Annotated in this window: 36 protein-coding genes and 5 pseudogenes; 21 read left to right on the forward strand and 20 right to left on the reverse strand. The window is 70.0% G+C overall.

Features of this window, described 5'->3' with window-relative positions; all coding sequences use genetic code 11:
* Positions 1 to 98: 98 nt before the first annotated feature.
* The gene (locus tag RMT89_RS33445) at positions 99 to 1,595 is read right to left on the reverse strand and encodes an oligopeptide:H+ symporter (protein WP_315887498.1); all 1,497 of its coding nucleotides are present in this window, start codon (positions 1,593 to 1,595) and stop codon (positions 99 to 101) included.
* Positions 1,596 to 1,930: 335 nt separating this feature from the next.
* Between RMT89_RS33445 and RMT89_RS33450 the strand changes: the two genes are divergently transcribed.
* The 4 genes and pseudogenes from RMT89_RS33450 (at position 1,931) to RMT89_RS33465 (ending at position 6,007) form a co-directional block, all read left to right on the forward strand.
* Positions 1,931 to 2,608 (forward strand): response regulator transcription factor, encoded by a 678-nt coding sequence (locus RMT89_RS33450; RefSeq protein WP_315887499.1) that lies wholly within the window; start codon positions 1,931 to 1,933, stop codon positions 2,606 to 2,608.
* 27 nt (positions 2,609 to 2,635) lie between these two features.
* Positions 2,636 to 3,904, forward strand: a complete 1,269-nt coding sequence (locus RMT89_RS33455) for an ATP-binding protein (RefSeq protein ID WP_315887500.1) — start codon at positions 2,636 to 2,638, stop codon at positions 3,902 to 3,904.
* 151 nt (positions 3,905 to 4,055) lie between these two features.
* A pseudogene (locus tag RMT89_RS33460) lies at positions 4,056 to 4,955 on the forward strand (alpha-L-fucosidase); the annotation flags it as partial.
* A gap of 170 nt (positions 4,956 to 5,125) precedes the next feature.
* On the forward strand, positions 5,126 to 6,007 hold the full coding sequence (locus tag RMT89_RS33465; RefSeq protein WP_315887501.1) for a sulfotransferase: 882 nt from the start codon (positions 5,126 to 5,128) through the stop codon (positions 6,005 to 6,007).
* A gap of 35 nt (positions 6,008 to 6,042) precedes the next feature.
* Here RMT89_RS33465 and RMT89_RS33470 read toward each other — a convergent pair whose 3' ends face one another.
* Entirely contained in the window at positions 6,043 to 7,722 is a 1,680-nt protein-coding gene (locus tag RMT89_RS33470) for a carbohydrate binding domain-containing protein (RefSeq protein ID WP_315887502.1), read from the reverse strand.
* 127 nt (positions 7,723 to 7,849) lie between these two features.
* Positions 7,850 to 8,977 (reverse strand): ATP-grasp domain-containing protein, encoded by a 1,128-nt coding sequence (locus RMT89_RS33475; RefSeq protein ID WP_315887503.1) that lies wholly within the window; start codon positions 8,975 to 8,977, stop codon positions 7,850 to 7,852.
* A gap of 303 nt (positions 8,978 to 9,280) precedes the next feature.
* On the opposite strand from RMT89_RS33475, the gene RMT89_RS33480 reads away from it, so the two are divergent.
* Both RMT89_RS33480 and RMT89_RS33485 read left to right on the forward strand, forming a co-directional pair.
* The gene (locus RMT89_RS33480; RefSeq protein ID WP_315887504.1) at positions 9,281 to 10,141 is read left to right on the forward strand and encodes a metallophosphoesterase; all 861 of its coding nucleotides are present in this window, start codon (positions 9,281 to 9,283) and stop codon (positions 10,139 to 10,141) included.
* Positions 10,138 to 10,818, forward strand: coding sequence for a 4'-phosphopantetheinyl transferase superfamily protein (locus tag RMT89_RS33485; RefSeq protein ID WP_315887505.1), 681 nt, complete (start codon positions 10,138 to 10,140; stop codon positions 10,816 to 10,818). The genes RMT89_RS33480 and RMT89_RS33485 overlap by 4 nt, the downstream gene beginning before the upstream one ends.
* Positions 10,819 to 10,824: 6 nt before the next feature.
* On the opposite strand, the gene RMT89_RS33490 is transcribed toward RMT89_RS33485, so the two are convergent.
* The 3 genes from RMT89_RS33490 to RMT89_RS33500 form a co-directional block, all read right to left on the reverse strand.
* Entirely contained in the window at positions 10,825 to 11,061 is a 237-nt protein-coding gene (locus tag RMT89_RS33490) for a hypothetical protein (protein WP_315887506.1), read from the reverse strand.
* Positions 11,062 to 11,193: 132 nt separating this feature from the next.
* Positions 11,194 to 11,724 (reverse strand): toxin-antitoxin system, toxin component, encoded by a 531-nt coding sequence (locus RMT89_RS33495; RefSeq protein WP_315887533.1) that lies wholly within the window; start codon positions 11,722 to 11,724, stop codon positions 11,194 to 11,196.
* Between the two features lie 32 nt (positions 11,725 to 11,756).
* Entirely contained in the window at positions 11,757 to 12,407 is a 651-nt protein-coding gene (locus RMT89_RS33500) for a helix-turn-helix transcriptional regulator (protein WP_315887507.1), read from the reverse strand.
* Positions 12,408 to 12,633: 226 nt separating this feature from the next.
* Here RMT89_RS33500 and RMT89_RS33505 point away from each other — a divergent pair, with 226 nt between their 5' ends.
* Positions 12,634 to 13,305 (forward strand): hypothetical protein, encoded by a 672-nt coding sequence (locus RMT89_RS33505; protein WP_315887508.1) that lies wholly within the window; start codon positions 12,634 to 12,636, stop codon positions 13,303 to 13,305.
* Positions 13,306 to 13,354: 49 nt separating this feature from the next.
* On the opposite strand, the gene RMT89_RS33510 is transcribed toward RMT89_RS33505, so the two are convergent.
* Positions 13,355 to 13,546 (reverse strand): M24 family metallopeptidase, encoded by a 192-nt coding sequence (locus RMT89_RS33510; protein WP_315887509.1) that lies wholly within the window; start codon positions 13,544 to 13,546, stop codon positions 13,355 to 13,357.
* A gap of 11 nt (positions 13,547 to 13,557) precedes the next feature.
* Positions 13,558 to 13,883, reverse strand: a pseudogene (locus RMT89_RS33515) (aminopeptidase P N-terminal domain-containing protein); the annotation flags it as partial.
* Between the two features lie 9 nt (positions 13,884 to 13,892).
* On the opposite strand from RMT89_RS33515, the gene RMT89_RS33520 reads away from it, so the two are divergent.
* The 12 genes from RMT89_RS33520 to RMT89_RS33575 all read left to right on the forward strand — a co-directional run bounded on the left by RMT89_RS33520 (position 13,893) and on the right by RMT89_RS33575 (position 27,954).
* Positions 13,893 to 15,050 (forward strand): FAD-binding oxidoreductase, encoded by a 1,158-nt coding sequence (locus tag RMT89_RS33520; protein WP_315887510.1) that lies wholly within the window; start codon positions 13,893 to 13,895, stop codon positions 15,048 to 15,050.
* Positions 15,047 to 15,349: a (2Fe-2S)-binding protein gene (locus tag RMT89_RS33525; RefSeq protein WP_315887511.1), complete on the forward strand. Its 303-nt coding sequence runs from the start codon at positions 15,047 to 15,049 to the stop codon at positions 15,347 to 15,349. The genes RMT89_RS33520 and RMT89_RS33525 overlap by 4 nt, the downstream gene beginning before the upstream one ends.
* Positions 15,339 to 16,730, forward strand: coding sequence for an FAD-dependent oxidoreductase (locus tag RMT89_RS33530; protein WP_315887512.1), 1,392 nt, complete (start codon positions 15,339 to 15,341; stop codon positions 16,728 to 16,730). The genes RMT89_RS33525 and RMT89_RS33530 overlap by 11 nt, the downstream gene beginning before the upstream one ends.
* 66 nt (positions 16,731 to 16,796) lie before the next feature.
* Positions 16,797 to 17,693 carry a dihydrodipicolinate synthase family protein gene (locus RMT89_RS33535; RefSeq protein WP_315887513.1) on the forward strand — a complete coding sequence of 299 codons (897 nt, stop codon included), beginning with the start codon at positions 16,797 to 16,799 and terminating at the stop codon, positions 17,691 to 17,693.
* Between the two features lie 5 nt (positions 17,694 to 17,698).
* Complete coding sequence (locus RMT89_RS33540; RefSeq protein ID WP_315887514.1) at positions 17,699 to 18,700, forward strand: proline racemase family protein; 1,002 nt, start codon at positions 17,699 to 17,701, stop codon at positions 18,698 to 18,700.
* A 350-nt stretch (positions 18,701 to 19,050) separates the two neighbouring features.
* Positions 19,051 to 19,728, forward strand: a complete 678-nt coding sequence (locus RMT89_RS33545) for a GntR family transcriptional regulator (protein ID WP_315887515.1) — start codon at positions 19,051 to 19,053, stop codon at positions 19,726 to 19,728.
* 72 nt (positions 19,729 to 19,800) lie between these two features.
* Complete coding sequence (locus tag RMT89_RS33550; RefSeq protein WP_315887516.1) at positions 19,801 to 20,796, forward strand: LacI family DNA-binding transcriptional regulator; 996 nt, start codon at positions 19,801 to 19,803, stop codon at positions 20,794 to 20,796.
* Between the two features lie 149 nt (positions 20,797 to 20,945).
* The gene (locus tag RMT89_RS33555; protein ID WP_315887517.1) at positions 20,946 to 22,295 is read left to right on the forward strand and encodes a sugar ABC transporter substrate-binding protein; all 1,350 of its coding nucleotides are present in this window, start codon (positions 20,946 to 20,948) and stop codon (positions 22,293 to 22,295) included.
* Positions 22,296 to 22,306: 11 nt separating this feature from the next.
* The gene (locus RMT89_RS33560; RefSeq protein ID WP_315887518.1) at positions 22,307 to 23,260 is read left to right on the forward strand and encodes a sugar ABC transporter permease; all 954 of its coding nucleotides are present in this window, start codon (positions 22,307 to 22,309) and stop codon (positions 23,258 to 23,260) included.
* Positions 23,257 to 24,117: a carbohydrate ABC transporter permease gene (locus tag RMT89_RS33565; protein WP_315887519.1), complete on the forward strand. Its 861-nt coding sequence runs from the start codon at positions 23,257 to 23,259 to the stop codon at positions 24,115 to 24,117. Before RMT89_RS33560 ends, RMT89_RS33565 begins: the two co-directional genes overlap by 4 nt.
* Before the next feature lie 49 nt (positions 24,118 to 24,166).
* Entirely contained in the window at positions 24,167 to 25,765 is a 1,599-nt protein-coding gene (locus RMT89_RS33570; RefSeq protein ID WP_315887520.1) for an alpha-amylase family glycosyl hydrolase, read from the forward strand.
* A gap of 53 nt (positions 25,766 to 25,818) precedes the next feature.
* Positions 25,819 to 27,954, forward strand: a complete 2,136-nt coding sequence (locus RMT89_RS33575; protein ID WP_315887521.1) for a discoidin domain-containing protein — start codon at positions 25,819 to 25,821, stop codon at positions 27,952 to 27,954.
* Here RMT89_RS33575 and RMT89_RS33580 read toward each other — a convergent pair.
* Genes RMT89_RS33580 through RMT89_RS33595 form a run of 4 tightly spaced genes read right to left on the reverse strand, consistent with a single transcriptional unit; the run spans position 27,923 to position 31,264 of the window.
* On the reverse strand, positions 27,923 to 28,726 hold the full coding sequence (locus RMT89_RS33580; protein ID WP_315887522.1) for an ABC transporter ATP-binding protein: 804 nt from the start codon (positions 28,724 to 28,726) through the stop codon (positions 27,923 to 27,925). The two genes, RMT89_RS33575 and RMT89_RS33580, sit on opposite strands and share 32 nt — an antisense overlap.
* A gap of 20 nt (positions 28,727 to 28,746) precedes the next feature.
* Positions 28,747 to 29,526 carry an ABC transporter permease subunit gene (locus RMT89_RS33585; RefSeq protein WP_315887523.1) on the reverse strand — a complete coding sequence of 260 codons (780 nt, stop codon included), beginning with the start codon at positions 29,524 to 29,526 and terminating at the stop codon, positions 28,747 to 28,749.
* Positions 29,523 to 30,296 carry an ABC transporter permease gene (locus tag RMT89_RS33590; protein WP_315887524.1) on the reverse strand — a complete coding sequence of 258 codons (774 nt, stop codon included), beginning with the start codon at positions 30,294 to 30,296 and terminating at the stop codon, positions 29,523 to 29,525. Before RMT89_RS33590 ends, RMT89_RS33585 begins: the two co-directional genes overlap by 4 nt.
* Complete coding sequence (locus RMT89_RS33595; RefSeq protein WP_315887525.1) at positions 30,293 to 31,264, reverse strand: ABC transporter substrate-binding protein; 972 nt, start codon at positions 31,262 to 31,264, stop codon at positions 30,293 to 30,295. Before RMT89_RS33595 ends, RMT89_RS33590 begins: the two co-directional genes overlap by 4 nt.
* A gap of 159 nt (positions 31,265 to 31,423) precedes the next feature.
* On the opposite strand from RMT89_RS33595, the gene RMT89_RS33600 reads away from it, so the two are divergent.
* On the forward strand, positions 31,424 to 32,239 hold the full coding sequence (locus tag RMT89_RS33600; RefSeq protein ID WP_315887526.1) for an IclR family transcriptional regulator C-terminal domain-containing protein: 816 nt from the start codon (positions 31,424 to 31,426) through the stop codon (positions 32,237 to 32,239).
* On the opposite strand, the gene RMT89_RS33605 is transcribed toward RMT89_RS33600, so the two are convergent.
* The 3 genes from RMT89_RS33605 to RMT89_RS33615 are packed head-to-tail and all read right to left on the reverse strand — an operon-like array spanning position 32,190 to position 34,356.
* Entirely contained in the window at positions 32,190 to 33,113 is a 924-nt protein-coding gene (locus RMT89_RS33605) for a PDR/VanB family oxidoreductase (RefSeq protein ID WP_315887527.1), read from the reverse strand. The two genes, RMT89_RS33600 and RMT89_RS33605, sit on opposite strands and share 50 nt — an antisense overlap.
* The gene (locus RMT89_RS33610) at positions 33,110 to 33,289 is read right to left on the reverse strand and encodes a hypothetical protein (protein ID WP_315887528.1); all 180 of its coding nucleotides are present in this window, start codon (positions 33,287 to 33,289) and stop codon (positions 33,110 to 33,112) included. The genes RMT89_RS33605 and RMT89_RS33610 overlap by 4 nt, the downstream gene beginning before the upstream one ends.
* Positions 33,286 to 34,356: an aromatic ring-hydroxylating dioxygenase subunit alpha gene (locus tag RMT89_RS33615; RefSeq protein WP_315887529.1), complete on the reverse strand. Its 1,071-nt coding sequence runs from the start codon at positions 34,354 to 34,356 to the stop codon at positions 33,286 to 33,288. Before RMT89_RS33615 ends, RMT89_RS33610 begins: the two co-directional genes overlap by 4 nt.
* Positions 34,357 to 34,794: 438 nt before the next feature.
* On the opposite strand from RMT89_RS33615, the pseudogene RMT89_RS33620 reads away from it, so the two are divergent.
* Positions 34,795 to 35,075, forward strand: a pseudogene (locus RMT89_RS33620) (aldolase); the annotation flags it as partial.
* A 360-nt stretch (positions 35,076 to 35,435) separates the two neighbouring features.
* Here RMT89_RS33620 and RMT89_RS33625 read toward each other — a convergent pair.
* From RMT89_RS33625 to RMT89_RS33645, 5 genes and pseudogenes are all read right to left on the reverse strand, one after another.
* Positions 35,436 to 36,476 (reverse strand): annotated as a pseudogene (locus RMT89_RS33625) (beta-galactosidase trimerization domain-containing protein); the annotation flags it as partial.
* Positions 36,455 to 37,981, reverse strand: coding sequence for an ISKra4 family transposase (locus RMT89_RS33630; RefSeq protein WP_315887530.1), 1,527 nt, complete (start codon positions 37,979 to 37,981; stop codon positions 36,455 to 36,457). The pseudogene RMT89_RS33625 and the gene RMT89_RS33630, both read right to left, overlap by 22 nt.
* Before the next feature lie 83 nt (positions 37,982 to 38,064).
* Positions 38,065 to 38,259 carry a hypothetical protein gene (locus RMT89_RS33635; protein WP_315887531.1) on the reverse strand — a complete coding sequence of 65 codons (195 nt, stop codon included), beginning with the start codon at positions 38,257 to 38,259 and terminating at the stop codon, positions 38,065 to 38,067.
* Between the two features lie 79 nt (positions 38,260 to 38,338).
* A pseudogene (locus RMT89_RS33640) lies at positions 38,339 to 39,388 on the reverse strand (beta-galactosidase); the annotation flags it as partial.
* Between the two features lie 47 nt (positions 39,389 to 39,435).
* Positions 39,436 to 40,323, reverse strand: a complete 888-nt coding sequence (locus RMT89_RS33645; RefSeq protein ID WP_315887532.1) for a carbohydrate ABC transporter permease — start codon at positions 40,321 to 40,323, stop codon at positions 39,436 to 39,438.
* Positions 40,324 to 40,399 lie beyond the last annotated feature (76 nt).

A 40,399-nucleotide genomic window follows, 5' to 3' on the forward strand; every position in this document is an offset into this window, starting at 1 on the left:
ATAGTCCTGCCCCAATGCCCCCGTGAGCTTCTGTCCACCAATGAACGGCGGATTCCCTACCACCACATCAAACGCGGCCCCAAGCACCGCAGGTACCGTCAGTTGACGCTGCCCATGAGCTCCTTGACCCTCTTGCGGTACATCCACACCGCAATACCGGCGACCACGGCCAACGTGGCCTCAAGGGCGACGACCCCCGTCTTGTTCAGGTCGACCCCGCCGATGGACAGCAACCCCGTCGTGGCGTCACCCGCGGTGACCGCCAGGAACCAGACGCCCATCATCTGCGAGGCGTACTTCGCCGGCGCCATCTTCGTCGTCACCGACAGACCCACCGGGGACACCAGCAGCTCACCGACGGTCTGCACGAAGTAGATCGCCACCAGCCACATCGCGGCCGCCTTGTGACCGCCCTCGGCGATCGACAGCGGGGCGAGGAACAGGAAGAACGACGCGCCGACCAGGACCAGACCCGAGGCGAACTTCACGACCGTGCTCGGCTCCTTGCCGCGCCGGTTCAGCGCGAGCCAGAACCAGGCGAAGACCGGCGCCAGGGCCATGATCAGGACCGGGTTGACCGACTGGTACCAGGAGACCGGGAAGTCCCAGCCGAGGACGCTGTTCTCGGCCGAGGAGTCGGCGAAGATCGACAGGGTCGAGCCGCCCTGGTCGTAGATCATCCAGAAGACGGCCGCGGCGACGAAGAACCAGATGTACGCGGACATCGACTTCTGCTCGGTGCGGTCCAGGTCCTTGTCGCGCTTGATGCGGACCAGGACCATCGTCGGGATGATCACGCCGAGCAGGGTCAGCGGGACCAGGATCCAGTTCAGCGTGTAGCTGCCGGAGAAGCCGACCACGGCGTAGAAGACCACGGCGATGCCGGCCCAGACGGCGGCCTTGCGCAGCGTCGAGGACTTCTCCTCGGCGGACAGCGGCGTCGGGACGACGCTGGAGCGCTCCGCCAGGTTGCGGCTGCCGATCAGGAACTGGGCGAGGCCGAGCGCCATGCCGAGCGCGGCGAGCGCGAAGCCCAGGTGCCAGTTCACGCTCTCACCGATGGTGCCGATGATCAGCGGTGCGGCGAAGGCACCCAGGTTGATGCCCATGTAGAACACGGTGAAGCCACCGTCGCGGCGCGGGTCGTCCGGGCCGTCGTAGAGGTGGCCGACCATCGTGGAGATGTTGGCCTTCAGCAGACCGGAGCCGATGGCGACCAGGCCGAGACCGGCGTAGAAGGTGCCCGAGGAGGGCAGGGCCAGCGTGAGGTGGCCCAGCATGATCACGGCACCGGCCACGGCCACCGTCTTGCGGGGGCCCCAGACACGGTCGCCGAACCAGCCGCCGGGCATCGCGAGCAGGTACACCAGCGACACGTACACGGAGTAGATCGCGGTCGCCGTGGCCGCGTCGAGGGCAAGGCCGCCCGGCGCCACGAGGTACAGCGGGAGCAGAGCCCTCATGCCGTAGTAGGAGAACCGCTCCCACATCTCGGTCATGAAGAGAGTGGCCAGTCCGCGGGGGTGGCCGAAGAAGGTCTTCTCGGAACCGGGGATGCCCGGGGTGACCGAGTCCTTCGTCAGGCTGGACGCCATGGTCGTTCCTTGCTGTTCGGGACGCGCCCTTTTCGGGGCTGGTGGTAACCAGCCCGCACACAAAAGAGACCTTCAGCGTCAAATACGTTGCCAAAGGTCCCCGCGGTGCTACAGGCGTTCAATCACCATACGGCAGGACAGGGCGGGAAATGGAAGGACTTGAGACTCGAATCACAGGTGTCGAAGGAACCGCGCACACCCTTTCGAAGGTCCTCACCAGGATCACACCCACAGCCATAGGTTCGTACCAAGGTAAGAGCCGGGTAGGCGGAGGGTGGGAATCACTCCTGACGATCACACCCCGGCTCTTGTCATGGGCGGACTACCATCAGCTCATGACCCGTGTACTGCTCGCCGAGGACGACGCGTCCATCTCGGAGCCGCTGGCCCGTGCACTGCGCCGGGAAGGGTACGAGGTCGAGGTGCGTGAGGACGGCCCGACGGCGCTCGAAGCAGGGATGCAGGGCGGCGTCGACCTGGTCGTGCTGGACCTCGGCCTGCCCGGCATGGACGGCCTGGAGGTGGCGCGGCGGCTGCGCGCCGAGGGCCACAGCGTCCCGATCCTCATCCTGACCGCGCGTGCCGACGAGGTCGACACGGTCGTCGGGCTCGACGCGGGCGCCGACGACTACGTCACCAAGCCCTTCCGCCTCGCCGAGCTGCTGGCCCGCGTCCGGGCCCTGCTGCGGCGCGGCGCCGCGGAGCCGCAGCAGGCACCGGCGACCCACGGTGTGCGGATCGACGTGGAGTCGCACCGCGCCTGGATGGGCGACGAGGAACTGCAGCTCACGGCCAAGGAGTTCGACCTGCTGCGGGTGCTGGTCCGGGACGCGGGCCGGGTGGTCACCCGCGACCAGCTGATGCGCGAGGTCTGGGACACCACCTGGTGGTCGTCCACCAAGACCCTGGACATGCACATCTCCTGGCTGCGCAAGAAGCTCGGCGACGACGCGGCGAACCCCCGGTACATCGCGACGGTCCGGGGCGTGGGCTTCCGCTTCGAGAAGAGCTGAGTAACCGGTCTTGAAGAGTACGGATCCATGCGCCGCCGTCTGATCCAGTCCACGCTCGCCGTGGTGCTCGTGGTGATCGCCGTGTTCGGGGTCTCCCTCGTCATCGTCGAGACCCGCACGATCAGCAGCAGCGCCCAGGAGCGGGTGGACTCCGAGGCGGTGCGTCTCGCGTCCATCGTGGACAGCCGGCTGATCGCGATCGGGGCGGTCACCGCGGACATGCTCCGCGACCAGGTGCCCGAGGACCGGTACGCCGTCATCCGGGTGCCCGGCGAGCGGCCCATCGCGATCGGCGAGAAGCCCACCGGCGACACCATCAGCGCCATTCGCAAGGGCGAGGAGGGCGAGACGGTCACCGTCGAGGAGCCCCGCTCCACGGTGACCCGTGAGGTCGGCCGGACGCTGCTGATCATCGGCGCGGTGGCGCTGCTCGCGGTGATCGCGGCGATCCTGCTGGCCGTACGGCAGGCGAACCGGCTCGCCTCGCCCCTGACCGATCTGGCCGAGACGGCGGAGCGCCTGGGCTCAGGCGACCCACGGCCCCGTCACAAGCGCTACGGCGTCCAGGAGCTGGACCGGGTGGCGGACGTACTGGACGCGAGCGCCGAGCGGATCGCCCGCATGCTGACGGCGGAACGACGGCTGGCGGCGGACGCCTCGCACCAGCTGCGCACCCCGCTCACCGCGCTGTCGATGCGTCTGGAGGAGATCACCCTCACCGACGACCCGGACACGGTGAAGGAGGAGGCGACGATCGCGCTGACCCAGGTGGAACGCCTCACGGACGTGGTCGAACGCCTCCTGACGAACTCCCGCGACCCGCGCACCGGCTCCGCCGTCACCTTCGACCTGGACGAGGTCATCCAGCAGCAGCTCGCGGAGTGGCGCCCGGCGTACCGCAGCGCCGGGCGGGCGATCGTCAACTCGGGGAAGCGGCACCTCCAGGCGGTGGGCACGCCGGGGGCGGTCGCGCAGGTGCTGGCGGCGCTGATCGAGAACTCGCTGATGCACGGCGGGGGGACGGTGGCGCTGCGCACGCGGGTCACCGGGAACCAGGCGGTGATCGAGGTCACGGACGAGGGGCCCGGCGTCCCCGCCGACCTCGGCGCGCGGATCTTCGAGCGCGCGATCAGCGGGCGGAACTCCACGGGCATCGGTCTTGCGGTGGCCCGGGACCTCGCGGAGGCGGACGGCGGCCGCCTGGAGATGCTTCAGGCGGCACCGCCGGTGTTCGGCCTGTTCCTGTCCCGTACGCCGGTGAAGCCGACGGGGGGCGGGGAGCCGACGGTGCGGTAGGCGGGTCGGGGTCCGCGGACCCGGCGGACTAGTGCCGCGGCAGGCAAGGTTCGCCCCGTCGCGACGCCCGGCACGCACTCTCGCCGCACCGGCCGAAAGCCCAAGTACATCCAGTACGAGGGCTTCCGGCCGGCACGCCGAGAGCACGCACCACTCCGACTGGAGCCACCCCGACCACCCCTCCACCCGCAAGCCGGGCCGCCCTCCCGAGCAGGAGGACAATCGCTACTCGGAGGTGGCAGCAGAGTTCGAGGACCTCGCGGCCTGGGAGAGATATCTCGCCTACCGCGACGGCCAGATCCGCGAACTCACCTCCCGCTACAAGGCCGACCTGATGTGGTTCGACGGGGAGTGGGAGCGCAGCGAGGAGCAGTGGCGCATCCCCGAACTGGCCGCGCTGATCCGCTCCGAGGTGCCGGACGTCGTCTTCAACGCCCGCATGCTCAGCGAGGGCGACTACGCCACGCCCGAGCAGAGCGCTCCGGTGATCCCGCCGGAAGGTCCCTGGGAGCTGTGCCTGACGATCAACGACTCCTGGGGCTTCCAGCACGACGACCACAACCACAAGTCGACCGGCCAGCTGGTCCGCTGCTTCACCGAGACGATCGGCGGGGGCGGCAATCTCCTCCTCGACGTCCGCCCGCGCGAGGACGGCACCATCCCGGCCGAACAGGTGGCGCGTCTTGAAGGTCTCGGCGACTGGATCGGCCGGCACGCGGACGCCGTGTACGGCACCGTCCGTGGCCTGCCCGCCGGGCACCACTGCGGGCCGAGCACCCTCTCGGCGGACCGGCGCACCCTGTATCTGACCCTGTCCGACATCCCGCGCGCCGTGATCGGCGTACGCGGACTGGTCAGCGGGGCACGCCGGGTCACGGTCCTCGGCAGCGGACGGGAACTGCCCCAGCGGGTCATCGGCGGACTGCACGAGGCACCCGGTGCGCTGTGGATCGACCCGCCCGCCGCGGCGGACCTCGACCCGTACGCGACGGTCCTCGCGGTCGGACTGGACGGTGAGCTGGAGCTGTACCGGGGGTCCGGACGATCCTGATCCGCACAGGTTGTGCCCAAAACTCCCAGGAAGATTTAAGGAAGCGGTAAAGCGCCTGGTCGCGGCCGGAATCGGGCCCTCCGTGACCATGGCGCTTTCCCTGCCGGACACCTGGAGTTTGCCTTCTGCCTCTGGGATGCGGAGGCAAAGAGTAAGAGAAAGGTGTGACGGTGCGAGACGCGCGCAAGTCTGTGATCGGCAAGGGCCTCAGGCGTCGGGGCAGGCTGATGATTCAGGCGGTGAGCCCGCCGCGCCGCACGCTGGACGCCATTCCCACGCCCCGGGCCGAGGTGAAGCCCAAGGAGCCGTCGTACGTGGCCCCGCGCGCCCCGCGACTGGTGGACTCCCCGGTGTTCGTGCTGTCCTCGGTGCGCTCGGGGTCGACCCTGCTGCGGGTGCTGCTGAACAGCCACAGCCGGATCCGCGCCCCGCACGAGATGCATCTGCGCACCGTCCACGTCCAGCTGACCCGCGGCTTCACCGCGGACGCCATGAAGGCGCTGGAGCTGGACCGGATCGAGCTGGAACACCTGCTCTGGGACCGGGTGATGCATCTCGAACTCACCCGCAGCGGCAAGGACCTCATCGTCGACAAGACGCCGCCGAACACCCTCATCTGGCCCCGGCTGCACCGATGTTGGCCGAACGCCCGGTACATCCTGCTGCTGCGTCACCCGGGCGCGATCATCGCGTCCCTCACCGACCGCCGCGAGGACCCCGACCACGAGGAGATCCTGGCGGAGGTGCTGAACTACTCCGAGAAGCTGGAGGAGGCGCGCCGCACGCTGGACGCCCATGTGGTGACGTACGAGGAGCTCACCGCGGAGCCGGAGAAGGCCACCCGCGCCATCTGCGAGTACCTCGGCGTCGAGTGGGAGAGCGGCATGCTCGACTACGGCAGCAAGGACCACGGCAAGTTCCGGCCGCAGCTCGGCGACTGGAGCAGCACCATCAAGTCGGGCCGCATCCAGGCCGCCCGCACCGCCGACCCGGCCGTCGAACTGCCGCCGCCTCTCAAGGAGATCGCACAGGCGTGGGGGTACGAGGTCTAGAACCCCGGTGGGGCCGCCCCCACGCCTGTCCTGCGTCAGCCGGTGAAGCCGGCCGTGATGGACGTGAACTGCCAGTTGCTCTGGCTGATGCCGGAGCAGTTGCTCACGACGCCCCCGCCGGGGCACGGCCGGTCACGGTTGACCGACCAGAAGGCGAGCCGGGCGATGTGCCGGGAGTTCGCCCAGTCGCGGATCTGCGTCCAGGTGGCCGGCGAGGTGAGCTCCTGCTGGTCGCTCAGCCCGTTCATGCCGGAGATCCCGATGTGGGCGTAGGCCGTGGCGTCGTCCCACCCGAAGGCGGACTTCAGCTTGTTCTTCAGCCCCTCGGTCGCGTTCACGGTGTTGCCGTACATGTCGGCGCCGCCGCCGAAGTCGAACGGCATGATCGTGAACACGTCGATATTGGCGTTCAGCGCCCTGGCCTGGTCGATGAGCCGGTTGCCCCAGTAGTTCGGTCCTGTGGTCGTCGTACCGAAGGTGATGATCGTGCGCAGGCCCGGGTTGTTGGCCTTGACGATCTTCAGGGCGTTGAGGATGCGGTCCTGCACGACCGCGTTCTCGAACTCGTCGGTGTTCTCGATGTCGACGTCGATGGCCTTCAGGCCGTAGGCGTCGATCACCCGCTGGTAGGCACCGGCCAGCGCCTCCGCCGTGGAGCAGTTGGGTCCGAGCTTGTTGCCGCTCCAGCCGCCGATCGACGGGACGATGTCACCGCCCGCCGAGCGGATCGAGTTGATGACGCTCTGGTCGTTGCCGCCGGTCAGCGGCCGGTTGCCGTCCCAGGCGGGGTTGCAGCCGCCCGAGGACAGGATGAACGCCATCGTGTACCACTTGATGCCGGTCGCGCTCATCACCGACGTCGCGCTCGGCGGATCGCCCCAGCCGAGGTAGAGATAGGGCGCGGCCTGCTTGAATCCGGTGCCGCCGCCACCCGGGTCGGTGGTCACGGACACGGAGTTCGAGGCCGCCGACGCGTTCCCGGCCGCGTCCCGCGCCCGCACGGTGAACGTATGGGCCGTACTGGGCGACAGCCCGCTCACCGTGGCGCTCGTACCGGAGACGCTGAGCACCTGGTTCGCGCCGCTGTAGATGTCGTACGAGGTGACGCCCACGTTGTCCGTCGAGGCGTTCCACGCCAGCGAGACGCTGGAGGATGTCTTGCCGGTGGAGCGGAGGTTCGAGGGCGCCGTCGGTGCCTGGGTGTCCGAGCCGCCGCCCGGCCCGTCCAGGCTGATGTCGTCGGCTTGGTAGGTGCCCTGCGCGTACCAGCCGTGCGTGTAGACGGTGGCCGAGGTCTGCGAGGCCCCCGTCGTGAACGACACGCTGAGCCTGCTGTACGCCGACGGCGAGGTCGTCCAGGTGGAGGCGCCGCCGTCCACACCGAGGTACACATAGCTGCCGCGCACCCAGCCGCTGAGCGAGTACGCGGTGTTGGGCTGGACCCGCACGGTCTGGCTGCACTTGGCGATGTCGCTCGAACTCACCGCGCCCGCAAGGGCCTTGGTGCCGCCGTGCACGGGCGAGGAGACCACCGAGCCGAGGTTGCCGGTGCAGGACCAGGGGGACAGGGCGCCCGACTCGAAGCCGGGGTTGGACAGGATGTTGGCCGCATGGGCCGTACCGGGAAGGGCGACGGCACCGCCGACCGCGAGGGCGGCGGCGCCGAGCAGGGCGAGAAGCCGACGTCTGGAACGTCTGAACAGTGAGGTGCGCACGCGAACTCCCTGAAGGAATGGGGGTGGTTCGGGAGGTGGTGCAGAAGAAGAGTGCGCAACCCAAATTGGTATGGACCAACGATCCTGTCAAGGAGCTGTGCGTCAATTGGTCCATACCGGTGAGCTTTTACAGGGGCAGTGCCTGACTCGCCCTCACCCCAACGGAGTTGACAGGAGCGGGCACCGCCGGAAGCGACTGCTGGTGCTCTTCCACGCGCTGCTGGGGGAGCGACACCGACCGCAGCGGCCGAGGGCCGGAGACAACCGTGTAGTCCTGCCCGAGGAACGGCGGCGCGATCTCGCCCGGGTCCTCCCCGAGCGCCAACTGCACCGCCGCCCAAGGGGCGTTGACCCCGCACAACGACAGCTGGTGCAGCCCGCCCGCCGGACGCGTGTTGACGTCCATCAGTACGGGCCGGTCGCCGAACATCCGGAACTGGATGTTGGACAGATAGTGCAGCCCGAACCCCTCCGCGATCGCCCGCGCCGGCTCCAGCCACTGCTCGTGCAGCGTGAACCCGCGTCGACGGCCGTTCTTCGTGCGGCCCACCGCCATCCGGATCCGGTTGTCCGGGCCGGTGAGGCAGTCCACCGACACCTCCGGCTGTTCGAGGCGCGGCATGACCAGCCAGTCGACCTCCTCCTCGGCATCCGCGAGGGCGTCGAGCACCAGATTCAGCGGGACGTACGGGCCCGGGAAGCCGTTGAGGTGCATGAGCGAGAAGGGGGCGCGTGTGATCACGCGGAAGCCCACCCCGCCCGCCCCGGACGCCGGCTTGAAGCACGCCTTGTGCCCGCCCGCCTCCAGTTCCTCGACCGCGGCGACCAGCTCCTCGGCGCTGCGCACCCGCCACCACGGCGGCACCGGCACCCCGATCGCCTGCACGGCCTCGTAGGCGATCACCTTGTCGTGGAAGACGGCCACGGCCTCCGGCGGCGGCGCCAGCAGCGCCGTACCGACCGCCTCGAACTCCGCGCGATGCGCGACGACCGCCGACTGGTGCAGCCGCGGCACGAACACATCGATGGCGCGCCGGGCGCACTGGTCGAGGGCGTACTCGACGTACGCGGCCGGGGACAGGCCCTCCGGCTCCAGGTCGGCGGTGTCGGCGGCGGCCAGCACGGGGGAGTCGGCGTCACCGTGCGTGGCATGGATCTCGACGGCACGGTCGCTCGGATTTCGCCGCAGCTGATCCATGAAGAACACGTTCTCCGCGTACGTGCGGTTGAGCCAGACGCGTACGCGAGAGACCATGCAGGCCGCCTTTCACGGTTCGCGGGCACGGCGAAGCAGGCCGTGCCCGGCCAGGGAGGTTGGAGGTACACCAAACCGCCCCGTGCGAAGGGAAGTTCATGGCGGTGGTGTTGGGGCGATCATACGGCTTTGCGGGGGCCCCGCGTGCAACGTCCGTGTTACGGATTCTCCGATCATGCACAGGTGGATCAAGGGACACCGCCGTCGCACCGCCGACACGCCCGCCGTAGGCGCGAACCCGCCTTGTACCCGAACCGTGAATGTGTTCTCGTGGTGCTTTCCACGTGCGGAGGGGGACGAGAGGTGGCGTCGACGGTCGGCGGTGCCGGACAGCTGCTGGCCATCAGTGACCTGCACATCGGCTACGAAGAGAACCGCGCCCTAGTCGAGAAGATGCGCCCGGAGACCGATGAGGACTGGCTGGTGGTCGCCGGTGACGTCGCGGAGACCGTGGCCGACATCCGATGGGCCCTGCACACGCTGGCAGGCCGCTTCAGCAAGGTCATCTGGGCCCCGGGCAACCACGAGCTGTGGACCCACCCGCGGGACGCCGTCACGCTGCGCGGAGTCGCCCGCTACGAGTATCTGGTCGCCCTGTGCCGGGAGCTCGGCGTGACCACCCCCGAGGACGCCTACCCCGTCTGGGACGGCACCCGCGGCCCCGTCGCCGTCGCCCCGCTGTTCCTGCTGTACGACTACTCCTTCCTGCCCAAGGGCTGCGCGACCAAGGAACAGGGCCTGCAGTACGCGCAGGGCACCGGCATCGTCTGCAACGACGAATACCTGCTGCACCCCGACCCCTACCCCTCCCGCGAGGCCTGGTGCCGGGCCCGGGTCGCCGAGACCGAGCGCCGCCTCGCCGCGCTCCCCGACGAGCTGCCCACGGTCCTGATCAACCACTACCCCCTGGACCGGCACCCCATGGAGATCCTCTGGCACCCCGAGTTCGCCATGTGGTGCGGCACCGACCTCACCGCGGACTGGCACCGCAGGTTCCGGGTGGAGACCATGGTCTACGGCCATCTGCACATCCCGCGGACCACCTGGCACGACGGTGTCCGCTTCGAGGAGGTGTCGGTGGGCTACCCGCGCGAGTGGCGCAAGCGCCCGGAACCGCCGGGACGGCTGCGCCGCATACTGCCCAGGGAGGTCGGGGCCCCGTGATCGATGAGCTGCTGCCGGACTCGGTGGTGACCGTGGAGGCGTACGGCGAGGAGGACGCCGCTGCCGCGGTCCTGTATCCCGAGGAGGCGGCCGTGGTGGCGCAGGCGGTGGACAAGCGCCGCCGTGAGTTCGCCGCCGTACGCGGCTGCGCCCGCCGGGCCATGGAGAAGCTCGGGGTGGAGCCGCAGCCGCTGGTGCCCGGCGACCGGGGCGCCCCGCGCTGGCCGGAGGGCCTGGCCGGCAGCATGACCCACTGCGACGGCTACTGCGCCGCCGCCCTGGTCCGCGCCACCGACCTGGCCTCCCTCGGCATCGACGCCGAACCCAACGCACCACTCCCGGACGGGGTGCTGGCCGCCGTGTCCCTGCCCGGTGAGGCCCAGCGGGTGCGGAGGCTGTCGTACGAACGGCCCGACATCCGCTGGGACCGGCTGCTGTTCAGCGCCAAGGAGTCCGTCTACAAGGCGTGGTTCCCCCTCACCGGCGAGTGGCTGGAGTTCACCGAGGCCGACATCGACCTCTTCGCCGGCCCCCGCGGACGGCCCGGCGGTGGCTTCAGCGCCACGCTCCTCGTCCCCGGCCCCCTGGTCGGCGGCCGGCGTGTCGGCGTCTTCGAGGGCCGGTGGACCGTCGAGCGCGGACTGGTCGCCACGGCGGTCACCGTGCCGCACTCCTGAGGGATCTCACGGCTCCGGGAACCAGCTCTGCAGCAGCCGGAAGAACTCCTCCTCGTTGCCGGTGAGCCCCGCGTCCGCCAGCGCCCGCTCCGCCTCCGCGAGCACGCTGGGCGGCACCACGGGTGGTCGTGCCTCCCCGGGCGGGCCTCCAGCGGCATCGAAGGCGGCCCGCACGGTGTGCAGCAGGCGTAGATACGCCTGCACGGCGACGCGTTCGCGGTCGGTCAGTACGGCGGTGGGCATCGGTCGGCTCTCCCCGAAGTCGGCGTCGTCTCCCGCCCCGCAAATGAGGGCGCACCACCAGCTTGCCGTCCACCACTGACAATCGGGTCCGGCCACTCGCCGGTTCGCCCACTCAGCGCAGCTCGACGTGGCTCAGCCCTGCGGCCCCCGGTACCCCAGCGACGCCTCGATACGGCCGGCCAGATGGTCCTTGTGGACCGGACCCCGCAGCGACGAACCAGCCAGCCAGGTACGGCACTTGCTGGCCAGCAGCAGCCCGAAGCTCTCGGCCTCCTGCTCGTCGGTCAGTTCGAAGCGGCTGCGCGCAGCCACCTGCCGTACCGTCGCCTCCAGCTGGGCGTCGTCCTGCAGCAGCCGCGCCGCCACCGCCGCGCCGTCGATGTGGTGGCCGCGGTGCCCGGCCTTCATGTGCCACAACTCGTGACCGAGGATCACCAACTGATGCTCGGGTGCGGTGCGTTCCTCGATGACGACGAGGTCCTGGTCGGCCATGTCGAGCCACAGCCCGCTCGCCGTGCCGGGCGGGAAGGCGGCCGTACGGAAACGGACCGGGCGGCCACGGCGTCTGGCCATCGCCTCGCACAGCGCGCCGTACAGGTCCGCCGGGTGCGCCGGAGCGGGGAGCTCCAGCTCGCCGACCAGTTCGCCGCACAGGCGGTGCATGTCCCTACGGATGCCCACAGTTCTCCCCCGGGTCACGACTCGGGCCGCTTGACGCTCTCCAGGAGCATGTCCAGCCATTCGGCGACCTTGTCGCGATGCTGGTCGGTGGGCAGTTGCGCGGCCCGCCAGGCGATCCCGCGCACGCCGTGGTCCTGCAGCAGCCGCTCCAGCGGATCCTCGGCCACGACAACCGCCTCCCGCTCGGCGAGCTGCTGGAGGAGTTCCTGTTCCGTGCGCTGGAGGGCGCCCGCGAGTGCCTCGGGGTCCTCCGCGGTGAGAAATCCCGCGTGCACCCGGAAGAAGCGCTGGATGGCGTCGCAGTGCTCCATCGTGGGCCGCCGGTCGCCGTTGATCAGGGCGCCCGCCTGCTGCCGTGACATGCCCGCGCCGTCGGCGATCTCCTGCTGGGTGTACTTGCGGCCGTTGGGCTTCAGCCGGGTGCGGCGCAGCAGGTCCAGGCGCTGCAGAAAGCGGGCCTGTACGTCGGGTTCGCCCGCCCGGCGGCCGCTGAGCAGCGCCTTGACCACGGGCTCGGGGACACCGGAGGCGACGGACAGCCGACCGGTGTCGAAGACCTCGGTGTGCGGCACGCCCAGCCGGTCGGCGAGCGCGGTCACGCGAGCGACGACGGCCGGCAGTGCCGCCGTCCCCGTGGCGCCCGGACCCTCGAAGCCACCCGTCACCGACAGAACTCCTACGTCTCTCACCGACTTCTCACCAGCAGTACTCGCCGTGAACTTCCCGGAGAGTAGCGGGTGGTTCGAACTCACATCCAGGTCTCGCCACAACTGTGGCCAATTTCAGCCGTCAACCGGCATGAAATGCCACGATAGTTGACACCGCTTGTGCCGAGCCAGCAGGATCGGGGCGCCGCGTCAAGGCCGCACAGGCAAGAGGGGTGACCTCCCGATGGCATATCAGGCAGGAGGGCAGCGATCGGCACCGCGGCCCGTCCCCGAGAATCCCGAGGCCCAGGCCTATCTCCAGGACTACGCCAGCCTCCTGGAGGCCGTGTCGTTCCCCTCCGTCGTGCTCGACCACCGCTGGGACGTCGTCCTGGCCAACACCGCTTTCGCGTCACTTTTCCGTGGCGTGGGCCCGCATCCGACGGCCATGCCCGGTGACAACTTCCTGCGGTTCGTGCTCTTCCACCCCGACGCGAGCAGCGTCCTCGGCGACCACGAGTCCAGCTGGTGCCTGCCGATGCTGGCGAACTTCGCCGCCGCCGTGGAGCGGCACGGCCACGACCACGGCCTGGGGACCATCCGCCGGGACATCGCCCAGGACCCGATCATGGAGGCGGCCTACCGGCACGGCCTGCCGCACTGGATCAGCACGGTCGGCGAGCAGGCCCTCGCGCACGACGGCGCCGTACGGCCCCTGCTGCACCCGGACCCCCGCTGGGGCGCCACCGACTGCCGGATCGTCGACGAGACGCCCGGCACCCTGAAGGACATGGGGTACACGCGGATCACGCTGGTGCTGCGCGACGCCCGCCGCCCGGCGCACCCGTCGCGCAGAGCGGGACGTCCGCGCCGTACGGCGGCCCACCTGAGCGTGGTGCCCGCCCCCGAGGCCTGACGGGCACCGTCGGCGTTCAGGTCGCCGACGGCGCCTCGTCAGAACTCCGTCAGCCCCCGAACTCCCGCATCCACGCCTCTACCCCGGCGGCGGACCGCGGCAGCGCCGCCGACAGGTTCTCGTGTCCGTCCGCCGTCACCAGCAGATCGTCCTCGATCCGCACGCCGATGCCCCGCCACTCCTCGGGGACCGTCAGGTCGTCGGGCTGGAAGTACAGGCCCGGCTCGACGGTGAGCACCATGCCGGGCTCCACTCCCTGGCCTGGTCGCCGGTCAGATGCACATAGCCGGAGTACGGGCGGAACGCGGGTAATGGGTGTCGTTGGAGCGGGTCCTGAGGCTGCCGGAGGGGACGATCAGCCGCTCGCCCGGGAACGGAGCGGAGAGCGCGGCGCGGCGGCGGGCCGCGTACGGCGCCTGCTCGGTCGGCTCCACATCCCTGCGCTCGGTGTCGGCCCAGCCCGTGCGCATCAGCGCGGACAGCTCGTCGGAGATTCCTCGGTACAGACCGTTCTTTCGGCCCTTGGGCACCTCTTCCCTGAGTGTGGTGGCGTTCCCAGCAAAAGAGACATGTGACATAGTACTGCTGTGAGCAAGCGACTGACCTGCGATGTCGTGGTCGTCGGGGCCGGGATGGTGGGTGCCGCCTGCGCGCTGTACGCGGCCCGGGCCGGCCTCGACGTCATCGTGGTCGACCGCGGCCCGGTGGCCGGCGGTACGACCGGAGCGGGGGAGGGCAACCTCCTCGTCTCCGACAAGGAGCCCGGCCCCGAGCTGGACCTCGCGCTCCTGTCGGGCCGCCTGTGGGCCGAACTGGCGGCGGAGTTCGGCGAGTCGGTCGAGTACGAGGCCAAGGGCGGTGTCGTCGTGGCCTCGACGCCGGACGGACTCACCGCGCTTCAGCGCTTCGCCGACGGCCAGCGCGCCGCCGGAGCCATCGCCCAACCGGTCACCGGTGACGCCCTGTACGACCTCGAACCCCGTCTCGCCCCCGGCCTGCCGGGCGGCATGCACTACCCGCAGGACTGCCAGGTGATGCCCGCCCTGGCCGCCGCCCACCTGCTCCGCGCCTCCGGTGCCCGCCTGCTCACCGGCCGTACCGTCACCGGCATTCCACGCACCCCCGAGGGCACGGTGCTCGGCGTCCGCACCGACCACGGCGACATCCACGCCCCGGCGGTCGTCAACGCCGCCGGGACCTGGGGCGGCGACCTGGCCGCGCTCGCCGGCGCCCACCTGCCGGTCCTGCCGCGCCGAGGCTTCGTCCTCGTCACCGAACCCCTCCCGCGCCTGATCCGCCACAAGGTGTACGCCGCCGACTACGTGGCCGACGTCGCCAGCGACTCGGCCGCGCTCCAGACCTCACCGGTCGTGGAGGGCACGGCCGCGGGACCGGTGCTGATCGGCGCCAGCCGCGAGCGCGTCGGCTTCGACCGGTCCTTCTCGCTGCCTGTCGTACGGGAGTTGGCGGCGGGCGCGACCCGGCTCTTCCCCCTCCTGGCGGACGTCCGCGCCCAGCGCTCCTACCTCGGCTTCCGCCCGTACCTCCCCGACCATCTGCCCGCCATCGGCCCCGACCCCCGCGTCCCCGGCCTGCACCACGCCTGCGGACACGAGGGCGCCGGCATCGGCCTCGCCACCGGCACCGGGCACCTCATCGCCCAGGCGCTGACCGGGAAGAGCCCCGACCCTGGCCTGGCCCCGTTCCGTCCCGAACGCTTCCCCGGGCCCGAGGAGGCCGTGTGAGAACCCCCCTGGACCTGGCCGGAGCCCGCCCGGGCCCCGCTTTCACGGTCACGCTCGACGGCCGGGAGATCGAGGCCCTGCCCGGACAGACGGTGGCCGCCGCGCTCTGGGCGGCCGGCGTCACCTCCTGGCGCACCACCCGGGGTGCGGGCCGCCCGCGCGGGATCTTCTGCGGCATCGGCGTCTGCTTCGACTGCCTGGTCACCGTCAACGACCGCCCCAACCAACGCGCCTGCCTGGTGCCCCTGCACCCCGGCGACGCGATCCGCACCCAGGAGGGGACGGGCCATGACGCCTGAACTCGCGGTGATCGGAGCGGGTCCGGCGGGACTCGCCGCGGCCCTGGCGGCTGCCGCGCGGGGCGTACGCGTCACGCTCGTCGACGCGGCGACGGAGGCGGGCGGGCAGTTCTACCGCCGGCCCGCCCCGGCCCTGCGCGCCCGCCGCCCCCAGGCCCTGCATCACCAGTGGCACACCTGGGAGCGCCTGCGCGACGGACTGCGGGCCCACGTGGAGTCCGGCGCTGTACGGCACTTGACGGACCATCATGTCTGGCTCGTCGAGCGCCGCCGCGCCGGATTCACCGTGCACGCCCTCCACGGCCCCGAGCAGCGGGACCCGGCCGAAGTGCGCGCCGACGCCGTACTCCTGGCCACCGGCGGCTATGAGAAGGTGCTGCCCTTCCCCGGCTGGACCCTTCCGGGGGTCGTCACCGCGGGCGGCGCCCAGGCCATGCTCAAGGGCGGCCTCGCGGTGTCCGGCCGAACCGCCGTCGTCGCCGGGACCGGACCGCTGCTGCTGCCGGTGGCGGCCGGGCTCGCGGCGGCGGGCGTCGAGGTGGCCGCGCTGGTGGACTCGGCCGACCCGCGGGACTTTGTACGCCGGTCCCGGGCGCTGGTCTCCGAGCCCGGCAAGGTCGTGGAAGGCGCCGGGTACGCGGTCCGGTTGCTCCGGCACCGGGTGCGGACCCTCGCCCGGCACACCGTGGTCGAGGCGCACGGCACCGAGCGTCTTGAGGCCGTGACCGTCGCCGCGCTCGACCGTGACGGGCGGGTCAGGCCCGGCACCGAGCGCCGTATCCCCTGCGACACCCTCGCCGTCGGCCACGGCATGCTCCCGCACACCGACCTCGCCGACACCCTGGGCTGCCGGCTCGACGGACTCACCGTGCACGTGGACGACGAGCAGCGCACCGACGTCCCCGGCGTCTGGGCGGCGGGCGAGACCACCGGTATCGGCGGTGCGGCGCTCTGCCTCGCCGAGGGACACATCGCGGGGCGCTCGGCCGCAGCGCGTCTGCACGGCACCGCACCCGACCCGCGCGCGTGGGCGGCGGCCGCGCGGATCCGCACCCGGCTGCGCGCCTTCTTCGCCGCGCTCGACACCGTGTACACCCCGCCCGCCCGCTGGACCGAGCTGGTCACCGACGACACGGTGGTGTGCCGGTGCGAGGAGGTCACCGGCGGCGCGATCCGCGAGGCCGTCGCGGAGCTCGGAGCGGGCGATGCGCGGACCGTGAAGCTGCTGACCCGGGCCGGGATGGGCTGGTGCCAGGGGCGGGTGTGCGGACCGGCGGTCGCGGGACTCGCCGGGTGTGCGCTCACGCCGTCGCGGCGGCCGTTCGCGCAACCGGTGCCGCTCGGGGTGCTGGCGCGGGCCGGGCAAGCCGACGACGGCTGACCGATCACACCGCACATCCCATTTTCCGGACAGTAAAATGTCACACTCTATCGACGTGAGGCCTGAATGACCACCACCGACCGCCGCCCCTGGCGCGGCGTCCTCGTCGCCACCGCCCTCCCGCTCCACGACGACCTCTCCGTCGACCACGGCAAGTACGCCGAGCACTGTGCCTGGCTCGTGGAGAACGGCTGCGACGGCGTCGTACCGAACGGCTCGCTCGGCGAGTACCAGGTCCTCACCCCCGAGGAGCGCGCGAAGGTCGTGGAGACGGCCGTCGCCGCCATCGGGGGCGAGCGGGTGATGCCCGGGGTCGCCGCGTACGGCTCGGCCGAGGCCCGCCGTTGGGCCGAGCAGGCACGGGACGCGGGCTGTGCGTCCGTGATGCTGCTGCCGCCGAACGCCTACCGCGCCGACGAGCGGTCGGTGCTGTCGCACTACGCGGAGGTCGCGAAGGCGGGCGTGCCGGTCGTGGCGTACAACAACCCCATCGACACCAAGGTCGACCTGGTGCCGGAACTGCTCGCCAAGCTGCACACCGAGGGCCACATCCACGCGGTGAAGGAGTTCTCCGGCGATGTCCGCCGCGCCTACCGGCTCACGGAACTCGCCCCGGGACTGGACCTGTTGATCGGCGCCGACGACGTCCTGCTGGAGCTGGCCCTGGCCGGAGCCAAGGGCTGGGTGGCGGGCTACCCGAACGCGCTGCCGAGGTCGACGGTGCAGTTGTACCGCGCGGCCGTCGCCGGTGACCTGGCCACCGCCAGGGAGCTGTACGCGCAACTGCACCCGCTGCTGCGCTGGGACTCCCAGGTCGAGTTCGTGCAGGCCATCAAGTTGTCCATGGACATCGTGGGCCGGCACGGCGGTCCCGTGCGCCCGCCGCGCGTCCCCCTGCTGCCGGAGCAGGAGGCCGCCGTCCGCGCCGCCACGGAGAAGGCCCTCGCGGCCGGATTGGGCTAGGAGCCATGCGCAGCAAACTCGTCCTGCACGCCGTCGACTCGCACACCGAGGGCATGCCCACCCGGGTCGTCACCGGCGGCATCGGCACGGTCCCCGGCGCCACCATGAACGAGCGGCGCCTGTACTTCCGCGAGCACCGCGACGACATCAAGCAGCTCCTGATGAACGAGCCGCGCGGCCACTCGGCGATGAGCGGCGCGATCCTCCAGCCGCCCACCCGCCCCGACTGCGACTGGGGCGTGATCTACATCGAGGTCTCCGGCTATCTGCCGATGTGCGGGCACGGCACGATCGGTGTGGCGACCGTGCTGGTGGAGACCGGCATGGTGGAGGTCGTCGAGCCGGTGACCACGATCCGGCTGGACACCCCGGCGGGCCTGGTCGTCGCCGAGGTCGAGGTGGAGGGCGGGGCCGCGAAGTCCGTGACGCTGAGGAACGTGCCGTCGTTCTCCGTCGGCCTCGACCGCAAGATCACACTGGCCGACGGGCGCACGGTGACATATGACCTGGCGTACGGCGGCAACTTCTACGCCATCCTGCCGCTGGAGGAGTTCGGGCTGCCCTTCGACCGCACCCGCAAGGACGACATCCTCAAGGCGGGCCTGTCCCTCATGGAGGCGATCAACGCCGAGGCGGAGCCCGTCCATCCGGAGGATCCCTCGATCCACGGCTGCCACCATGTCCACCTGTACGCACCCGGCGCCACGGGCCGTCACTCCCGGCACGCGATGGCCATCCACCCGGGCTGGTTCGACCGCTCGCCCTGCGGCACCGGCACCAGCGCCCGCATGGCACAACTGCACGCACGCGGCGAACTTCCCCTGCACACCGAGTTCGTCAACGAGTCCTTCATCGGCACGATGTTCACCGGCCGCCTCCTCGGCACCACCGAGGTGGCCGGACGTCCCGCCGTGCTGCCCAGCTTCACGGGCCGCGCCTGGATCACCGGAACCGCGCAGTACCTGCTCGACCCGAGCGATCCCTTCCCGGCCGGCTTCGTGCTCTAGGCCCGTACTTCGCAGGTCGCCGAAAAGGTTCTCCGCATCGGCCTCACGGCGTCCGATCTCGACCGGGCCGGACCGAGACGGCCATCGCTGCTGCGGTTCCGACCGGCGAGCGATCAGCTACGACCGCTTGGTCTTCACGATCGGGTGACCTGCGAAGTACGGGTCTAGGAGACCACTGAGAATCTTGAAAATGCGCCCGACTTGCACCGGATTGCCCCGATCGACTTTTGCGGGCGAACCTGGGCGATCGGGGCGGCCCAAGCGAGATCTTCAGGACACTTCTAGGCGTGTGGCGCGGCAGGGATAATGGCCGGTGACGCGTGACATTGCACTTCCGAGGAGACACCCCTATGCCCGCCCAGCGCCCCGACGCCCCCTCCCTGCCCACGCTGGGCGGCAAGAAGCGCAGCTACCGCGAGCGGGTCGCCGACGCCCTGCGGGCCGCGCTGATCGCCGGTGAACTGCTCCCGGGCGAGGTCTACTCGGCGCCGACCCTGGCCGCCCGCTTCGGCGTCTCGGCGACACCGGTGCGCGAGGCCATGCTGGACCTCGTCAAGGAGGGCCTGGTCGACACCGTCCCCAACAAGGGCTTCCGGGTCACCCAGGTCTCCGAGAAGCAGCTCGACGAGTACACGCACATCCGCGCGCTCATCGAGATCCCGACGGTGGTCGAGCTGGCGAGGACCGCCGACCCGGTCTCCCTGGAGGCGCTGCGCCCGGCCGCCCGGGAGATCGTGCAGGCCGCGGCGGCCGGTGACCTCATCACGTACGTCGAGGCCGACACCCGCTTCCACCTCGGCCTGCTCGCCCTGGCCGGCAACGCGCACCTCGTCGAGGTCGTCGGCGACCTGCGCGGCCGCTCACGCCTCTACGGGCTCACCGCGCTGGTGAAGGCGGGCCGCCTGCTGGCCTCGGCCGAGGAGCACCTGGAGCTCCTCGACGCCCTGCTGGATCGCGACGAGTCGGCCGTCCGCGAGGTCATGACACGGCATCTCGGGCATGTCCGGGGGCTGTGGGCCGCCAAGTAGCCATCGGCGTCGAGCAATCGATCACCGACAGGAACGCAAGCGGCTTGCATTCCTTGCGCTATTCTTGCGCGCATGACGCGACGACTTGCTGAGGTGGCGAAGAAGGTCGGGGTCAGCGAGGCCACGGTCAGCCGGGTGCTCAACGGCAAGCCCGGGGTCTCCGAGGTCACCCGGCAGGCGGTGCTGTCCGCCCTGGACGTGCTCGGCTACGAGCGGCCCACGCAACTGCGCGGCGAGCGCGCCCGGCTCGTCGGCCTCGTCCTGCCCGAGCTGCAGAACCCGATCTTCCCGGCCTTCGCCGAGGTGATCGGCGGCGCGCTCGCCCAGCTCGGTCTGACCCCGGTGCTGTGCACCCAGACCAAGGGCGGCGTCTCCGAGGCGGACTATGTGGAACTGCTGCTCCAGCAGCAGGTCTCCGGCGTCGTCTTCGCCGGCGGTCTGTACGCCCAGGCCGACGCGCCCCACGACCACTACCGGCTGCTCGCGGACCGCAACATCCCGGTGGTGCTGGTCAACGCCTCCATCGCCGACCTGGGCTTTCCCGGCGTGTCCTGCGATGACGCGGTGGCCGTCGAGCAGGCCTGGCGGCATCTCGCCTCCCTCGGCCACGAGCGCATCGGGCTGGTGCTGGGGCCGGAGGACCATGTGCCGTCGGCGCGCAAGCTGGCCGCGGCGCGGGCCCTGGGGGACCTCCCGGATGAGCGGGTCGCCCGGGCGATGTTCTCGATCGAGGGCGGGCACGCCGCCGCCTCCCGGCTGATCGACCGGGGCGTCACCGGCATCATCTGCGGCAGTGACCCGCTGGCCCTGGGGGCGGTCCGGGCCGCGCGTCGCAAGGGACTCGCCGTGCCCGGACAGGTGTCGGTCGTCGGCTACGACGACAGCGCTTTCATGAACTGCACGGAGCCGCCGCTCACCACTGTCCGCCAGCCCATCGAGGCCATGGGCCGCGCGGCCGTGGAGCTGCTGAACGCGCAGATCGCAGGGGGTTCCGTGACCACCGATGAGCTGCTGTTCGAACCGGAGCTGGTGGTCAGGGGATCGACGGCGCAAGCCTCCCGTCGCTGAGATCCACTCTACAGTCGAATAATTACGGATTCTGCGCGACATCTTGCGGACAGATGTCGCCGGTGCTTGAGTGTGCGGCGCGCCGGCATGGCGGGCGCGCTCTCGCCCTCCGCCGTGCTCTTCCTGCTCCTGCCCAGAGGGGTCCACCGATGAGAAGCACCGGGTTCCGCCGTACGTTCGTCGCGCTCAGCGCCTGCTCGCTCGCCCTCGCCGTCACCTCCTGCGGTTCCGATGACGAGGACTCGGCGAGCGGCAAGACCCGCATCACGGTCAACTGCATGCCGCCCAAGAGCGCCAAGGTCGACCGCCAGTTCTTCGAGGACGACATCGCCTCCTTCGAGAAGCAGAACCCGGACATCGACGTCGTCCCGCGCGACGCGTTCCCCTGCCAGGACCCGAAGACCTTCGACGCCAAGCTCGCCGGCGGGCAGATGGAGGACGTCTTCTACACGTACTTCACCGACGCCAAGCACGTCGTCGACATCAACCAGGCGGCCGATCTCACGCCGTACCTGAAGGAGTTGAAGAGCTACGAGACCATCCAGCAGCAGCTGCGGGACATCTACACCGTCGACGGCAAGGTCTACGGCATCCCGCGCACCGGCTACTCGATGGGCCTGATCTACAACAAGCAACTCTTCGAGGAGGCGGGCCTCGACCCCGACCGGCCCCCGGCGACCTGGGACGAACTCCGCGCCGCCGCGAAGAAGATCGCCGCTCTCGGCGACGGCGTCGTCGGTTACGCCGACTACTCCGCCCAGAACCAGGGCGGTTGGCACTTCACGGCCGAGCTGTACTCGCGGGGCGGTGACGTGGTGAGCGCCGACGGCAAGAAGGCGACCATCGACACTCCCGAGGGCCGGGCCGTGCTGCAGACACTGCACGACATGCGCTGGACCGACAACTCCATGGGCAGCAAGCAGCTCCTGGTCATCAACGACGTCCAGCAGATGATGGGTTCGGGCAAGCTCGGCATGTACCTCTCCGCCCCGGACAACATCCCGATCCTGGTGAAGGAGAAGGGCGGCGACTACGAGGACCTCGCGCTCGCGCCCATGCCCGGCGGCGAGGGCACGCTGATCGGCGGCGACGGCTACATGTTCAACAAGAAGGCGAGCCCCGAGCAGATCAGGGCGGGCCTGAAGTGGCTGGACCACATGTTCCTCACGCCCGGCGACGGCTTCCTCGGCGACTACGCCCGCGCCAAGAAGGCGGACGCACCGGTCGGCCTGCCCGAACCGCGGCTGTTCACCGGCGCCGCCGACGCCAAGGACCAACAGGTCAAGAAGGCCAACGCCAATGTGCCGGTGGAGAACTACCAGGCCTTCCTCGACGGCAACCAGAGCCTGGAGATGAAGATCGAGCCGCCGAACGCCCAGCAGATCTACTCCGTCCTCGACGGTGTGGTCTCCGCCGTCCTCACCAAGAAGGACGCCGACATCGACCAGCTGCTGAAGGACGCCTCCGGCAAGATCGACGGCATCCTCGCCCGAGGCTGAGGCCGACCGAGATGCCCAAGACCGCCGCACGAGAGCCCGTCGGGGCGATCACGGTACGTCCGATGCAGGCGCCGCCCCCGGCAGGGGACCGGAGGCGGCGCCGCCTCACCGACCAACTGCGCGCCCACGCCTTCCTGCTCGGTGGCCTGGTCTGCTTCGCGCTGTTCTCGTGGTACCCGGCGATACGCGCGGTCGTGATCGCCTTCCAGGAGTACACGCCGGGCTCGGACCCCGAGTGGGTCGGCGTCGACAACTTCACGCGCGTCCTGGACGACCCCGAGTTCGCCGCGGCCTGGCGCAACACCCTCACCTTCACCCTGCTCGCCCTGCTGATCGGCTTTGCGATCCCCTTCGTACTAGCCCTGGTACTCAACGAGTTGAGGCACACCAAGGCCTTCTTCAGAGTCGTGGTCTATCTGCCGGTGATGATTCCGCCGGTGGTGAGCGCCCTGCTGTGGAAGTGGTTCTACGACCCGGGCGCCGGCCTCGCCAACGAAGCGCTGCGCTTCCTCCACCTGCCCACCTCGAACTGGTCCAACGGCGCCGACACCGCCCTGATCTCCCTGGTGATCGTGGCCACGTGGGCCAACATGGGCGGCACCGTCCTGATCTACCTCGCCGCCCTCCAGTCCATCCCCGGAGAGCTGTACGAGGCGGCCGAACTGGACGGCGCGAGCCTGCTCCAGCGCATCCGGCACGTGACGATCCCGCAGACCCGGTTCGTCATCCTCATGCTGATGCTGCTTCAGATCATCGCCACCATGCAGGTGTTCACCGAACCGTTCGTCATCACCGGCGGCGGCCCCGAGAACGCCACGGTCACCGTGCTGTACCTGATCTACAAGTACGCCTTCCTCTACAACGACTTCGGCGGCGCATGCGCCCTCAGCGTGATGCTCCTGCTGCTGCTCGGCGCCTTTTCCGCCGTCTATCTGCGTCTGACCCGATCCCCGGAGGAGGCATGAGCACCCGCACCCTCGTCTCGCCCGCCGCGCTCGCCCGGCCACGCGGCAAGGCGGTCTACTGGTCGGTCTTCACCGGGATCCTGCTGCTGTTCACGACCGCCTTCCTCTTCCCCGTCTACTGGATGCTGACCGGCGCCGTGAAGTCACCGGACGAGGTGGCGCGGACGCCGCCCACGCTCGTCCCGGAGGAGTGGCATCTCAGCGGCTACACCGACGCCTGGGATCTGATGCAGCTGCCGACCCATCTGTGGAACACGGTGGTCCAGGCGGCCGGCGCCTGGCTGTTCCAGATCGTCCTGTGCACGGCCGCCGCCTACGCGCTCTCCAAGCTCAGGCCGGTCTTCGGCAAGGTGATCCTCGCCGGCATCCTCGCCACGCTCATGGTCCCGGCCCAGGCACTGGTCGTACCGAAGTACCTGACCGTGGCCGACCTGGGCCTGCTCAACGATCCCCTCGCGATCTGGCTCCCGGCGGTCGCCAACGCCTTCAACCTCTATCTGCTCAAGCGGTTCTTCGACCAGATCCCGCGCGATGTGCTGGAGGCCGCCGAGATCGACGGTGCCGGAAAGCTGCGCATCCTGTGGCAGATCGTGCTGCCGATGTCCCGGCCGGTGCTCGGCGTCGTGTCGATCTTCGCCCTGGTCGCGGTCTGGCAGGACTTCCTGTGGCCGCTGATGGTGTTCTCGGACACCGACAAACAGCCGATCAGCGTGGCCCTCGTCCAGCTGTCGCAGAACATCCAACTGACCGTGCTCATCGCCGCGATGGTGATCGCCTCCATCCCCATGGTCGCGATGTTCCTGGTCTTCCAGCGGCACATCATCGCCGGGATCAGCGCGGGCAGCACGAAGGGCTGACACCGCCCTCACTGACACCGCCCCTCTCCGACACAGAAAGGCAGGCACAGTGGGACAGCCCACCCATGCCCCCACGCGGACCGACTGGTGGCGCTCCGCCGTCATCTACCAGGTGTACGTGCGCAGTTTCGCGGACGGCGACGGCGACGGCACCGGGGACCTCGCGGGCGTCCGCGCCCGGCTGCCGTACCTCGCCGAACTCGGCGTGGACGCCCTGTGGTTCAACCCCTGGTACGTGTCCCCGATGAAGGACGGCGGCTACGACGTCGCCGACTACCGTGCCATCGACCCGGCGTTCGGCACGCTCGCCGAGGCGGAGAAGCTGATCGCCGAGGCGCGGGAGCTGGGTATCCGGACGATCGTCGACATCGTGCCGAACCATGTCTCGGACCAGCACCCGTGGTTCCGGGCGGCGCTCGCGGCCGGGCCCGGCAGCCCCGAGCGCGAGCTGTTCCACTTCCGGCCGGGGCGCGGTCCGCACGGCGAACTCCCGCCCACCGACTGGCCGTCCCAGTTCGTCGGCTCCACCGAGCCCGTCTGGACCCGCCTGCCCGACGGCGACTGGTACCTGCACCTGTTCACACCCGAACAGCCGGACCTCAACTGGGCCCACCCGGCCGTCCGCCGGGAGCACGAGGACATCCTGCGCTTCTGGTTCGAGCGCGGGGTCGAGGGCGTCCGCATCGACTCGGCGGCGCTGCTCGCCAAGGACCCGGCCCTGCCCGACCTCGTCGAAGGCCACCCGAACCCGTTCCTCGACCGCGACGAACTCCATGACATCTACCGCTCCTGGCGGGCCGTGGCCGACGAGTACGGCGGCATCTTCGTAGGCGAGGTCTGGCTCCCCGACCCCGAGCGCTTCGCCCGCTATCTGCGCCCGGACGAGCTGCACACCGCCTTCAACTTCGCCTTCCTGTCGTGCCCTTGGGACGCGACGAGGCTGCGGGAGTCCATCGACGACACGCTCGCCGAGCACGCCCCCGTCGGCGCCCCCGCCACCTGGGTGCTGTGCAACCACGACGTCACCCGCACGATCACGCGCTACGGTCGCGAGGACACCGGCTTCGACTTCGCGGCCAAGGCCTTCGGCACCCCGACCGACCTCGCCCTGGGCACCCGGCGCGCCCGCGCCGCCGCCCTGCTTTCGCTGGCCCTGCCCGGTGCGGTCTACGTCTACCAGGGCGAGGAACTCGGCCTGCCCGAGGCGGACATCCCCCGCCACCGCATCGAGGACCCGATGCACTTCCGCTCCGGCGGCACCGACCCCGGCCGCGACGGCTGCCGGGTGCCACTGCCCTGGGCCGCCGAGCAGCCGTACGCCGGTTTCGGCGGCGAGCCATGGCTGCCGCAGCCCGACGACTGGGCCTCGTACGCCGCCGACCGCCAGGCCGTGGATCCCGGCTCGATGCTCAGCCTCTACCGCCGCGCGATCCGCACCAGGCGCGTCTTCGGGGACGGCCCGCTCACCTGGCTGCCCGCCCCCGAGGGCGTCCTCGCCTTCGCCCGGGCCGAGGGCGTGCTGTGCGTGGTGAACCTCGGCGAAAGGCCGTTCGACCTGCCCGAGCACTCCGAACTGCTCCTCAGCAGTGCTCCGTTGGACACCGAAGGGAGGCTGCCGAAGGACACCGCGGTCTGGCTGCGTGCCTGAGACCGCGCCCCCCACTCCGAAGGGATCAGCACATGCAGAGATATGTCAGGCTCATGCCAGTCACGCTGGTCGCCGCCTTGGCGGCGGGCCTGCTCACCGCCACCGCCCCCACGGCCCATGCCGTGGGCGCCACCCTCCCCTTCACCTCGGTCGAGGCGGAGTCCGCCACCACCACCGGTACGAAGATCGGCCCGGACTACACCCAGGGCACCCTCGCCTCCGAGGCCTCGGGCCGGCAGGCCGTACGGCTCGGCTCCGGCCAGCGCGTCGAGTTCACGGTGCCCCGCGCCGCCAACACCGTGAACGTCGCCTACAGCGTCCCCGACGGCCAGTCCGGCTCGCTGAACGTCTACGTCAACGGCACCCGGACCGACCGGACCATCCCGGTGACGTCCAAGTACTCGTACGTCGACACGCCCTGGATCCCGGGCGCCAAGACCCACCACTTCTACGACAACGCCCGGCTCCTGCTCGGCCAGAACGTCCAGGCCGGGGACAAGGTCGCGGTCGAGGCGAGCGGGGTCCAGGTCACCGTCGACGTGGCCGACTTCGAGCAGGCCGCCGGGCCGGCCGCGCAGCCCGCCGGTTCGGTCTCCGTCACCTCCAAGGGCGCCGACCCCACCGGCCAGGGCGACTCCACGCAGGCCTTCCGGGACGCGATCTCCGCGGCCCAGGGGGGAGTCGTCTGGATCCCGCCGGGTCAGTACCGGCTGACGTCCTCCCTGAGCGGCGTCCAGAACGTCACCCTCCAGGGCGCCGGGCACTGGTACTCGGTGGTGCGCAGCTCCCGCTTCATCGACCAGTCCAGCTCATCGGGAGGCGTCCACATCAAGGACTTCGCCGTCATCGGCGAGGTCACCGAACGCGTCGACGCCAACCCGGACAACTTCGTCAACGGGTCACTGGGGCCGAACTCCAGCGTGTCCGGCATGTGGCTGCAGCACCTCAAGGTCGGCCTCTGGCTGATGGGCAACAACGACAACCTGGTCGTCGAGAACAGCCGCTTCCTCGACATGACCGCCGACGGTCTCAACCTCAACGGCAACGCCCGCGGAGTGAAGGTCCGCAACAACTTCCTGCGCAACCTGGGCGACGACGCCCTCGCGATGTGGTCGCTGTATGCCCCGGACACCAACAGCAGCTTCGAGAACAACACGATCACCCAGCCGAACCTCGCCAACGGCATCGCGATCTACGGCGGCACCGACATCACCGTCCGGAACAACCTGATCTCCGACACCAACGCCCTGGGCAGCGGGATCGCGATCTCCAACCAGAAGTTCCTCGATCCCTTCCAACCGCTGGCCGGCACCATCACCGTCGACGGCAACACGCTGGTGCGTACCGGCGCGATGAACCCCAACTGGAACCACCCGATGGGCGCGCTGCGGGTCGACTCCTACGACAGTGCCATCGAGGCACAGGTGCGGATCACCAACACGACGATCACGGACAGCCCGTACAGCGCCTTCGAGTTCGTCTCCGGCAGCGGGCGAGGGTACGCGGCGAAGAACATCACCGTCGAGGGAGCGACCGTCCGCAACACCGGTACGGTCGTCGTCCAGGCGGAGGCGCCGGGCGCCGCGACCTTCCGTAACGTCACCGCGGCAGCCGTGGGGGCCGCGGGGATCTACAACTGCCCCTACCCGTCGGGCTCCGGCACGTTCACGCTGACCGACGGCGGCGGCAACTCCGGCTGGAGCAGCGTCTGGGCGGACTGCTCGACCTGGCCGCAGCCCGGTCAGGGCAACCCGGACCCCGATCCGAGCCGCAACCTCGCCAAGGGCCGCCCGGCCTCGGCCACCGGATCGCAGGACGTCTACACGCCCGGCAAGGCGGTCGACGGCGACGCGAACAGCTACTGGGAGTCGGCCAACCACGCCTTCCCGCAGAGCTGGACCGTCGACCTCGGCGCCATCGAGCCGGTACGGCGTCTCGTGCTGAAGCTGCCTGCGCAGAGCGCCTGGCAGGCCCGCACCCAGACACTGTCCGTGCAGGGCAGCACCGACGGCTCCGGGTACTCCACGCTGGTCGCCTCCCGGGACTACCGCTTCGACCCGGCCACCGGGAACACGGTCACCGTCGACCTGCCCGGCACCGGCGTGCGCTATCTGCGCCTGCAGGTGACCGCCAACACGGGCTGGCCCGCGGCCCAGTTCAGTGAGGTGGAGGCGTATCTGACTTCGTGACCGACACCCCGCGCTTCGCCGCCTGGATCTGCTCGTACACATGGGTCCGCAGCTCGGCGAAGCGCGGGGCCACCCGCGTGTGCAACTGGTCCCGCTCGGCGGGCAGATCGACCTTCAGCTGCTCCTGGACGACGGTGGGGGAGGCGGACAGCACGACCACCCGCTCGCCCAGATACACCGCCTCGTCGATGTCATGGGTGACGAACAGGATCGTGATGCCCCGCTCCCGCCACAACCGCCGTACGAGGTCCTCCAGATCGGCGCGGGTCTGCGCGTCGACCGCCGCGAAGGGCTCGTCCATCAGCAGCACCCGCGGTTCGTAGGCCAGCGCCCGGGCGATGGCGACGCGCTGTTGCATACCGCCGGACAGCTGCCAGGGATAGGCGCTGGTGGCATCGGAAAGTCCTACGGACTCCAGCGCGTCCCGTACCAGCTCCCGGCGCCGCGTCCGGTCCAAGTCCTTCTGCATGAGCGGAAGTTCGACGTTCTCGCCGACCCGCATCCACGGGAAGAGGCTGCGCCCGTACTCCTGGAACACGAACGCCATCCCGGGCGGCGGCCCGGTCACCTTCCGTCCCTCCAGCAGCACCTCGCCGCCCGTCGGCGCGAGCAGGCCGCCGATGCACTTCAGGAGGGTCGTCTTGCCGCAGCCCGACGGGCCCACGAGACAGACGAGTTCACCCGCGTCGACGGTGAAGGTGAGATCGCGCACCGCCTCGACGCGGCGCCCGGACCCCTCGTACACCTTCTTCAGGCCGCGCACGTCGAGCATGGGTTGCCCTTTCAGGAGGTTCACGAGGACCGCCGGGTGGAGGCGCGCAGGCCGTGGTACCAGCCGAGGACACGCCGTTCGACGAGGTGGAAGACGACGGACAGCAGGAACCCCAGCAGACCGAGGACCAGGATGCCCGTCCACATGTCGGGGATCGCGAAGCTGCGCTGGAACTGCACGATGGTGAAACCGAGGCCGTTGCTGGCGGCGAACATCTCGCTGATGACCATCAGGATGATGCCGATGGACAGCGCCTGGCGCAGGCCCGCGAAGATCTGCGGACTCGCCGAGCGCAGCACCACCTTCCGCAGCCGCGCGACCCCCGTGATGCCGTAACTGCGGGCCGTCTCCGCCATCACCGGGTCGACCGCGCGCACGCCCTCGACGGTGTTGAGCAGGATCGGCCACACACAGCCGCTCGCGATCACGGTGATCTTCATGGTGTCGCCTATGCCCGCGAACAGCATGATGACCGGCACCAGCACCGGCGGCGGCACCGCGCGCAGGAACTCCAGCACCGGCTCGCACACCGCCCGCACCCGCCGGTAGGAGCCGATGACCGTGCCGAGCCCGACGCCCACCACGGCCGCGAGCGCGTAACCGCCGGTCAGCCGCAGCACGCTGGGCAGGACGTCGTCCTTGAGGCGGTCGCCGGTCCAGACGTCCGGGAAGGTCTCCAGGATCGTCCGCAGGGGCGGCCAGTACACGTCCGTACTGCTGTCGGACGCCACCCACCACACGGCGACAAGAACGGCAGGCAGGGCGAACACGAAGGCGGTCCGTACAAGCAGCAGCCTCATACCGCCACCTCCCCGCGCACCGACTGGTGCCAGGCCAGCGCCCGTCGCTCCACCGTCCGCGCGCCCACGTTGATCAGCAGTCCCAGCAGCCCGGTGACCACGATCAGCGCGTACATCTCGGGCACCGCCTGCGAGGTCTGTGCGACCGCGATGCGCGCCCCCAACCCCGGTGCGCCGATGACGAGTTCGGCGGTCACGGCGAGGATCAGCGCCACCGCGGCGGCCAGCCGGACGCCGGTCATGACGTACGGCAGCGCGGTCGGCCACAGCACATGCCGGATCCGCGCCCAGGTGCCGAGACCGTACGACCGCGCCGTCTCGTCGGCGACCGGGTCGACGTCCTGGACGCCGTAGAGGACCTGGATCAGCACCTGCCAGAACGAGGCGTACACGACCAGCAGGAGGACCGAGCGCAGTTCGGTGCCGTACAGGAGCACGGCGAGCGGGATCAGGGCGACCGAGGGGATCGGGCGCAGGAACTCGATGGTGGAGGCGGTGGCTTCGCGGAGATACGGCACCACCGAGATCACCACGCCCGCCACGATCCCCGCGCAGGAGGCCAGGATCAGGCCCAGCGCCCAGCCGGTCAGGGTGTCGCCGAGCGCGGTCCAGAAGGCGGAGTCGGCCACCTCGTCCCAGAGCGCCTCGGCGATCCGGCTGGTCGGCGGGAAGTACGCCTCCTTGACCAGACCGAGCCGCGGCACCACCTCGCCCAGGGCGAGGAAGACCGCGAGCCCGGCCGCACCGAGTACGGCGTTCAGGCCCCTCACGACAGCAGCTTGTCCAGGTCCGGGGTCGTCTTGAACAGGCCGTCGTCCTCACCGAGTTGCATCAGCTTCTCGATCGAGGCCCGGTTCGCGTCGGCCGGCCACTTCGGCAGCGTCACCTGCTCCAGCACCGCGGGCGGGATCTTGGTGTACGTCGTGACGATCTGGCGCACCTCGTCGGGGTGGGTGTCGGCGTAGGCGAGGGACTCGGCGGTGGCGTCCTGGAACTTCTTCACCAGCCCCGGGTTCTCCTGCGCGTACTGCGTGGAGGTGAAGTACATCGCCACCGTGAGGTCGGGGGCCACGTCGACCAGGGACGAGGCGATCTCACGGCCGCCCTGGCTCTTGATCGTGGCGAGCGCCGGCTCGACCGCCATCGCCGCGTCGATCTGCCCGGCGTCGAGGGCGGCGGGCATCTGGTCGAAGGCCAGCTCGACGAACTGCACCTTGTCCGGGTCGCCGCCCGCCTTGCGCACCGACTCGCGTACCGCGGTCTCGTTGATGTTCTTCAGCGTGTTGACGGCGACCTTCTTGCCCTCCAGGTCCTTCGGCGACTTCACCGCGCTGTCGTTCTTCACGGTGAGCCCGCCGAAGTCCTTGCCGTCCTCGCCCGTTGACGCGATCCCGTTGGCGATGGCCTGCACGGGAACGTTGTTGGACTGGGCGATCATCAGCGAGGTCATGTTGCTGAACCCGAACTGGTACTGCCCGCTGACCACGGCCGGCACGATCGCCGCGCCGCCCTGAGCGGTCGTCAACTTCAGCTTCAGGCCCTGCTTCTCGTAGAAGCCCTTCTCCTGGCCGAGGTAGAGGGGCGCGACGTCGACGATGGGGATGAGTCCCACGGTGACCGTCGTGACACCGCCGGACGAGCCCTCCCCGTCCGACGAATCACCGTCGTCGGACGAGCCGCAGGCCGTCACGGCGAACAGAAAGGTGCCGGCCGCGACAGCGGCGAGCAGACGACGCATGACCCCTCCTGTGCAGACAACGGGTGTTCCGACAGGCTGTGCGCTGACCGCACAGTAGTGCTCAAGCGTGCTCAGCGGGAAGGCAGAGCCCCGTACCGATCGGGTCAACCAGTCCCGCCGGTTTCGCTGACAAAATTGTTGACATGCCAGGAGGCGATGATGCCCGAGCCGGACCGCGGACGCCACTTCGTGAACTCCTTCGCGCACGGCCTCGCCGTCATCCGCTCCTTCGACGCCGAGCACCCCACCCGCACACTCAGCGAGGTCGCCCGCGACTGCCAACTGACCCGTGCCGCCGCGCGCCGGCTGCTGCTGACCCTGGTCGACCTCGGCTATGTCCACCAGGACGGACGCCAGTTCCGGCTCACACCGCGTGTACTGGAACTCGGCTACTCCTACCTCTCCAGCTTCACGCTGCCCGAGCTCGCCGAACCGCATCTGGAGCAACTCGTGGGCCAGGTACGGGAGTCGTCGTCCCTGTGCGTACTCGACGGCGACGACGTCGTCTACGTGGCCCGGGTGCCGACCAGCCGGATCATGACCGCGTCCATCACGGTGGGCACCCGCTTCCCGGCGCACGTGACCTCTGTCGGCCGGGTGATCCTCGCGCAGCTGACGGAGGAGGAGATCGAAACCCGGCTGGCGCGGGCGGACTTGAGCCCGCTGACCCCGCGCACGATGGTCGCGCCGGACGCCTTGCGGGCCGAGCTGCGCAGGGTGCGCCGGCAGGGGTACGCGATCGTCGACCAGGAGCTGGAGCTAGGGCTCCGTTCGGTCGCCGCCCCGGTGCGGGACCGGGGCGGCGAGGTGACGGCGGCGGTGAACATCGCGGTGCACGCCGGCCGCAACTCCCTGGAGTCCGTGCGCCGTGATCTGCTGCCGCCGCTGCTGGACACCGTCGCCCGGATCGAGGCCGACCTGAGGATCACAGGTCCAGCACGAGCCGCTTCCCCCGGCACCGGGACACACAGATGAGCATCGTTTCCCCGGCTTCCCGCTCGGCGTCGGTGAGGACCGAGTCGCGATGGTCGGGGACGCCCTCGACGACATCGGTCTCACACGTCCCGCAGGTGCCCTCGGTGCAGGAGTACAGCACCTCGACACCGGCGGCGCGCACGCTGTCGAGCACGGAGACGCCGGGCGGAACGGTGAGCGTACGGCCGCTCCGGGCGAGAACGACCTCGAACTCGCCGTCCGTTCCGGCCGGTTGCTCCTTCGGCTGGAACCGCTCGATGTGGAGGGATCCGGCGGGGCTGAGTGCTTCCACGGCGTCCAGGAGCGGACCCGGGCCGCAGCAGTAGACAAGGGTGCCGTCGGGAAGGTCCTCGAGGACGGGCGCCAGGTCCAGCAGACCGGTCTCGTCCTGCGGGGCGAGGGTCACGCGGTCGCCGTACCCCCGGAGTTCCCCGGTGAAGGCCATGGAGGCGCGGCTGCGACCGCCGTACAGAAGTGACCACTCCGCACCCGCCGCTTCGGCGGCGGCCAGCATGGGCAGGATCGGGGTGATGCCGATGCCGCCCGCGATGAAGCGGTAGCGGGGGGCGGGGTGGAGGGCGAAGTGATTGCGCGGTCCGCGCACGCGGACCTTGTCGCCCTGCCCCAACTCCTCGTGGACGAAGGTGGATCCACCCCGCCCCTCCGGTTCCCGCAGCACCGCGATCCGCCAGGCGGTGCGGTCGGCGGGGTCGCTGCAGAGGGAGTACTGCCGTTCCAGGTCGGGCCCGAGGACGAGGTCGACGTGGGCGCCGGGTTCCCAGTCGGGCAGGGGCTCGCCGAGGGGATGCCGGAGGGTGAGTCCGAGGACGTCGGGGGCCACGAACTGCCGCTGCTGGACGACGAGTTCGATCATGAGTCGGGCCCCTCGAAGTGCCCCTCGAAGTGCCCTTCGGGGTGGCCGAGCATCCACTCCCACATCTTTACGGGGTCCTCGGCGGTGTGCTGGGCGCCGCAGTGACAGGTGCCGTGCAGGACGTCGGTGCCCGGCAGCCAGTCGACGCGGTAGATCTCGCCGGTCGGTGCTGTCACAGGACCTTCTCCACGGGCTTGTCGCCCTCCTCGACCAGCCGGGCGAGGATACGGCGGGCGGCCAGGCCGCCGGTGTCGATGTTGATGCTGAGCTCCTGGTAGCCGTGGCGCTCGGTGCCGAGCGTGCGCTGGAGCAGGTTGAGCGCGGTGACGTCCTGCATCACGACCGTGTGGTTGTTGCCGCGCAGGAACTCGGTGACCTCGTCGTCGTCCGTCGCCCAGTCCCGGGAGACCGCCCAGAAGTCGTACACCTTGCCGTCGGCGGACGGGGTGATGGCGTACGTGATCTCGGTGTGGAAGCCGCCCGGATCGCTTCCGTCGGCCTCGGGCACGACGCCGACCGGGGCCACCCTGCTGTGCAGGAGGTAGAGACAGGGGGCGTGGTACTCGATGTCCTGCCAGCGCATGATCCGGCCGTTGATACCGGTCGGCTTGGCGTAGAACGGCGGACATTCGGCATCGTCCATGTGCCGGCTCACCCGCACGATCCCGGCCCCCTCGTCGACCTCCGTGGTGATCGGCGTCTCGGCGACCTCCGGGGTGCCGATGTAACCGCCGTGCAGATAGGTCTCGTGGGAGAGGTCGAGAAGGTTGTCGACGAGGAGGCCGTAGTCGCAGTCGATGGGCTCCATGCCACGGACGGTGGTCCAGCCGGGAGAGTCGAGATGCCGGGCCCGGGGGACGGCCTGCGGATCGGCGAGGGCGGGGTCGCCGATCCACACCCACACCAGCGAGTCCTGCTCGACGACGGGGTAGGAGGCGACGCGGGCGGTGCGCGGTACGCGTTTCTGCCCCGGCACATACACACACGTACCGGTCGTGTCGTACGTGAACCCGTGGTACCCACAGACGATCCGGTCCCCGTCGAGCCGCGTCGGCGCCTCGGACAGCGGGTACCGGCGATGCACACACCGGTCGTGCAGCGCGACGGGCGTCCCGTCCTCCTCGCTGCGATAGAACACGAGCGGCTCCCCGAGAATCGTCCGTCCGAGCAACTCGCGCCCCACCTCGTGGCTGTAGGCGGCGACGTACCACTGGTTCCTGGCGAAGGCGGTGGTGTGCGGCATGGCGTTGGGCTCCCGTCTTTGGGTCGTGGCGACATCGTCGGGATGGGCCCCGGGGGTGCGCAAGAAGGCTTCCGTGTCACGGAAGGCCAGCCGGAAAGCGCCTGGTGAGAGGCGGGGCGCGGGGCGTGGTGTCGATGCCCGCCGGCAAGGAGGGTGGCAGCCACGTCTTGGCTTGGGCAGCCGACCGGTGTTGGTCCGTGATCAATGATTTGCGAGGTGTGACCTTATTTGTGCATCAGTGGCGATTCTTTGGCGGCATACGACTGGTATAGCGGCAGAACTTGGATAGGTGCAGATCAAAGCTGGTCGGTGCCGTGATGGGAGGGGGGCGGGGGCGAATCCGGGTCGAATCGCCTTCCATTTGCCCCGTTGGTTGGTTTGTTGCAGGTCAATAGCATGATCAGACGTCATCGCGCCGGGGTCGCGTGAGTGGCTGCAGAACCCGCCCTCGCATGGGGCGCCGACGCGATCAAACTCTTCCCCGGCTCCCTCGGCGGCCCCGGCTATCTGAAGGCTCTCCGCGACCCCTTCCCCGAGGTGCCCTTCGTGCCCGTCGGCGGCGTGGACGCACAGGCCGCCCGCGACTACCTCGCCCGGGGAGCGCTCGCGGTCGGTGTCGGCTCGCCCCTCGTCGGGGACGCGGCGACGGCGGCGACCTGGACCAACTTCGCACCCGCGCGGCAGAGTTCCGCAAGGTCGCCGCGGGGGAGAGTCCGTGACAACACTGTGGACTTCCGGCCAGGCGCGCACGGCCCTACGGCCGCTCCTGGCCCATACCGACCTGCTCATCGCCTCCGAGGACGAGCTGCCGCTGATGTAGGAAGTGCCTGGTGCGAGCGAGGTCGAGGCCGTGCGGAGCTTGCTGGCGGCGGGTGTCGCCGAGGGATCGGTGTCGCACCGCTCCGGGCCCGACAGACACGGCGTTCGCCCGGGCGAACGCCGTGTCTGTGATGCCCTCCGCCGTGAGCTTGCCTACGAGGCTGTCGAGCTTCTCGTGGTTGCGGGAGGCCAGGCCGTCATCGAAGCCCAGGGAGTCGAGCACCGTCGGCCAAACGCTGACGGTGGCTTCTTACCCGGCGTCAGGACGCGGTGCGGTGCGGTTCCCGGACGACGACGACACCTCCGGGAGGGATCGGGACGGTTCCGGTGACCGGTGTGCCGGTGAGGAGTTCGATGCCTTCGGCAGGTGCTTCGGCGCCCTTTCCGGTGTGGTCGATGAGGAACAGGTAGTCGGCCTGCGCGCCGCGGCGCCGGACGACCTCGATCCCGGCGGGTGCGTCCTGCTCCGGTGTGACGCCGGCGTCCTGACGGATGCGGTCGAGCAGGGCGGCGAGCGTGTCCTGGTCGGGGTGGGTGCCCAGATACCAGGCGGTGCCGTCGCCGTGCCGGTGGCGGGTGACGGCAGGGTGGCCGGCCAGTGGGCCGTCTGCGTAGGAGGCGACGGCCTGTGCGCCGGTGAGCCGGATGCGTTCCGACCACAGGTCGGCCGTGGCGCCCGACGCCACGTCGCCGGTCAGGCCGGTCGCCTCGCCCGGCAGGAGGGGGAAGAGTTCGTCGGTGACCATGCCGAGGACCTGGCGGAACGCGCCGGGATAGCCGCCCAGGTACACATGTGCGTTCTCGTCGACCATGCCGCTGTGGAAGCCGAGGGCCAGCGTGCCGCCGCGCTCGGTGAACCGGGCGAGGTTCGCCGCGGCTGCCTCTGTGACCAGGTACAGCGAGGGTGCCAGGACGAGTTTGTAGCGGTCGAGTTCGGGGTCGTCGGGGCGTACGAAGTCGACGGCGACGCCTGCCCGCCACAGGGGTGTGTACCAGTCCCGTACCAGGTCCTGGTAGCGCAGTTCGCCGCTGGGCTGGGAGGGCAGTTCCAGGGCCCAGCGGGCGTCCCAGTCCCACACGATCGCCACCTGCGCCGTGCTGGTGGAGTCCCGCACTTCGGCCAACGTTCTTAGGTCTGTGCCCAGTTGGACGACGTCACGCCAGATCTGGCTGTCGGTGCCGGCGTGCGGCAGCATCGCCGAGTGCCACTGCTCGGCGCCGGCCTTGGCCGCCCGCCATTGGAAGAAGGGTGTAGCTCTCGCTCTGGGAAGAACGTCTGTCAGGCTGTGAGTTTGTAGTTGTGCTGGTCGGGGGTGGGGTAGAGGCGTTCGTGTTCGCGGGCGAGGTGGAAGTCCAGGTAGGTGTCGAGGTCGTCGTTGTCCTTGACCGCGCGGAGCTTGAGGACGGCCTCGGCTCCGGCCAGACCCCAGCGGGCGCCTGTCACGTCGAGGCGGTCGCCGATGAGATGCCTGCATGCTCCTTCTATCGCGCCGGTGGCGATCGGCCAGCCCTTGGCGAGGGCGGTGTCGTAGTGGAGCTGGTCGAGGTGGCCGGTGAGGTAGCGGACGCACTTGTCGGCGGCCTCGCGTTTCGCGCCGGCGAGGCCGGCCTTGTCGGCTTGTTCGGTGATCTCGGCGGCGGCGCGGGCGGCCTGTCCGTGGAGGATGGTGGTGAGGTGGCCGGCGACCCAGGTTTCGGCCTCGGGGGTGCCCACGGGGTGGAAGGCGTGCGCGGCACCCCATGCGTACTCGGTCACGTGGACGAAGTCGAGCAGGACGTGCACTGCCACCTGGCGGCGGGCGGCTTCGGTGCGGATCAGGTCTAGTTGGTGGCGGGCGCCGTCGACCAGCACGATCCAGGGCCGGTGGTGGCCCGCATCGCGGGCCTCGGCCTGCTCGAACGCGGCGGCGATCACGTTCTCGGGCGCCTCGGTGACCGAGGCGGTGAGCCACTTCGCCTTCGCTTTCGGGCCCGGTCGCCGGGTGCGCCGGTCGCTGCGTCCCTCGGGTGGGGCGATGATGTCGTGCGGTCGGCGCACGGCCGGGGCCGCGTCGAAGACGCAGGCCAGGGTGGCCATGCGTTTCCGGTTGGGTTTCTCGCCCGGGGCGAGCCGGGTGCGCATCGCCCGCCGTGCGTTGTTCAGGTTCTTGAGTGTGGCCGGCCGTAACGCTTCGGGCCGCATGGGGATGCCCTTGCCGTCGGCCTGGATGACCAGCAGGGTGTCCGCGGTCGCGGGCAGCGGCACCTTGTTCCGGTAGAAGGCGTCGATGTCGCTCGCGGCGGTGACCACCAGGCCCTGTGCCTGCCGCTTGCCCAGGACTTTCCCGCACCGGTCCTCGATCGCGGCCCTGGCCTGGTCGTAGGAACCACGGACCGCCTCGGTCACCGCCAGACGGAGCAGTCCGTGGCTGTGCCGTCCCGCCGGCAGCGACAGCGCGGCATCAGCCGGATGGACACAGCTCATCTTCCTGCCCCGCCAGGCGCACCGCTCCACGGTGACCGTGCCGAACACGCAGGCCAACTCCCGCCGGTGTCCGCACTCCCGATAGCGGCGCACCTGGCCGTCCGCACCAAGGACCACTCCCGCCTGCGTCTTCGCCTCCCGTTCGCGGCGGGCCCGCAGATCAAGACGGGCCTGGAGCAGCAGCCGCTGCAGCTCACGCCCGCGCGAGGCGATCAGCTCCTCCAGCTGGTGGTGTGCCATCGCATCCGCGTCCGGGGAGGCCAAGTCGTCCTTCAGGCAGTCGAAGGCCCTGGTTGCAGCCTCGAACACCTCGATGGCGACGAGGGCGTCGTACGGTTCCATCGCGCTCTTCTTTCTGCGTCGTACTGGTTGGCACCTTCGACAGTAGAAAGAAGAGCCTTTATCGTTCCGGCAGTTGAAGCCGTTCACCCGGCCTTGGTGCCGACCGGGTGGGCCAGGGCGAACAGCCCCGGACGCTCCTCGCTCAGCCAGCCCCGTTCGACCAGCCGCTTCAGCTTTCCCCGCGTCCCCTCGATCTTCGCCGTGACTGCCGGCAGCCCGATCCTCGGCACGATCTGCTTGGCCTGCATCGGCTTCGTCGCATCCGCGACGATCTCCACGATGTCCCGGTACACATCCGGCCACAGCCCGCATCAGCGAACGTGCAGATCAGCACTTCCCACGAGCCGAGCCGCACCCTTGGAAGAACGCGATGCCGTCGGCGCCGTGGGCGACGTGTGCGAGTGCGTTGCGCCGCATTTCCCCGGGCCGTTTGGCGCGGTTGACGGGCTGCCAGTTGACGGCGCCGGTGGAGTGCTCCATGAGGAACCACGGGCCGCCCGCGAGCGAGCGCATCAGGTCGCCGTGGAGGGCGATGTCGACCTCGGCCTCCGGGTCGTCGGACAGCAGGTAGTGGTCGTTGGAGAGGATGTCCAGCTCCGGTGCCCAGCGCCAGTAGTCGAGGGCGTCGATGGTGCGCAGAACCAGGAAGTTTGTGGTCGCCGGGGTATCCGGAGCGGCCCGGCGCAGTACCTCGCGTTCTGCCGTGCACAGGGAGAGCAGTTCGTCGGAGCAGAAGCGGCGCCAGTCGAGCTGGTGGGTGGGGTTCGGGGGAGCCGCAGTGGCGCGGGGCGGCAGGATCTGGTCCCACGCGTAGTACCACTGGGACCAGAACGTGGTGCCCCAGGCGTGGTTGAGGGCGTCCAGGTCGTCGCCGTAGCGGGCGCGCAGCCAAGTGCGGAAGGCTGCGGCGCTGGTGTCGCAGTAGCAGGCGTCGTTGTGGCAGCCGTACTCGTTGTGCACGTGCCACATGGCGACGGCCGGGTGGTCGGCGTAGCGCTCGGCGAGCGCTCCGGCGATCCGCAGCGCTGCTCGGCGGTAGGCGGGGCTGGACGGGCAGAAGGTCTGGCGGCTGCCGTACGACAGTCTCCTGCCGTCTCGGTCGACCGGCAGCGCCTCCGGGTAGGCCTGGAAGAACCAGGCCGGTGGTGCCGCCGTCGGTGTCGCCACGTCGGCGGCGATGCCGTTCTCGTGGAGCAGGTCGAGGATCTTGTCCATGCGGGCGAAGTCGTAGACGCCTTCGGAAGGTTCGAGCAGCGCCCAGGAGAAGATGCCGACGCTGACCATGGTCACCCCGGCCTCGCGCATCAGGCGCATGTCCTCGGCCCAGACCTCCTCGGGCCACTGCTCGGGGTTGTAGTCACCCCCGTAGGCGATTCCGGGAATGCGAAGACGGCGTGCGGTACTCACTGGTGGTGCTCCGGGAGGGGTGTAGGGGAGGGGCAAGTGGAACCGGATCAGCCCTTGTTGGCGCCCAGCGTGAGGCCGCTGACGAACTGCCGCTGCAGCGCGAAGTACACGATCAGCGTGGGGATCGCGGTGAGCAGGGCGCCGGCGGCGACCAGGTTGGGATCGGTGAAGTACTGGCCGGACAGGTTGTTCAGGGCCGAGGTGATGGGCATGTTGTCGCCGGTGGAGATCAGGACCAGCGCCCAGAAGAAGTCGTTGTAGATCCAGATGGAGAGCAACGTCGCCAGAGCCGCCATCGCGGGCTTGCACAGCGGCAGCACGATCTGCCAGTACAGGCGCCAGACGGAGGCGCCGTCGACGAGGGCGGCCTCGGTCAGTTCGTGCGGGAGCGAGCGCATGTAGTTGGCGAGCACGAAGGCGCAGAAGCCGGACTGGAACGCCACGTGGATCAGGACCAGGCCGAGCGCGGAGTCGTAGAGCTTGCCGGACATGGTGATGCCGGGCAGGTCGATCAGCAGGTACAGGCGGTACAGCGGGGTGATGATGACCTGCTGCGGGAGCAGGTTGCCCGCCGTGAAGACCAGCAGCAGCGCGAGGTTGAGGCGGAAGTCGAAGCGGCTCACGTAGAAGGCGACCATCGACGACAGGAAGAGCGTCAACAGGACCGCCGGGACGGCGATGATCACCGTGTTGACGAAGTAGTGCGACATGTCCGACTGCGTGAACGCGTTCGTGAAGTTGTCGAAGTTCAGCGTGTCCGGCCAGGACACGTATCCCTTCTCGCTCGTCTCCGCGTACGGCCGCATCGCCGAGTAGACCGCCCACAGCAGCGGCGCTAGCCACGCCAGCGCCGCGCCGGCGAGGAAGAGGTGCAGCAGGACCCGGGCGGGGCGGATGGGGGCGCGCTTCTTCAGCGCGACGGTGTCGGTGCTCATTAGAGCCCGTGAACAAACTGATCATTTCCGGTGTTTGGCGTCCTTCGTGCCCGCCAGGCGCCGTGACATCAGCATG

The sequence above is a fragment of the Streptomyces sp. P17 genome (assembly GCF_032436805.1).
Classification (GTDB): domain Bacteria; phylum Actinomycetota; class Actinomycetes; order Streptomycetales; family Streptomycetaceae; genus Streptomyces.

Excerpts from the sequence above, each read along its gene's own strand:
- RMT89_RS33455 (WP_315887500.1), top strand. The coding sequence starts at position 2,636 with ATGCGCCGCCGTCTGATCCAGTCCACGCTCGCCGTGGTGCTCGTGGTG.
- RMT89_RS33495 (WP_315887533.1), bottom strand. The coding sequence starts at position 11,724 with ATGCACCGCCTGTGCGGCGAACTGGTCGGCGAGCTGGAGCTCCCCGCT.
- RMT89_RS33510 (WP_315887509.1), bottom strand. The coding sequence starts at position 13,546 with ATGGTGCTCACCGTCGAGCCGGGCCTGTACTTCCAGCCCGACGACCTG.
- RMT89_RS33595 (WP_315887525.1), bottom strand. The coding sequence starts at position 31,264 with ATGCGTCGTCTGCTCGCCGCTGTCGCGGCCGGCACCTTTCTGTTCGCC.
- RMT89_RS33475 (WP_315887503.1), bottom strand. The coding sequence starts at position 8,977 with ATGGTCTCTCGCGTACGCGTCTGGCTCAACCGCACGTACGCGGAGAAC.
- RMT89_RS33560 (WP_315887518.1), top strand. The coding sequence starts at position 22,307 with ATGCCCAAGACCGCCGCACGAGAGCCCGTCGGGGCGATCACGGTACGT.
- RMT89_RS33565 (WP_315887519.1), top strand. The coding sequence starts at position 23,257 with ATGAGCACCCGCACCCTCGTCTCGCCCGCCGCGCTCGCCCGGCCACGC.
- RMT89_RS33540 (WP_315887514.1), top strand. The coding sequence starts at position 17,699 with ATGCGCAGCAAACTCGTCCTGCACGCCGTCGACTCGCACACCGAGGGC.
- RMT89_RS33580 (WP_315887522.1), bottom strand. The coding sequence starts at position 28,726 with ATGCTCGACGTGCGCGGCCTGAAGAAGGTGTACGAGGGGTCCGGGCGC.
- RMT89_RS33530 (WP_315887512.1), top strand. The coding sequence starts at position 15,339 with ATGACGCCTGAACTCGCGGTGATCGGAGCGGGTCCGGCGGGACTCGCC.
- RMT89_RS33490 (WP_315887506.1), bottom strand. The coding sequence starts at position 11,061 with ATGCCCACCGCCGTACTGACCGACCGCGAACGCGTCGCCGTGCAGGCG.
- RMT89_RS33630 (WP_315887530.1), bottom strand. The coding sequence starts at position 37,981 with ATGGAACCGTACGACGCCCTCGTCGCCATCGAGGTGTTCGAGGCTGCA.
- RMT89_RS33645 (WP_315887532.1), bottom strand. The coding sequence starts at position 40,323 with ATGAGCACCGACACCGTCGCGCTGAAGAAGCGCGCCCCCATCCGCCCC.
- RMT89_RS33535 (WP_315887513.1), top strand. The coding sequence starts at position 16,797 with ATGACCACCACCGACCGCCGCCCCTGGCGCGGCGTCCTCGTCGCCACC.
- RMT89_RS33550 (WP_315887516.1), top strand. The coding sequence starts at position 19,801 with ATGACGCGACGACTTGCTGAGGTGGCGAAGAAGGTCGGGGTCAGCGAG.
- RMT89_RS33445 (WP_315887498.1), bottom strand. The coding sequence starts at position 1,595 with ATGGCGTCCAGCCTGACGAAGGACTCGGTCACCCCGGGCATCCCCGGT.
- RMT89_RS33575 (WP_315887521.1), top strand. The coding sequence starts at position 25,819 with ATGCCAGTCACGCTGGTCGCCGCCTTGGCGGCGGGCCTGCTCACCGCC.
- RMT89_RS33615 (WP_315887529.1), bottom strand. The coding sequence starts at position 34,356 with ATGCCGCACACCACCGCCTTCGCCAGGAACCAGTGGTACGTCGCCGCC.
- RMT89_RS33450 (WP_315887499.1), top strand. The coding sequence starts at position 1,931 with ATGACCCGTGTACTGCTCGCCGAGGACGACGCGTCCATCTCGGAGCCG.
- RMT89_RS33505 (WP_315887508.1), top strand. The coding sequence starts at position 12,634 with ATGGCATATCAGGCAGGAGGGCAGCGATCGGCACCGCGGCCCGTCCCC.
- RMT89_RS33605 (WP_315887527.1), bottom strand. The coding sequence starts at position 33,113 with ATGATCGAACTCGTCGTCCAGCAGCGGCAGTTCGTGGCCCCCGACGTC.
- RMT89_RS33545 (WP_315887515.1), top strand. The coding sequence starts at position 19,051 with ATGCCCGCCCAGCGCCCCGACGCCCCCTCCCTGCCCACGCTGGGCGGC.
- RMT89_RS33555 (WP_315887517.1), top strand. The coding sequence starts at position 20,946 with ATGAGAAGCACCGGGTTCCGCCGTACGTTCGTCGCGCTCAGCGCCTGC.
- RMT89_RS33600 (WP_315887526.1), top strand. The coding sequence starts at position 31,424 with ATGCCCGAGCCGGACCGCGGACGCCACTTCGTGAACTCCTTCGCGCAC.
- RMT89_RS33585 (WP_315887523.1), bottom strand. The coding sequence starts at position 29,526 with ATGAGGCTGCTGCTTGTACGGACCGCCTTCGTGTTCGCCCTGCCTGCC.